This window comes from Rhizobium sp. TBD182 (assembly GCF_001950375.1).
GTDB lineage: Bacteria > Pseudomonadota > Alphaproteobacteria > Rhizobiales > Rhizobiaceae > Agrobacterium > Agrobacterium tumefaciens.
In genome coordinates, this window is the sequence record NZ_BDLN01000002.1 from 641,995 (window position 1) to 698,673 (window position 56,679).

Here is a 56,679-nt window from a genome sequence, read left to right on the forward strand (position 1 = left end):
CTGGCATAAGCGGCACTCTCCTGCCAGACCCGGCTTTGACAAAGAAAATTAGCTTTCGATGACCCCTGATGCTGCGATCTGATACATCGCAAGAAACCTTACATGTCGGGCGCGATACAGCCACAATGCTGCGGTAAGGGTCTGTTGCCTCGAGCATATTGCTCGTATTTGAACGAGTAATTGCCATCCTGTTGCCGAGACCCGCTCACCACTCCAACTTTTCAGCGATTTTAGTTGCCGAGTCGAGCTGTGCTCCTGCGCGAGAATGCCAGTGCCGATTAAATTCTAGTACCCTTCAATCAATTTGAGGTCACCCTGCCCCTCTGTGCAAACAGCGCCGGTACAGTTAGACAGAACAGGTTCCAGCCGCGCAGAGTTGTGCGAGATCCTCGCCGAGCAGATCGACTTAATTAACCGTTTCAGATTTCAGGAGCGAGCTTACAGCTCGAAGATTTATGAACAAAACAGTGAATGCCCGCGCCGCGCAGAGCACGGAACCGCCGCGGCAACGCGTGTTGGCTCGAGATCGGGCTATTCCAGAAAACGACCGCCAGCGCGGCGAACACTTTTTTCGAAATGCAGGCAACCAGAAGGATTGCTATCAACCATGACCGCGACGTTAACAGCCCAATTACCTGGCGGCGCGAGTGAAAAGGCCCTGCTTAAAATACTTTCGAATTATCGCAAACCCCGGACCGGCCGCAGCCTGTACGAACTTGCCGTGACGCTTGTTCCCTTTGTATTCCTTTGGGCAGCAGCGTCGGTATCGATTCATTTTGGTTACTGGCTTGGCCTGCTTCTGGTGATCCCCGCAGCCGGATTCCTGTTGAGGCTCTTCATACTGCAACACGATTGCGGACACGGCTCTTTTTTCGGGCGCCGTCGATGGGATGACTGGACGGGTCGCGCAATCGGTATCCTGACGCTGACGCCCTACGACTATTGGCGCCGCGCGCATGCGGAACACCATGCGTCAGCCGGCAATCTCGATGAGCGAGGGGTTGGCGACATTACAACTCTGACCGTGACCGAATATCGTGCGCTCTCCCCGCGCGGAAAACTCGGTTATCGCTTGTACAGGCATCCGCTGGTGATGTTCGGCATCGGTCCTGCTTTCCTGTTTCTGTTCAAACAAAGGCTACCGTTTGGCATGATGCGGTCTGGAGCGTTGCCCTGGATTTCGACAATGGCAACAAATGCCGGTGTGGCCGTATTGGCCATTCTTCTTATCTGGGCGATAGGGCTCGTGCCTTTTCTGTTGGTTCATCTGCCAATAGTGCTGCTTGCCGGGTCAGCAGGTGTCTGGCTGTTTTATGTCCAGCACCAGTTTGAAGAAACCCACTGGTCCAAGCCTCCGGAATGGGCTTTTCCCCATGCGGCGATGCATGGCGCCTCGTATTACGATCTTCCGGGTCCGCTGCGTTGGATCACCGGCAATATCGGCATGCACCATGTCCACCATTTGTCGAGCAAGGTGCCTTTTTACAGGTTGCCAGAGATTCTGCACGACTACCCGGAGCTTGCGAAACTTGGTCGCATCAGCCTTCGCGACAGCCTGGGCTGCGTAAAGCTCATTCTGTGGGACGAATCCACCAAACGGCTGATTTCGCTACGTGAGGCAGAAAAGCAACCGCAATAGATGAGAGCTGGAGCGACGCAATACCCTTTGAGCCGGTGCGTGAGGTATCATTCCGCTAAATGCAGAACCGACCCCAATGAGACGTGGCCAACAGTGTAGGTTTGCATTGTTTCAGTAACGGCCGGCACTGTCGGCCAGAGGTTGAACTGTAGCAGCAGCCATTTTGTTGGATCGAATGCGGCTATGGCCGCGAGCGCGCCGGCCCTGATTGCTGAACGCGCGTCCGCGGTCGCAGTATCGCGTAGCTTCGCCAGATCAGAATGGGGCGCTATGGACCGGACCTCCCGTGTGGCATATCGCGAAGCTGTAAGATCAGGTACGTGGTCGGCGTGCCAGACCAGCCATGTCTGCACCGATGGCCAGCCGAAGTCCCGTGTCAGAACTGCAAAACCTGGACCGGACAGGAAGCTGTCTATTCCTTCTGGCTCATCCCATAGATAGAACGGCGCGTAGAGGTTTTCAGCACTGGTGAAGCCGGCATCCTGCTTTCTCGCCGAAAGATAGGCCTTGAAACGCAGGCGTGGAAAGCCATCGAGCAGCGGCCCCTTCTCCCTTATGCGCCGGTCTATGATCGCCATGTCGTAGCCGGCAGGCAGCGTGAAGCTGTATTGCATGGCGATCATGACGTGCTCTCCTCTTTTTTGACAGGTCCCATCCAGTGGACGGCAGTTCCACTCCTGACCGGCTGGACGCTGAGATAGCTGAAGGGACAGGACGGCGCGGCGCCATGCCAATGGGCTTCGCCGGGCGCAAACCACACCGCATCTCCGGCACGGACTTCACGCGGATCGTCACCCTTGCGTTGGACGAGACCGATGCCATCCAGCACGAAGAGAAGCTGGCCGCGCGGATGACTGTGCCAATGGGTCACGACCCCCGGCGGCACAAAAGCGCGCATTGCCGTCATCTCGCCATCGATCCGGCTCGATAACAGCATCTGGACGAGGAAGGATCCGCTGGAGATACCCTCAGGTGCAGCAACTATTCCGTCACCGGCTCGACGCACGCTCATGGTGGATGGACAGGCCGGTTGCATGTCGAAAAAATCAGTCATCGGCCACTCCCATCCGCCGGTGTGCCTGCTGAAACGCCTGATGCAAAGGACCAGTCATCAAACGTCGAGTTGACGATGGCGACCATCACATCCTCAGGCCTCACACCGGGCGACGCCGACAGGTTTTCGACGAGCCTCGCATAGAAGCGCGCCTTGGTTTCCGGCGATCGCGTCTTGCCCGTGGTGATATGAAAGAAAATGAAATCATCCGACCGAGGGCCGCCACGATATGTTCGGTCGAAGATCAGTTCGCCCGGTTGGTGCTGGTGGATTGCAGCGAAGCGGTCGTTTTCCGGAACGTCAAAGCAGTCGACAAGCGCGCGGTCGAGACTGTCGGAAACCGCCTTGAGATAGTCGGTGGATTTGCCTGCAAGCAGAGATATTCGGGTGAAAGGCATGAATGCGCTCCGTTCAAGAGGATTGACAGCCACACTATGAAACGACATCATCATCCTGAAAATCAAATTATTCAGGACATTACGTCCTGATTTTAGGGACATTTAATTTGCGCCTTACCCATTTGGATCTGGACGCGCTCCGCAGTTTCGTGATTGGCATCGAGACCGGGTCGTTCGCGCAGGCCGCAGACAGACTGGGGCGTTCGACCTCTGCGGTCAGCGCACAACTCAAGAAGCTGGAGGACCAGGCCGAAACCGCTCTGGTGCGCAAATCCGGCCGGGGGCTGGCGCTGACCGAGAGCGGCGAAGTGCTGCTGTCCTATGCCCGGCGTTTATTGAGCCTGAATGACGAGGCGATCAGCGCCGTTCGCGGGCCGGAACTCGCAGGCTGGATCCGCCTCGGGATTCAGGAGGATTTCGGAGAAACCGTGTTGCCGCAGGTGCTGGGCCGTTTCGCACGCGCCCATCCGCGGGTTCGGATCGAAGGGCGCATCGCTCGCAATAGCGAGTTGCGGGAGAAGGTCGAGTCCGGCCATCTTGACCTCGCCTTGGCTTGGAATGACGACACGGCTTCGCCAGCTGAAACGGTTGCATCCATGCCACTGTGCTGGCTGGGCGCGGCGGAAACAGAAACTGTCTGGCAGACCGGCGGGAAAGAGCCGCTGCCACTTGCAGTCTTGGAAGCGCCGTGCCTTTTACGTAGTATTGCCTGCAACCACCTTGATCAACAGCGTATCGCCTGGCGCATTGCATTCGTCAGCCCGAGCCTCGGCGGGTTGTGGGCTGCGACAGCCGCAGGCCTTGGCATCGCACTTCGCACACCGTTCGGCCGGCCGCCTGCCGTACGGGTTCTCGATCCACTCACCAACGGTTTGCCGCAACTCCCGTCGCTGGGGCTCAGCCTTCTTCGCTCCGGAAAAGACGAAAATCCAATCAGCGCCCATCTCGCCACGATCATCCGCCAAGCCTTGCAGGAAACGCTGCCGGAAGCATGGATAGTGCGACCGTAATCGCTGAAACAGCATAAGCTTCCGCCAAGATTATAGGTACGGCGAAGCTGCGGGGGAATCTTGGCCCCGGCTCAAGGCTTGCGCTCGATTCACTAAAATTCCGCATAATATCTTTCATTATCATAATAAACATGATTATCTGCGGAAATGGATTCAACAGACCGCAAAATCATCAGTCTTCTTGCAGAAGACGCCCGCCGCTCTCTGGCCGATATCGGAAATGTCGTGGAGCTTTCCGCTTCGGCCGTGAACGAGCGCATCCGACGCCTGACGGCCAGCGGGGCGATCCGTCGCATCACCGTTGATGCCGATCCATCCGCATTCGATTTGCCCGTGATCGCCTTCGTGTGGATCGCGTTGGCGCCGGATGCGGACGAGGCCGCGTTTCGTGTCTATGCGGCGTCGCAGTCCGCTATTGCGGAATGTCACCATGTGACCGGGCAGTGGTCCTACCTCGTCAAAGTTCACGTCGGGTCGCTGGCGGAGATCGAAACCTTTCTGGCGACAATGAAACAGAACGGGTTCCTTGCCCGTACCGAAACGATCATCGCCCTGTCTTCTGTCGTGCAGGGACCATTTATGCCGAAGGAAAGCGTGGACTGATGGAACTGATGCTCGTTTTGAAAAGCATTGTGCTGGGCCTTGCGGTCGCAGCCCCGCTCGGCCCCATCGGCGCCCTCTGCATCAACCGGACCCTTGAGCGCGGGTTCTGGGCGGGAGTGGCAGGTGGCCTTGGGACTGCTCTGGCGGATGCCGTGTATGCCAGCCTCGCAGCGCTCGGCTTTTCCGCTTTCGCGGCAACCCTTGCGACAATCGATACGCCGCTCAAAATCGTCGGCGGCCTTTTCATGCTGTGGCTCGGCTGGAAAAGCCTGAGGCCCAAACCTCTGGCAGAAGCGGCCAAGGTTGGAGCGCGCGATCTGCTCGGCACCATCACCGCGACCTTTTTCCTGACGATCACCAACCCCATGACGATACTGTCCTTTGCAGCAATTTTCGCGGGTCTCGGCCTTGCTGACGCATCGGGAGCGACGAGCGCGTTTTTTGTGGTCGCGGGCGTTTTTCTAGGGTCTTTATTGTGGTGGTTCATGTTGAGCGGCGGCGTTGCATTTGCCCGGCAGCGCCTTCCCACCACCTTTGCCCGCTGGGTTTCCCGCCTGTCCGGAGTGATCCTTGTCTTATTCGGGCTTTTTGCCCTAGGTTCACTTGCCTGGGGCATGATGGCTCATTGAAATGCAACGGTTTTTTCTGCGGCTCCAACTTCTGGGAAAATCGGCGCTCCCTCCACGGCCGCATCGAGATCGGCGTCGTCGACGATGAAGGGCGCATTGCCGCAAAGTTCCAGTCCCAGTTTCTTGATGGTCGGCGCGCATTGCCGGTAGAGATGTCCTCCCGTGCTCGCCGAAGAGCATGGGATCATTAAGATGCATATTTCCGACCCTCAACAGAAAACCTGCGCCGACGCGGGATCGAAGGCCAGATGCACGAGATCACCACGGTTGAGGCCCGAAATCGCCTCATGGCCAAATGGCAGGCGCACGGCAAAGGGCTCTCCCGAACCTGTATGGGCGACGACATGGACGTTGTTGCCAAGGAAGGTGATATCGCTGACGGTGGCCTGAAAACCGGCGTAAGAGCCGGGCCTGTTGCGGCTGAGCTGTAAACGCTCCGGACGCAGCATCAGCGCCGCCTTTTTTCCCGGCGCAGCTTCGCCATGAACCGGAATTTGGTCAAAGACGATATTCTGCCCGAGCGAAACCGTCGCCTTGCCGCCCGAGGCGGCGAGGAGATCGCAGGCGATGAAGTCGCTGTCACCGATGAATTCGGCCACGAAGCGGGTGGTGGGGTGAGCGTAAAGCTCCGGCCCCGTACCGATCTGGTCAATCACGCCTTTTGAAAACACCGCGATCCGGTCGGAAAGACGCAAGGCCTCTTCCTGATCGTGAGTGACGTAAAGGATCGTTACTTCCGTCTGCTGGTGGATGCGACGGATTTCGAACTGGATCTCTTCCCTGAGCTTCTTGTCGAGCGCCGAGAGCGGCTCGTCCATCAGAAGAACCGGCGGATCATAAGCGAGCGCCCTTGCCAAGGCCACGCGCTGCTGCTGGCCGCCCGACATCTGCGCAGGCTTTCTGTCCTCGAAACCTTCGAGACGAACGAGCCTCAGCATCTCCTTCACCTTCGTATCGATTTCCGCCTTGCTCTTTCGGCGCACTTTCAGCGGAAAGGCGATATTCTCGCCAACAGACAGATGCGGAAACAGCGTGTAACGCTGGAAGACCATGCCGATATTGCGCTTGTGCGACGGCGTGGAGAGCAGGCTTTCGCCGTTCAGCAGGATGTCGCCCGCCGTCGGCTGTTCGAAACCGGCCAGAATGTAGAGCGTCGTGCTCTTGCCCGAACCGGATGGTCCGAGAAACGTCATGAACTCGCCCGGCTGCACCTCGAGATTGACGTCCTGAACGGCAACGACCGGTCCGTATTGCTTGGCGATGCCGCGAATTTGCAGGAGCGGTTTGGTCATGTTTTCAATCCTTTTCGCACAGCCGCGACAAGCAGCATGAGAATGATGGTCACCGCGATGAGAAGCGTCGATGCAGCGGCGATCACCGGCGTCAGATCCTGCCGCAGCGTCGCCCAGATTTTCACCGGCAGCGTTTGCAACGTTGGACTTGCCATGAAGATCGCCAGCACCACCTCATCCCAGGAAGTGAGGAAAGAAAAGATCGCGGCTGAGAACAGGCCATGGCTGATGGCCGGCAAGGTGATGCGGATTTTGGCCTGCAGCGGGCTCGCGCCGCATAGCACTGCAGCGTCTTCGATCGATTTGTCGAAACCCTCGAGCGCGCTTGTCAACGCCAGAATGGAGAAAGGCAGCGCCACGACAAGATGGGCAATGACAAAGCCCGTGGTGGTACCCGCAAGGCCGAGCTTCAGGAAAAAAGCATAAAGCGCCACCGCCAGCACCACGACAGGCAGGATCATCGGCGTCATGAACAAAGCCCGCAGACCCTCGCGCCCAATGAAACGCCCCCGCACCAGGCCGAAGGAGGCCACGAGGCCGATCAACACCGACAGGACTGTGACCATCACGGCGATACGCAGGCTTGTCCAGGCAGCATCCAGCCACCTCGGATCGGCAAAGAAATCCGCATACCATTTCAGCGTCCAGCCGGGCGGCGGAAAGATCAGCCATTGCGACGAGCCGAAGGACAAAGCAGCGATGAAGACAATCGGCAGGATAAGGAATGCCGCTGTCAGCACGGTGATTAAAAGGAGCAGCCACTTCCATGCGCCAAGGCTGTTGTAGTTCAAAAGCATGTCAGCGCCCCCCTGCCCCGGCCGCGCCGAAGAATTTCAGCTGGATTGCGTAAAGCGTCAGCGTCACCACCAGAAGCACCAGCGCCGCTGCCCCGCCCATGCCCCAGTTGACGAGAGACTGCACGAATTGCGCGATAAGCTCGGCCAGCATCATGTTCGCCGTGCCGCCCAGCAGCGCCGGGGTGACGAAATAGCCAAGCGACATGACGAACACCATCAGCGCGCCGGAGATCATACCGGGAGCGGCAAGTGGAATGAGAACGCGGGTCAGCGCCTGAAAGCGGGTTGCCCCGCACAGCGCCGCCGCCTGGAGAATGGCCGGATCGATCTTGCGGATGACGCCATAGAGCGGAATGATGATGAATGGCAGCATGATATAGGTCATGCCGATCGTGACGCCGGTCAGGTTGTTGACCAGTGCAAGCGGCTTGTCGATGATGCCAAGGCCCATCAGCGTCTTGTTGACGACACCCGTCCGCTGCAACAGCACCATCCAGGCATAGGTGCGTGCCAGAAGGTTGGTCCACATGGACAGAAGCAAAATTGCGAAAACGACGGAGGCAAGCCGCGACGGCATGATGGCAAGCGCCCACGCGACAGGAAAACCGATGACCAGCGTTACGAGCGTGACCAGCGCCGAGACCGCGAATGTATTGAAGAAAATCTTCAGGTAGGTGGAGCTGCCCAGCAATGCGGCGTAATTGCCAAAGCCCAGAACAGGCTCGGTAACGCTGCGCGACAGCAGGATGATAACCGGCACGACGAAGAACAGGGCAAGCAGAACGAATGCCGGCAGGGTGGCGGCAAAATTGCCGGGCCGGAAGGGCATCCGCACCTTCGTCTTCGGGCTTTCTGTTTCATCGGTAAGCGAGACCATGCCCAAACCTCCCCGGAGGTGAAAATTTGCGCGGGCGCTTTTGGCTGCCCGCGCCGTTGCCTTACTTGGCCTGCCAGGCGTACCAGCGCTCACCGATCTCGTCACGATGTTGCGCCCAGTAGTTCATGTCGGCATTGACCTGGCTCGCTGTCTGCTGGTCAGGCAGGGTCTTTGCCGTTTCCGGATCCATCAGCTTTGCGGATTCGACATTGACCGGGGCATAACCCGTGGCAGACGCCATATCCGCCTGCGCCTGCGCGGAGGTCGCAAGAGCGATGAACTTCATCGCCGCGTCCTTGTTCTTCGTTCCCTTGGGAACCACGAGGGAATCCGCTGCCGTGATGTTCTGCTCCCAGGAGGTCTCCACCTTCACACCGCTCTTCTCAAGCGCTGTCATGCGGCCGTTCCAGACGCTGCCGAAGGGTGCCTCCGCAGAAGCGATCAACTGCTGCGATTGCGCACCGCCAGACCACCAGATGATATCGGATTTGATCGTGTCCAGCTTCTTGAAGGCGCGATCGAGATCGAGCGGGTATAGCTTGTCGGCGGCAACACCATCGGCCAGCAGGGCTGCTTCGATCACACCCGGCGCGGACCACTTGTAAAAGGTGCGCTTGCCGGGGAACTTTGCCGTATCGAAAAGGTCGGCCCAGCTCTTGGGGCAGGCGGCTACAGCATCAACATTGCAGCCGATGACGAAGGAATAATAGAAGCTTCCGACGGAGTAATCAGTGACGAAACGAGGGTCTAGCTTCGTTTTGTCGATGACGGCGAAATCAAGCTTCTCCAGCAGGCCCTTCGGCCCGGCCTGCGCGGCGTAGTCGCCCTCCACGTCGACCACATCCCATGTCACGCCGTTCGCCTCGACCATGGCTTTCAGCTTGCCATAGTCCGTCGGGCCATCCTGAAGCACGTTGATGCCGGTCGCCACCATGAATTTTTCGGCCCAGGCCGCCTTCTGCGCGTCCTGCGTGGTTCCTCCCCAGCTGGAAAAAACCAGATCATTCGCCTGTGCGGATGCGCCCAGGGCGAAAATTGCTGCGCATGTCATCAATACCAGTTTCGATCTCATGTTCCCTTACTCCGTTTTAGAGCTTGTTGTTGGCATGCACTTCGCGGCCGGCAGATTCACTTCAGCGGTGAAAAAGGCGCCGGCTTCATGATCTTGTTTTCGGCGACTTCAATGAGGTCGCGGATCTTAGGCAGGAAAGACAACCAGCGTGGATCGGCCAGTAGCCGCGCGCGCCGTTCTTCGCGGTCATCCAGGCTGGAAAAAGCCCAGATGTGGACAATTTCATTGATCGGCCCGATCTCGGAAAAGAAGTAACCCACCAGCTCGCCCAAATGGCTTTTCTGGATTTCGATGCCTTCCTCCTCGACAACCCCAAGGTAGGCCGGAATGGCGCCGTTCTTCAGCCGGTAGGTGCGGATCTCGTAAAACATCGCGTCACCGCATCACGAATGGATCGGGGATCGGGTCATCGGAGGTTCTAAGCCATATGGTCTTCGTGCGCGTGTAATCGAGCGCTGCCGCAAGCCCGCCTTCGCGACCATCACCGGAAAGACCGAACCCCCCGAAAGGCGCAATCGGTGAGACGGCGCGATAGGTGTTCACCCAAACCACACCGGCGCGGATCGCCTTCATCAGTCGATGGGCGCGCGTCAGGTTCTGCGTGAAGACGCCCGAGGCGAGGCCATAGACCGTGTCATTGGCCAAAGCGATCGCTTCCGCCTCGGTTTCGAAGGAAACAACCGAAAGAACCGGGCCGAAGAACTCCCTTTCCATGGACGGCGAACGAATGCCGTCACAATCGAGAATGGTCGGAGGGTAGAAATAACCAGCGCCATCCACCGCCACACCGCCCGTCACCACCTTCGCACCGGCTTTTTCGGAAGCAGAGACCAGAGAGACAATATGCTTGCGCTGCCGCTCGGTCGCGAGCGGCCCCACTTCCGTTGCCATGTCCAGCGGCGAGCCGATGCGGATCGCCTCAGCCTTCGCCTTCAAAATCCCGAGGAAGCGATCCTTCACGCTTCTCTCGACAATCAGCCGTGATCCGGCAACACAGCTCTGACCGGTCGCCGCGAAAATTCCCGCGACCTGCGCATTGGCGGCGCTTTCGAGATCGGCGTCGGCAAAGACGAGGATTGGCGATTTGCCGCCGAGTTCGAGCGACGTGGAGGCAAGATTTTCGGCCGAGTTGCGGACGATGTGACGCGCCGTTTCCGGCCCGCCGGTAAAGGCGATATGGGCCACCTTGGGGTGCGTGGTGAGTGCCGTGCCGCAGGACGCACCGAAACCAGTGACTATATTGACGACGCCGGCAGGAAAACCAGCCTCCTGCACCAGCCGGGCGAACTCCAGAAGCGGCGCCGGTCCGTCTTCCGAGGCCTTGATGACGATTGTGCAGCCGGCAGCGAGCGCCGGGCCGATTTTAACGGCTGCCAGAAAAAGCTGGCTGTTCCACGGGACGATCGCGGCCACCACACCCACGGGCTCGCGCCGCAGCCAGACATCCATGTCCGGCTTGTCGATCGGCAGGTAAGCGCCCTCGATCTTGTCAGCCAAGCCCGCATAATAGCGATAATAGTCCGCGACATAGGCAATCTGCGCCGAGGTCTCGCGGATGATCTTACCGGTGTCACGGGTTTCGAGCTCGGCAAGCGTCTTTGCATTTTCGGCAACCAGATCGGCAAGCCGATAGAGCAGCTTGCCGCGTTGCGTCGCCGTCAGTTTCGACCAGGCGGCATCGTCATAAAGCGCCCGATGCGCAGCCTCTACGGCGCGGCTAATATCCGCTTCGCGGCTTTCCGGCATTTCTGCCCAGGGTTCACCGGTTGCCGGGTCGAGGCTCGAAAAGCTCGCCTCACCATCCTCGAAGCGCCCGTCGATGTAACATTGGAAACGGCGCATCATCTTACTCCTTGAAAGCCGGCATGACATCGGAAAGGAAGCGTTCCAGCGAGGCCTTCTTGCGCTCGAAGCTCATGCCGGTATCGATCCAGAAGGAATATTCGTCGTAGCCCATGGCCTCGTAGGCCTTAAGCCGGGTAATGACTTCATCGGCATCGCCGACAACGTTGTTCTTGCGCATGACATCACCGGAAAGCATGGCGTTTGCGGCAATCTCCTCCGGCGCAATACGCTCGATCAAACCCTGATGAACGGGCTTTTCGTTTTTGAACCATGCAAAGAAGTAGTTGTAGTAGACGCTCATCTCATGGGCCGCCTGGGCAATGTCGGCTTCACCGGAACCGACATAGGTGTGGCGCAGCAGCATGATTTTCGGCCGCTGTTTATCCGGATTTTTCGCACAGGCATCGTTGAAGCGGCCCATCAGGGTTTCCACCTCGTCATCGCCTTGCCAGAGCGGCGTCACCTGAACATTGCAATCATTGGCGACAGCGAATTCATGCGAATTCGGATCACGCGCCGCCACCCAGATGGGCGGAAAAGGCTGCTGCAGCGGTTTGGGAGCCGATGTGGTGGCCGGGAACTTGAAGAATTCGCCGTCGTGGGTGTAGTCACCCGCCCAAACCCCTTTGACAGCCGGAATAAGCTCGCGCATCCGCTGGCCGGCGCCCCAGGCATCGAGGCCTGGAAGCAGCCGCTCATATTCGAACGAATAGGCGCCACGCGCGATGCCGATATCAAGACGGCCGTCACAGATCAGATCCGCCATCGCCGCTTCTCCGGCAAGCTTGATCGGGTGCCAGAAAGGCGCGATCACCGTTCCCGTACCCAGGCGTGCCGTCTTCGTACGCCGCGCCAGATCGGCGATCGTTACAAAGGGGTTGGGCGCTATGGTGAAATCCATGCCGTGATGTTCGCCGGTCCAGATGGCATGCATGCCACCACGATCGGCGATTTCGCAAAGCGTTACGAACTCCTCGTAGAGTGTCTTGTGGTCCTGGGAGGCGTCCAGCCGCTCCATATGAACGAAGAGGGAGAATTTCATGGTTTTGGCCCCTTCATGGAGATGGGATGAACCTTGCCGGCGGTCTCGTTCCCGACATAAACACCGAAATTGCCGATCGAGCTTTCCAGCACGAAACGATTGACGATATCCGCCGTAGCGCCGGAGTCGAATTTTGCCGAAGCCAGCGCGCCGGGCAACAGAAAACGGCCCTCGCGCGGCGCTTCATCGCCATCGGCAAGCGCGTGATAGACGACGTGTTGGCGCCCGTCCGTCTTGTTCTCATAAACCGAGTAGAGAAATCCCGTTTTGACGGAGAGACCCGTCAGGTCTTCGAGACGTGATGTCAGCGCCGCGACCGGATCGCCGCTTGCCACGACACAGCCGGGAAGCGACAGCACGTCGTCGCCAACGAGGTAAATCTCGCCGCGCCGTTCCAGAACGGCGCCCACGACGATATCGCCCTCTGCCGCTGCCGATACCGCCTTTGCAGCCAGCATCGGCGTGAAATAGCCGCCGCGCGCATAACCGAGACCGTTCAGGCCGCTATTGTCGAAAGCCTCGATACGGCCGAGCAGAATGACATGATCGCCGGCCTCGATAACCTCCTGCATCGAACATTCGAACCAGGCCGCGACGTCTGCAAAGACCGGGGAGCCCTTCGGCGCATCCAACCAGCTGGCGGTGGCGAAACGGTCTTCGACCGGCCGGGCGAAGGTGTTGGAGAGGTCCTTCTGGCTTTCCGACAGAATATTGACCGCGAAGTTTTTGGTGCCGGTCATCGTCATGAAATTGCGCGAGCTGCGGGCAAGGCAGATCAGTAGCAACGGCGGATCGAGCGAAACCGAGGTGAAGGAGTTGGCGGTAAAACCGATGGGCTTTCCTGCATCGTCCCGGGTGGTCACGATTGTTACTCCCGTAACGAAAGCGCCGAATGCATCGCGCAAAGCGCGCGGATCAAGGGTTGCAACAGTCATTGCGGCTCCTCCTCTGAAGCCAGCCATTCGGCCATCATTGCATTGACAGTTTCAGGCGCGGTCAGGTTGACCATATGCCGGTGCGCCTCAACGACGCGGGCGTAACCGCGCGGTGTGATCGCCGCCATCTGCTCGGCCATCAAAGACGTCGAATTGGGGTCGTCCGAACCCGTCAGGAAAAGAGCCGGGCAGATGACCGAGGGCCACCGATCCGCATAGGTCTCGTCGCCGCCCGCAAATGCGGTATAGGCAACCGCGTAACCTTCGGGATCGACCATTTCCAGCCAGCCCCGCGTCAACTCCCGCGCCTGCTGGCTCTTTGGATCGTCGCCGAACCAGCGTAACAAAGGGCCTTCCTTGTCCACGCCGGTGGTCCGGATGGCAGCCGCGCGTGCAAGAACCGCAGCCTTCGCGGCCGGATCACGGCGGTAGACGCCGTTCAGATAACCAACGCGCGCAATTCGATCTCCAAAGGTTGCAGCGGCACCGCCGGAAATCAGCGCACCCATGGAGTGCCCGGCCACATTGGCACGCGCGATCCGCATATCGTCAAGAAAGCGGCCGAACCAGCCGACAAAATCCTTGAGTGAGCTGCCCGCTGGCAGGCGTTCACTGCCGCCATGCCCCGGCATATCTACCGCGATGACACGGTGCGTCTTTGAAAAGATTTCGATCTGCGGCTTCCAGGCTTCCAGCCGCATTCCCACACCGTGGATGAGGATCAGGTCTTCACCGGCGCCTGCCTCGAAATAGGCCGCCCCGCCCTCGGTCACCTTGCGAGGGAGCGCGGCAGCACCTGCCTTTGCAGCATTGACCCGTGACGTGGTGGCGGCCTCCTGCATTTGCATCACCCTCAAACGCCCGCCGGGTTGGCAACATCCTGACCGAGATCCTTCAGATCCTGATACCGGTCGCCGATGCGGTGATGAGGCCTGCCGCCGACTGAAGCACCGAGCGCCACGACGATCTCGTCGGCAGCCGGAGCATCGGGAACGGAGGTCTGGATAGTCAGGTAGTGCGAACGGCGGCCTTCATCGTTCTTGTCCATTAACGGGATCATGATCGGCGCATTGCCGGGACCACGCGTATTGCAGAAGGCCAGATAGGACTTGGCACCCACAGCCTGACGATAGTGATTGCCGAAACGCAGCGTGTGAATGAGCGCGGAGGCATGTTCGATCTCACCATCCAGCCCGACGACGGCCGCCTTGCCATAGGCCTCCACCGCTTCGCCGGAACCCACGGCATCAAGGATCATCTTCGTCAGGAGTTCGCCCAGCACCGGCGCCCCGGCGTGGATTTCCGGTTTGAGATCGTCCACGAAGCCTTTTCCAGCCCAGGGATTTTTCACGACCGCGATGGCGGTGAACAGCTTCAAAGGTGTCGCTGCGGCCTTGCCTCCTTCAATCAACGTTGTTTCGACCTGCAACAGGGTCTTACGGATCTGGATGGGCATAGGCGTTCTCTCCGATAAATATGATGTCTTATGGTATGCCATAATATGCAGGTGTCAAGTGGCGGAAGTCTGCGGCTTGAAGTTGTGAAAAATAACAATTCTTACAGGAGGTTATGGCTCAAGGCCCTTCCATGCGGCCGTCAAAGGCAAGTTCGTAAAGGCGCGTCATTTCCGCTGCCGTCGGAACCCGTGGGTTATTTGCCGGTGTGCCGGAGGCGAGGCCTTGCCGCACCATTTCCGGCAAAAGATCGAGATAGCGGGTTTTGTCGATACCGAATTCCTGCGGGGTCGGCACCTTCAACCGCCTGTTCAGGTCGATGAAAGCCTCCACCATCTTTGCGCCTGCAATCTGGTCACTGTCCGTCGAACTGGCGCAACCAAGTGCGCGGGCGGCGGCGGCATATTGCGGTAGAGCGGAATTCAACGAAAATTGTGTGACCAACGGCAGCACCATCGCATTCGACATGCCGTGCGGAACATGGAAAAAGGCACCGACCGGCCGGCTGAGGCCGTGGATCAACGCTGTGGATGTGTTGGAAACGGCAAGACCCGCATGCGTCGCCCCGAGCATCATCGCTTCGCGTGCTTCCCGGTTTTGCGGGTCGTTCGCGACTTTTTCGAGATTTGCCCCGATCAGTTTCAGCGCGGACAGCGCCAACGCCTCGGAATGGGCATTACCGTTGCGGTTGACCAGCGCTTCCAGCGCATGGGTCAGCGCATCTATGCCGGTATCGACCGTGACGCGGTAAGGGCAGGTCAGCGTCAGCTCGTAATCGATGATGGCCGCAACGGGCAAAGCGGCAGTGCCGAGGATGAGCATTTTTTCGCTGGCAGCCGTATCCGTCACGACGGCGGCGCGTGTTACTTCCGATCCGGTTCCTGCGGTTGTGGGTATGGCAATTACCGGCATGACGGCAAAATCCACGATCCTTGGAACTTTCAGCGCCCGCAGCTCTTCGCCACTGGTTGCAACGATGGCGCCTGCTTTCGCCGTATCCATGGCGCTACCGCCGCCGAGTGCGACGAGACCATCATGACCGCCCCCGGAAACGCGTTTCACCAGTGTGGCGATGGATATATCCGTTGGATCTTCTACGACATCCGCAAAAATGGCGGCATCGATACCCTCACCGCCAAGCGCCTGCAAAAGCGCATCCGCATGGCCGAGTTTCTGCATGACTGGATCGCAGACGAGTAGAGGGCGCTTCACCCCCAGAGATTTCAACAGTGACGGCAATCGGAAACGGCTGCCACCGCCGATGAGCATTTCGCGAGGCATCAGGACACGGTTTATCATTGCGGTTCTCCGCCACTATCATTCTGCGTTGTTCGGAACGGCCTAAGGCACACGATCTGAAGCGGGATTTCGCCATCCCGCTCCGGTCACCGTGGCGTCAATGCGCCAGGATTTTCGACAGGAACGAGCGTGCGCGATCCGTCTTCGGATTGGTGAAGAAGCTGTCACCCTCGCCGATCTCGACGATCTCGCCGCCATCCATGAAGACGATGCGGTCAGCCACCTTGCGGGCAAACCCCATTTCATGCGTCACCACCATCATCGTCATGCCTTCCTGCGCAAGCGAGACCATGACGTCGAGCACCTCGTTGATCATTTCCGGATCAAGCGCCGATGTAGGCTCGTCAAAAAGCATGGCGACCGGATCCATCGCCAGCGCGCGGGCGATTGCGACGCGCTGCTGCTGACCGCCGGAAAGTTGACCGGGATATTTCTTCGCATGCGCGGTAAGCCCCACCCGCTCCAGAAGGGCGTTGGCTTTGACCAGCGCCTCCGCAGGGGAGCGGCCGAGAACCTTCTCCTGCCCGATGCACAGATTTTCGAGGATCGTCATATGCGGGAAGAGTTCGAAATGCTGGAACACCATGCCCACTTTGGAGCGCAGCTTAGGCATATCGGTCTTGGGGTTGGTCACCTCAACCCCGTTGACGGTGATGATGCCGTTGCCGATCGTCTCCAGCGCATTGACGCATTTGATCAGCGTCGACTTGCCCGAACCGGGCGGCCCGCAGATCACGACGACTTCGCCCTTGGCGACATTCAGGCTGCAATTGGTCAGAACCTGAAAGGTCGGACCGTACCATTTGTTGACGGATTGAAGTTCGATCATGCTGGTTGCTTGAGACATCGGACTTCTCCCTAGTGTACGTCAGCCGACATTGGGCCGTAGGCTTTGCCGAATCGTTTCTCGATACGGCGCTGGATGAGTTCCCAGGCGGTCGTCATGGCGAGGTAATAAAGGGCCGCAACCATGAAGAGCTCCAGAACGAGGAACTTTTCCTGGATAAGAACCTGCGTGCGGCGCAGCAGCTCCTCCATGGAAATGATGGAGGCGATCGACGTTGTCTTCAGCACGCCATTGACGGAATTGCCAAGCGGCGGAATGATGATGCGGAAGGCCTGCGGCGCAACTATGTAGCGCATCACCTGCGCCTCGGTCATGCCGATGGCGCGCGCCGCATTGATTTGGCCTTTGGGAACCGCGGCGATACCTGCCCGGACGATCTCCGACAGATAAGCGGCCTCGCAAAGCGACAGGCCGATCAGGGTGGACTGCAGAACCGTCAGCTTGATGCCGAGCTGCGGCAGGCCGGTATAGATGATGATGAGCTGCACCAGCAGCGGCGTGCCGCGAAATATCCAGGTGTAGAAATAGGCCGGTCCGGAGAGGAACCGGTATTTCGACATGCGCATCACCGCAATGACGAAGCCCAGCGCAAGACCCGCCGTCATGGCAAAAACCGTGAGGCCGAGCGTCACCATCGCCCCCTCGAAAAGATAATAATTCGTCAGGTATTCGAAGAAACCTTCCCAGTTCCAACCCTTCACGTCTTTCTCCAATTCATGCGGGAATGGTCGCGGCGAGAACTCTCCCGCCGCGCTGACAGTTCAGATGGAGGAGATTTCAGCCTTCCGGACCAAGAACGGCGAGGTCGCCGGGCGCGATGCTCACGCCATAACCACCCATCAGCTTTTCAAGCGAACCATCGGCCTTCATTTCCTTGAGAGCAGCAGAGACGGCACTGGCGACGTCCTTGCTTCCAAAGGAAAGCGAACCGGGCGTAGGGTACATGCCGGAAAGTGCATGCGTGAACTCGCCGCGATCCTGGTATTGCTTGGCGACAGGATCGATGGAGACCGCGGCCTGAACCTGACCTGCCCGCAGCGCCTGATAGACGGTCGCGTAATTGTCGAACAGGTTTATGGTCATCGGCGCAAGACCGCGTTTCTTGAAGTCCTCGTTCAATTCCTTGATCTTGCGCTCGGCATAGCCACCGATATCGGTGCTGACGGCCTTACCGGCCAGATCGTCCACCTTGGTGATGGGCTCGGATGCACCGACGGCCGTTGAAATGCTGATGGCGAGACTCTCATAGGGGATCATGAACAGGATCTTGCGCCGCTCCGCCGTCACGAACAGGCCGGCATTGATCATATCCCAGCGGCCGCCCTGCAGGCCCGGCACCATGGTGGCATATTCCGTGCTGATATATTCGGGCTTCAGGCAGAGGCGCTTGGCGATTTCATAACCCAACTCGATACGAAGGCCTTTGAGCACACCCTGTTGGTCGGCATAGGCCATGGGCGGCAATGTCGGGCTGGTCGCCATCACGAGATGGCCGGGCTTGATGAGGTGATCGTTGGATATTTTCGGCGTGCAGTCCTGTGCAACGGCCGCACCGGCAAGAAGACTGATGACAAAGCCCGCCAGAGAGGTTTTGGCGCGCACGGCTATGCATTTCCGGGAAATCGGATACCAGTTCATATTAAGCTCCGCTCTTTATATTATTTATTATGGCATACCATCACACCAAACGGATTGCCCTGTCAATAAGCGGTCATTTGTTTTTCTAAATTATTGTAAAACAACCATAAAATCAAAAAACTGCAGAGCCTGCGGCCGCCAACTGGGCAACCGCAAGACAAGCAGAACGGAGCGCCAAAAACCGTCAGTCAGCCGTTTTTTGCGCGGTGAGAACGGCTTCGGCGATAGCACATGCGCTGGTGACATGATCGAGAGCGGCTTTGTAAGCGGCGTCCCCGTCACCTTTCCGGATCGCATCGACGATCTTTTTCATCTGCGCCGGACCTTCGGTATCGCGGCTTTTCGTCTTAATCGTCATGGAGCGAAGATGGTTGATCCGCACCGTCAGCAAATTGACGACGCCCCAGGCGACATGCCGGTCGATCTTGCTGAACAGCGTATGATAAAAAGACGAGGTATGCGCGAGAACACCGGGCATATCCTTGGCAACGTAACTTTCGCGAATATGCTCGAGTGAAGCCTCAAGCGCCTCGACAATGGCGGGATCGCGACGCTCCGCACAAAGGCGCGCCGCCATTCCCTCCAGCGCACCGCGGATTTCGTAAATCTGCTTGGCCTCGGCGAGATCGAGCAGCGCAACCATCGGCCCCTTGTTCGGCAAATTCGCCACCAGCCCCTCGGACTCCAGATGCCGCAGGACTTCGCGCACGATGGTGCGGGAAACGCCCGGCTGGGCGCAGAGATCGCGCTCTACGAGGCGATCTCCCGGACGGAAGTAACCGTTCACGATGGCGTCGCGCACCTTGTCGAGCGCAAGCTCCCTCAGCGTCTTGGTCGGACGCTCAACGCGAATGGCAGTTCCCTGCAAAGCACCGGTCATGGTATCACCTCGTTTGGCACATCCCGCTTCCGCCCGCCGGGCGTGAAAACAGGTTCTGGCTCTTTATATTATGGCGTACCAACTTATTTAGCCGCGCACCATGTTTATGGCAACAGCGCGCGACCCGCTTGTCGCAATGCCGCGTCACCCCATCCGTTCCGATGCATAGCTGCCCGGGCTTGGCGGGAAGACCACGGTGCGGTTACCGTTGATGAAAGTACGGTGGTGGATATGGGCGTGGATGGCGCGTGCCAGAACCTGCGCCTCGACATCCCGGCCGAGCGAAACATAATCCTCCGCGCTCTGGGCATGGGTAATACGCACAATATCCTGCTCGATAATCGGACCTTCATCGAGATCGGCGGTGACATAGTGGGCCGTCGCACCGATCAGCTTCACGCCGCGCTGATAGGCCTGCTTGTAAGGGTTGGCGCCCTTGAAGGACGGCAGGAAAGAATGGTGGATGTTGATGATCTTCCCCGACATCGTCTCGCACATCCGGTCGGAAAGCACCTGCATATAACGCGCAAGCACGATCAGCTCGGTTCCGGTGCTTTCGGCAATATCCATGATCCGGGCTTCAGCCTGTGGCTTGTTTTCCTTCGTCACTGGAATGTGGTGGAAGGGAATATCATGATTGACCACCACTTTCTGGTAATCGAAATGGTTGGAGACGACGCCAACAATATCGATCGGCAAGGCCCCGATGCGCCAACGGTAAAGCAGATCGTTCAGGCAATGGCCGAAGCGCGACACCATCAGCAGGACCTTCATCCGCTCGGACTGGTCATGAAGCGCCACTTCCATGCCGAATTTCTGCGAGATCGGCATCAGTCCAGCCATCAAGTCGTCACGCTTTGCTCCCTCTTCGGAAATGAAGCCCACGCGCATGAAGAAACGGCCCGTACCGAGATCATCAAACTGCGAACTATCGACGATGTTGCAGCCTTTTTCAGCGAGAAAGCCTGAAAGGGCAGCGACGATACCTCGGGTGGACTTGCAGGTTACGGTCAGGACGAAGTTCGTCATCCGGCACTCTCTCTGTCATCGATACTGGAAAAACCCCGCGCTGTCTGACGAGCGCGGGGAAAAGCCGCGAGGGCGGCGGGGAAACCCGAACTCAAACGTCGAGCGTTGTCTGGTGCTCCCAGGCAGTGAATTGCGCGCAATAAGCGTTCCACTCGCCCTGCTTGAGCTTGAGATAGGCCTTTGAGAACTCCATGCCCAATGCCTGCTGCAGTTCCTCGTCCTTCTCGTATTCGCGCAGCGCATCGAGAAGATTGAGCGGCAGTTTCGGCGCATTCGTCACGGTATGACCTTCGCGATACATGTCTATATCGTGATGCGGACCGGGATCGGCCTGTGAGCGGACACCCGACAGACCGGCCGCAATGATGATGGCCTGGAGCAGATAGGGGTTCACGGCGCCATCCGGCAGACGCAGTTCGAAACGCCCCGGCCCTGGCACGCGAACCATGTGGGTGCGGTTGTTCCCGGTCCAGGTCACCGTGTTCGGCGCCCAGGTCGCGCCCGAGATGGTCCGCGGCGCGTTGATGCGCTTGTAGGAATTAACCGTCGGATTGGTGACGGCCGCAAGAGCGGAGGCATGTTTCATGATGCCGCCCAGAAACGTCTTGCCCTTTGCGGAGAGCCCGAAAGGCATTGCCTTGTCGGCAAAAGCGTTGACCTTGCCGTCCAGATCCCAGACCGAAATATGAGCGTGGCAGCCGTTGCCGGTCAGACCCTTGAAAGGCTTCGGCATGAATGTCGCGCGCAGCCCGTGCTTTTCGGCAACCGACTTGACCATGAACTTGAAGAAGGAATGTTTATCCGCCGTCTGGAGCGCATCGTCATATTCCCAGTTCATCTCGAACTGGCCGTTCGCGTCCTCATGGTCGTTCTGGTAGGGTTTCCAGCCCAACTCCAACATGTAGTCGCATATTTCCGCGATCACATCGTAACGACGCATCACTGCCTGCTGGTCGTAGCAGGGCTTTTCCGCCGTGTCGTACTCATCGGAGATTTTCGCGCCGTCCGGCGAAATGAGGAAAAATTCCGGTTCCACGCCGGTTTTGACCCGCAGCCCTTGCCCGGCCGCTTCCGCGATGAGCTTTTTCAAAACGACGCGCGGCGCCTGTTCCACAGGCTGGTCTTCCATGACGCAATCGGCAGCAACCCAGGCCACATCCTTTTTCCAGGGAAGCTGGATGACCGAGGAGGCGTCCGGCACTGCGAAGAGATCGGGATGGGCGGGCGTCAGATCGAACCATGTGGCGAAACCGGCAAATCCGGCGCCGCCCTTCTGCATATCGGCAATCGCTTCTGCAGGAACCAGCTTGGCGCGCTGGCCACCAAAGAGATCGGTATAACTGATCATGAAATATTTGATGCCTTTTTCGGCAGCAAACTTGGAGAGGTCCAGTGTCACGTCATTCCCCTTTTTTTGAATATCAGACACTTCATCGAAAAAGACGGCCACATCCTCCCAAATGCGCCCGTCCATTGTGTTTTTTAAAAGCTGCCTTTACCCGGGAACCAGTTTGTTCCCGCCAGCGGAACCTGCGCCATTGCCGCAGCCTCCATGGTTAGAGCCACCAGATCTTCCGGCTCCAGATTGTGGAGATGGTTTTTGCCGCAGGCGCGTGCGATGGTCTGGGCTTCGAGCGTCATGACCTTCAGATAGTTGGCGAGGCGGCGACCGGCGGCGATTGGATCAAGACGTGCGGCAAGTTCCGGGTCCTGCGTGGTGATGCCTGCGGGGTCTTTGCCCTCGTGCCAGTCATCATAAGCGCCGGCCGTGGTGCCTAGCTTCTGGTATTCATCTTCCCATTTCGGGTCGTTATCGCCCAGCGCCACCAGCGCCGCCGTTCCGATGGCAACCGCATCGGCACCAAGCGCCAGAGCCTTGGCGACATCCGCACCCGAGCGAATGCCACCGGACACGACCAATTGCACCTTGCGATGCATGCCGAGATCCTGAAGCGCCTGTACTGCGGGGCGAATACAGGCAAGCGTGGGCATGCCGACATTTTCGATGAAGACGTCCTGCGTGGCCGCCGTGCCGCCCTGCATGCCATCAAGCACCACCACATCGGCACCGGCCTTCACGGCAAGTGCGGTGTCGTAATAGGGGCGCGCACCACCAACCTTGATGTAGATCGGTTTTTCCCAATCGGTGATTTCGCGCAGTTCAAGGATCTTGATTTCCAGATCGTCCGGGCCGGTCCAATCAGGATGACGGCAGGCGGAACGTTGGTCGATGCCCTTCGGCAAATTGCGCATATTGGCGACGCGATCGGAAATCTTCTGGCCAAGCAGCATGCCGCCGCCGCCCGGTTTCGCGCCTTGGCCGACGACCACCTCGATGGCGTCCGCACGGCGCAAATCCTTGGGGTTCATGCCATAACGCGACGGCAGATACTGATAGACCAGCGTCTGGCTGTGGCCGCGTTCCTCATCCGTCATGCCGCCATCGCCCGTCGTGGTGGACGTGCCGGCAATGGTCGCGCCACGGCCGAGCGCTTCCTTGGCGTTGCCGGAAAGCGCGCCGAAGCTCATGCCGGCAATGGTGATCGGCGTTTTCAGCGTGATCGGCTTCTTGGCAAAGCGCGTGCCAAGGGTGACGGTCGTATCGCACTTCTCGCGATAACCTTCGAGCGGATAACGCGAGATGGACGCGCCGAGAAACAGCAGGTCGTCGAAATGCGGCACCTTGCGCTTCGTGCCTGCGCCGCGAATATCATAGATGCCGGTCGCAGCCGCACGGCGGATTTCCGCCAGCGTATGATCATCGAAAGTCGCGGACTTGCGCGGTGGGGTGAAGGGGTTGTGATAGCTCATCGGAAAATCCCTCGCCTCAATACGCGTCGGCGTTGTCGATGTTGAAATTGTAGAGCGTGCGGGCCGAACCGTAGCGTTTGAACTCGCTTGGGCTGACATCGGAGACGCCGGCTTTTTCAAGAAGCTCGGCAAGCTTTTCCAGATGTTCGGGCCGCATTTCCTTTTCGATGCAGTCGGCGCCGAGGCTTTTGACCGAGCCGCGCACGAAAAGCTTCGCTTCATAAAGGGAGTCACCCAACGCATCGCCCGCATCGCCGCAGACAACGAGGTGGCCCGACTGGCCCATGAAAGCGGACATGTGGCCGATATTGCCCTTCACGACGATATCGATGCCCTTCATGGAAATGCCGCAGCGGGAAGCGGCATTGCCCTTGATGACCAGCAGCCCGCCGCGACCGGTGGCACCTGCGTATTGCGAAGCGTCGCCCTCGATGACGACGGTGCCCGACATCATGTTTTCGGCAACGCCTGGCCCGGCCGAGCCGTAAACGGTGACGGTGCCGCCATCATTCATGCCGGCGCAATAATAACCGACCGAGCCGCGAACATCGACGATGACGGGGCTGTCTATGCCAACAGCGACGGCATGGTGGCCGCGCGGATTGACAACTTCGAATTCGGTGTCGTTTGTGCCCGAGGAAAGCCCATGGAGCGCGCTGTTGAGTTCACGCAAAGGCGTGTGGGAGAGATCGAAAACTGGCATGGATATGACTTTCGCAATATGCGCCGATGACGGTTTCACGCGGCCTTTTCATGGTCCCAGAAATAGACGGTCGCCGGCTCCGGCTCCCAGACGCGGGCATTTTCGATGCCGGGCAGATTGACCAGCGCGCGGTATTCAGAGCCGAAAGCGACATATTGATCGGTCTCGGCCATCACCGCCGGCTTGCAGGCGATGGGATCGCGCACCACGCCGAAACCGGATTTGGTGCCGACGACGAAGGTAAAGAACCCGTCGAGATCATCGAGCGCGCCGGTCAGCGCTTCGCCCAGATCCTTGCCCTTGGCCATTTCAGCCGTGAGATACGCGGCGGCCACTTCCGAGTCGTTCTGGGTTTCGAAGGTCATGCCCTCGCGTACCAGTTCCCGACGCAGATTATTGTGGTTGGAGAGCGAACCGTTATGCACCAGGCACTGGTCGGCACCGGTGGAGAAGGGGTGTGCGCCAAGCGTCGTCACAGCCGATTCCGTTGCCATGCGGGTGTGGCCGATGCCATGGCTGCCCGCCATGGAGCGCACGCCAAAACGGGCGACGACATCTTTCGGCAGGCCGGTTTCCTTGTAGATTTCCACGCTGTCGCCGGAGCCCATCACCCGCACATTCGGGCGGATGGCAGCCAGGACCGAGCGAATTTCCGTGAGCTTTGCCGATGGAATATCCAGGACCGCGTGGGTGCTTTTCACCGCAACCGAAGCTTCAACGCCATTTTCCTTCAGCGCTTCGGCAAGGCCCGAAAAATCGGTGACGGGATCGGCCGACTGGATGGTTACTTTTGCCCGGCCATCGGCAGCGCTTCCATAGATCGCGATGCCGGCGGAATCCGGTCCACGATCCGTCATGGTCACGAGCATGTCCGAAAGCAGCTCACCCAGCTGCGGTTCAAGGCTTTTGTCTTTCAGGAATAGTCCAACAATGCCGCACATCGACAGGCACCTCCATTCGTTTCTGAATGAAGAGCTAGCATATGGAATTCCATCTCGTCAACTATCAGGAATATTTTTTTCTTCTAAGGCAACTTTTCAATCATTTGTCAGACGCCTTTGCGGATAGGAAATGATCGACAGATAGCGAGCGGGAAGCTTCACCAGCTCCTCCGGTCCGTGCGGCGCATCAGCATCAAAAAACAGGCTGTCTCCCGCCTGCATGGTGAAAAGCTGCTCGCCGTGGCGATAAACCACCTCTCCCTCCAGCATGTAGAGGAACTCCATGCCCTCATGCTGGAAGGTCGGAAATACATCCGAGTCCGTCGTCAGCGTGATGAGATAGGGCTCGACGGTGACGCCGCTGGTATTGTTGTCGATATGGCCAAGCAGGCTGTACTGATGGCCGGCGCGGGTGCCTCTACGCTCGATGTTCACCCCTTGGCCCGCCTTGACGAAGGTGGCGCTGCGCGGCTCCTCGAAGCCACGGAAGAACGCCGTGATCGGCACGCCGAGCGCCTTTGAAAGCGTCTGCAGCGTGGTGAGGGACGGGGAAATATTACCGTTTTCGATCTTTGAGAGCATTCCCACCGATACGCCGGTGGCCGATGCGAGATCGGTGACCGTGATGCCCAGCTTCTTGCGATAGGCACGCACCTCATGGCCGATCGCCATTTCGAGATTATTGACCCTCGGCTCGCGAACCGCATGCGGGTCCTGCGACAAAAGCGCAGGCTCGGTCTTTGTGCTGTCCTTTGCCATGTGATCCTCCGGCATAAAGCGTTTTTCCTTCTTTAAAGGAAAACTATTTTAATTCAGAGGAAATTTTTACATCGCAGCAGCGGTAAAGCCTGCGGAAGGTCAGTACGTCACCCTGCCATCGGAGAGATCAAAGACGGCACCAGTATAGAGGCATTTCAGTGGACTACGGACACGCGCTGCTCATCGTAGTCTTGCGCAGATATTGAAGCTCACCTCTAACACGCCGCCAAGCGATGCCAAGAATTACTCGGCACCGCTGGATTTCGAAAGGCCCTTCGACCAGTCAATGGCAAGAACCGTTCCTGCGGAGTTCAGGCTTCGACCAGCTCGCGAACATCATCAACGAGAAAATGCACGATCACATAGCGCGTCGTGTATTTCTGACCGCTATCGGACACGCTCTCGACGCTGCCGCCGTCGGAGGGATGCCATTTCTGATAGTGAGGATTGTTGGCGATCAGCGTAATCGCCTTGCCCGAAAACCTGCCGGTCAGCCGATAGCGAGCCTCTGCAAGATGCCAAATCTTTTCAAAATCCTGCTGGCTGATGCGGGCTTTCAAAGCCTTCTTGGATATCGTTTCTTCGGGCGAACTGTCGTCGTGTGCACCCGATGGAATATGCAGGTCAACCTCTTCCGCGCCGTCCAGCAGAAAGGCAAATTCGTCTGGCCACATCCGTCTCACGTATCGCTCCTCCCAAAGCTTATCGTCCTACAACACAATTATGATAGCGCCTCTGCCGTAAGAGGCAATGGCGGATATCAACGAGCACTTGCCGGCATCCCAATTTTTCGGGAGCGTGGCCATGTGGGCCTCCAACAGGTGCTGAAGATCGCGGGTGGGACGCAACGAAATGGAAGCCAACGGCTATCTCAACCAGTCTGCCTCCGCTGGCGCAAAGCGGCACCGGCTTCGCTAGCGGACTGCAGCATCAAAGCGACCAACGAATGAATCAGGCTATCTCGGAAAAATCTTACGGCTCAGCGTAAATTATGGCGGAGAGGGTGGAAGTCATTAAACGTCGGATTGCGCCATAAACTATTGTAAAATATCGCTATTTTATGAAGAACTAAATTAAAAATGTACCAATAAATGTACCATCTTAAACGGAGTGAGTGAATCTTATTGAAAAGAAGCCGAAAATGTAAGTGTCTAAGTTTTTAGCTCTCATCAATGTTGATTGAGCTTGGAAAGCGCCTGCGGAAGCGCATCCATATGTATGCCCCCATAAACAAATAGAGTGTTCCAATTATTCCCATTGCTACGCGTACAGCATTAGTTTCCAGATCCCGTTTTTCGGCGAATTGTAGCAAAAAGTCCGGGTAAACGGCTCCAATAATACCGCCTGCGCCAACTAAAGCGAACGCGAATATAGTTGGCCAACTCGGCTTCAGCAAATTTAGAAGGACATTTTCTACAAATTTGCTTCCTTTTCGCGGTTGATAATTCGTAACTCGTCCCAGCGACTTAACACCAAGTGGAACTCCTACTATGGTTCCTGAAAAGGTCGGTTTTGTACCTTCGCCTGTGTGAAGTATTTTCAGCACGAAGCCATCTCCAGCGTCTAAAAATGAGAATGCCACACGAAGCCTAGAAGCGTCATTCGTCAAGACGCTGGCAGATGCTTCAATCGCAGCTCGCGTGACTTTAACTACTTCAACCTTTAGAATTTGCCCACCTTCGAAGGAAAATGTTAAGGGATATTTATCAGAAACGTCGCCACCTTTAATGGTCGCTTGTCCGTGATTCCAAAATACTATGGAAGTCAGCGAGATTCTCGGAACAGTCGTGCCGTGAAACTGAACTGTCACCTCGTTCGGCAAGAGTCCACCATTGCTGGATATCAGCTTTTGTCCCGAATATTGAAAAACGGGTTTGGCTTCGGAGCGTTTAAAAATTTGGTATACCGCAAAACCAATTCCGAGCACACCTAATAGCGTCCCAACCCAGCCTTGATTGAGCAAGACAAACACTGAATTCAATTACTAAATCCTCTTTATTGCTGGGAGACGCAGCTACAATTATGCATTTACGCGCGAATTTTAATGCCGACGCAGAGACTAAGAGCTGGCGAGAATGTTTGCAACATTAACGTTGCCCCCAACAATGAAACAACCAAAGGATTTAAAGCTGCGGATCGATGAAAATAAAATTTCTACAGAAAGTGAAAGCCCCTTTGGCCGGCTGGATCCCTCAAAGACTTATTGGGCAACACAGGAAATAATCACCAAGGCTCCTCCGGTCTGACCGTACCATTCATCGGCGTGCTTCTTACAAGCCTGAACGGACTTGACCTCTGGATATCCCTTGGCTCCGCCCTCATGATAGCAGTCCGTGTAGAAACCCTCTTGAACGCCCTTCCTTGCCGTCGAATAGAGTTTTTTCTGCTGTGCGGCCGTGGTAGCAATTTCAACGATGTTGTCCAGTTCTGCCTCGCCGTCGTCGGTCGGAGAGCAAACATAGACCGTAGGCTCAATCGCTGCCGCGTTAACTGAGGTGGCCATCGAGCCAAGAACAATGGCTGCATAAACGGTGGCTTTTTTCATTGATGCCTCTCCTCAATGGGTTCGTTTTTCTTTGGAATTATGAAGGAAGATGCTGCCCATCAATCGGCCAGTTTGGCGGGAGAGATGTTCACGTTTCCCAATGTGTAGCCACTGACGACGCCTTTGCAGGTGATGAAATCACCCGCGGCCAGTTGCCTGATCCTCTTTGCCTCATTGTCTTCAGACGGTAGGATTTTACAGAACGTCGCAATCTTGCCCTGACGAGAAGTCTGGATCACAAATTCATCGTTCCGCTGCGAAACATCCCAGACCGGCAGCTTCCATTCCACGAGCTTGCCGCGATAGGAATCTTTGATCTCGCTCTTCTGGACCTCGGTAAGTCCTGAAAAGAATGACAGTGCATTCACCAGATCGTCAGGTGGTGTGGTGCTGATCGGGGCGTCGTCCAGAACTTCTTTACCGGGACTACCGGGCCCTTGAGCGTCGATGAATGACGAAAGGATGAGACCCAAAAGGCTTCCAAAAACCGGCAAGCCAAGACCAACGACCACAATCCAGAACAATGATTTCCAGAATAGTCTCATTTTGCTTCTGCGACAGTCGCTTTCCTTGCACCGAAGACAGCAAGAATGCCGCCGATGAAAGCGAGGGCCATAAAAATTGCGACTAGGGTTCCACCCAGAACCGCTCCAAGGATTGCACTGACGATGAGCAGGGCACCGGGAGTTTTGCTCGTCGCTCCCATGGCTACGGCGCCAAAGATAATCGTGAGGAACGAGAAGAGGATACCGCCCCATCCTAAGCCGACGACGGTAGATGCACCGTCGGCTTCCAGTCCAGCCCCGATACCACCGACGAACAATGTTATCGCTGCGGCAAAAATGCCGAAAATACCTGCGATCAGTGCGATAATTCCGCCTGCTTTTTGCATTTGTTTGAAATCCTGACAAGTTAGTTCGAAGAGGGGCTGTGGCCGATGTTGGCGATACCAGCCCAACCGTTTTTGCCTAGAAACGATTGCTTGACGTCACCCAGCTTGACCGTCATTTTTTGTCGGGGAGCAAGCTTTGCTTCCACGTTTTGATCGGCAGGTACACCGTCAACGAAAAGACCTGTGCTGGTGTAAATTGCTGCAGGTTCACGCATATCGTTTTCGATTGTAATGGTCATGGACGCGTCCTCGAATTTTGGACGTGCCATCATGTTCATTTTTTGAAGTTGCTGCTGAAGGGCTGAATAGGCTTCAACGTTGAAGCGTGCGACGATGAAATGCGATTTGTCCTCTTTAAACGTGCTGAAATGCAGCAGGAATTTCCCCGGCTCGACCTCGGGAGAGGCAGGTGCATCAAGGACTGTTCTTGCCTTGATCAGCATCCTGTCGTTGATGCTTCCGGAAACATCTTCACATCCAATCAGGCTTGCACTTTCGAATACTGACGCGACGGCATCAACGATCATCTTGCCTTCCGGCTTCGCGCACTGCTTATCAATCCCGGACTCGAGGACTTCGATTGTGATATCGACCGGAACGCTTTTCCCGTGCGTCTCAATCATTCCCTGAATGTCGCTGGTGTATAGCGTGGCTGTTACGTTCTGATCGCAGCCGGACAAGGCAATTCCGGCGAGAAAGGGGTAAATGTATTTCGTTCTTTTCAGCATTGCTCATCCCAAGTGCTGTTTCTGGCTTCAAATTTTGCGACGCGAACGCACCGACAGGATCGCTAGGGGTTGATCCACATTCTTTCCGATATCTGCTTTTGTTCACTTCCCACGGCGTTGGCATAGATTGACGTGATCTCAATCGCAGAGTGACCCATCCATTTTGACAGCATGTTCAAGGGAACACCGGAAGAGATCGCATTCACGCCATAACCGTGTCTCAGACCTTTGGGAGACGATTGCGGACCAGATGCTATTCCGGCATCTATCATCACCGATTTGACGTATCTCCATCCTGTCGCTCTCGACCACGGCCACAGGCGACGGTCCAGTTTTCCCGGCCGACGAATTTGATGGACAAGCTCAAGTGTATTCAGCAGTTGTGAAGGGACCGGTACGGCTCGAAACACGCCGGAGCGTCGTTTCTTCAAAGTTTCGAAAATGATCGTCTCGTTTTCCAGATCAATCCGGTCAACGGTCAGGTTGAGCGCTTCGGAAATACGGCATCCGGTGAAGTGCAGTGTTTCGCAAAAAGAACGGATCGTTCCGGGTCGTCTGATGGCGGCTTTGAGGAAAGCCTGTCGCTCTGACGATGTAAGATAAAGTCGTTTTCCATTGCAATCGTTGATCATTGCTGAGGTATTCCTTTACGTCTTGAAACACTTTATCAAGACTATATATCGTGTACATAGCTGATTTCGCTGGATAAATTAGATCTTCTTCAAACTCTCAAAGAACGACAACGGCAGCTGCACTTGCAGGATTGTTGATATTGTTCGATCAACATTATTTTCGCTCATCACCCGATCCTGCTTCAAAGCATCGCATTTGAAACCGAATAGATAATTTTGTTTCAGGAATGCTTTGAGCGAGGAAAATCCGAAATAGTTATCGAAGAAGAGGTCGAAAGCCGCACTTCGCTGATCGAAACACTTCTTATACTAGGTGTTTCGAAATACCCAATCAGGGGTTGACTATTTGGTGCCGCAGGATATGAAAATGGCTAAATTGTGAAACCGAATTATCTATAGTGTTTCACGACCTTATCAAAACACCTTACGCTGCAAAAAGCAGGCATGATGCGATCCTCAACTTGAGGCGACGTGAATTGTCCGTGGTTTTTTATTGATTATTCGTATTCCTCTTTCAGGACAGCACGCTCACTTATTAAGCTACCGTAGCGTTCTAAAAATTCGTGTCTCTCGGTTCCAATGAGCGGGCTTCGGTCAATAGAATACGTCTGCCCCCTTATGACATCGAGAATTCGGATTTCATCGGATGGCACTTCGTTCAAAGCGGTTGTTAACAGCCATAAACCGAGGCGGGCGGCCTCCTTGCCTAGAATTGGGTCTTTTGCAAAATATGGATATATGAAGTGTTCGATCCCTTGGGCGTCACGAACAGAAATAATGCTGTCAATCTTAACCGTCGATTTCAGTTCGACGAAATCATAATTTGCCCGGATTTGTCGTCCTGGCTGAAAAGGCTCATTTGTCCAACGTCTTCTCTCCGTCCACCAGCGCAAAAAGCCATCTTTTAACTGCGGATATAGATTTTGGCGGCGCTTGTTGACGTCTATGCGATCCTTGACCGTTACATCCAATTCACTAGACCCAAAAATGTGAGATCGTGCATCGGCCCAAAATGGAGCGTAAAAATCCCCCCCGTTCGATGCCCGTCCTGATTCTTTTGCGATCTCATCGCGAATATCGTTACGAAGCGCGCTCTGTCTTTTCTTATCGGACAGGAACATCAGCATAAGCAATTTTCGCAGATGAATACTATCAAGAGACATTTACATTCCTTTGAAAGCCACTGACCATAGTGACGCGCCTTAGGTTGAGTGCGCCATAGGATGAAAATATAGGTAGAATTTTGCTATTTAAAAGCGGTATTTTACAGTCGGATCGGAAAAAAGAAATCAGAGCGCGTACTGAGGTTCGAACGAAATTTCCGAAATTGACTTTAACCATCAAGTATAATCAACGTTTTCCACAGTCTGAGAAATTTTTTTGTCGCGCACTTGAAATAAAGAGTATGGCAACAGATATTGCTTCCATCCGTTCACGATGGGAAACTTGGGGGTGCGGAGAATAGCTTGAAGCTGTCAAGCCCGAAGGTTGCCAGCAGTAGTGTAAAGATGTCCATTCGGACCTCCGCACGAAATTGGACAATCAAGGCGCATGAAGAGAATATCTTCACGCAGCTACTATAGTCCATAATCTCGATTATATGTGCCAAAGGGTGATATAGACCCGCATTAAACAGTTGGGGGCAGGAGGTTAACCGGAAGCACACGGTTCTCTTGCCCCCTCTCGCCCCAAAGGTCGCTTTGTGAAATCGTGGACTGCCTCTATTCGGCGTTATCCTCATTTTGATCCGGTAATCTCCGCCGCGGAAGCGGAAGCGGTAGCATTAGACCCGAGGCAGGTAAGCTCCCACAAGTTTTATCCTTTTTTGAAATATGACGAGGGTTGGACAGCCTATGCCCGCAAAGGTGAACACGGAAAACGTAAAGACCGCCCGATTAGATTCGCCGCTCGATTAGACAGCTGTATATTCTCTTATTACCGAAGCGTTCTCAGCAAACTTTATGAGGAGCGCTTGGCGGCCGAGGGGTTAGGCAGTTCGGTTATTGCATACAGGCGCATTTTGAAATCCAGCGGGAGTGGTGGACAGAGTAATATCGAATTTGCTCTGACCGCGGTACAGAGCATCCGTTCGTTCGAAAGCTGCTGCACGGTGGCGTTGGACATAAGCAGCTTTTTTGAGTCTTTGGATCACGACCGACTGAGGGAGGTCTGGAAAGAACTAATTGGTGAATCACGCTTACCACAAGATCATTTCACTGTCTTCCGGGCGATTACCAAATATGCCTTCGTCAACGTGAAATCGGCGTATGAACGGCTCGGTTATTACGGTGAGAAAACGGATCGATACGGTAAAGTGCGATTGGGATATCTAAAACCTAAAAAAGAAATCCCGGTTCAGCTTTGTGATGGAAAGACGTTTCGTGAAAAAATTGCCGGAAAAGGCACACTACCGTCGATTATTGAGGTAAATAAAACTGGCAAGGGCGTCCCACAAGGTGCACCGCTCTCGGATCTACTTGCAAACCTGTACCTATTTGAATTCGATAAATATGTTCAGAATATCTGCAACGAAAAAGGTGGATCGTATTTTCGGTATTCAGACGATATACTCATCGTCGCACCAATCTCTGAGACCGACGCTATCAGCCTTGAGCAGGAAATCCGAACAGCAGTCGGCAAATTTGGAGAGGGCCTTTTGATCAAAGAAGAGAAATCCGCGATTCACAAATTTGAGCGCATCGCAGGAATTCAAGTCGCCTCGGTTATCAAGGCATCAGACAAGGATGGAAGAACTGCTTTAAATAAGCCGTTTGAATATCTGGGTTTTAGATACGATGGTAAAAGCGTCTTCATACGAGATAAGACAATGAGCAATCTTCATCGGAAGATCGCGTCTGTATGCCATGCAACGGCAATCCGACTTGTCAAACGTTACAAGGGAAAGTCGGTTGATGAGATCTTAAAATTAACAGATATTGAGAAGCTCATCCAAACATTTGGCCCTGTTAAAGACTTCCGGTCTAAGGTCATGGATTACCGTCTCTGGACTTTCACAACGTATGCGAAAAGAGCTTCGCGCGTTATGGGAAACCTAGGTTCTCCAATTCCGCGCCAACTTTCCGGCTTAAGACGTGCAATCCGCAACCGACTAGAATTTGAATTGCAGAAGCTGGTTTAGCTGAACTTTTAAATTTCCAGAAGCATTCTCAATGGATTGGTTACCGGTTGAGTAGCCAATCGCCTCCGTAGAAAGGATAAGACGTCGCATCCAAATCAGGATACGACCAAAACGTCTTATCAATCCTTGCCTCTCTAAGCGTCTGGCAGGGATACTTTGAAGCGTAGGTCATTAGCGGCGTGACAGAGCCTAGTTGCGGCTCAAACTTGATTATATCGATGCCTGTAATGCGACTGTCGTTGGCTTCTTTCAGGACCCCGCGTTTCCTCAGATTCTCAAACTCCGCCTGAGTGTCAGGATGAACGAGAAGCAAGGCATGGATATGCGGTATCTGAAACACCTTTGGAGCCATCTTGTAGCGGCTGCCTTCGACATCAAGGAAGGCCATGCTGAACGGCTGTAGCAGAGGTTTTTTGTTGAATTTTGGACCCAGAAGCTTCTTGCTGACGGTCAGGTGCCATTTCCTATAGGCATCGAAAATCGCCTTGGTTTGAACAGGAGATTTTTCGTTGGCGATCTTGCAGATATCGGGTTTAAAATGGACTGTAATAAAGAATAGGTGATTATAAAAATGACTTAAGGATGCCTTACGGCATATATGTTTGACCTGAAGGTCAAACATATATTTCTCATTAAATACTTGTTCTATAAAGAGGGAAAAAGAAGAGTCTAGACTATATTTAGAAGATTTATTCATATGATTTTATAACATATCCTATAAGTTATTCTATATTTAGAATATAATAAACAATTGGACCCGCTCGGCTCATCGCTCGAGTCCATCTCATAGCCACAATAAGACAGGCAGTCGAGGGCAAAGTCACCCAAACACTACCTTTGCACGCATAACGTGTGCCGTCTATCGTGTTATTTTAAAGGGGGGTGGATCAGGCCGCCTCAAGCCATAAAGGTCGGGCGTTTTCCTTTAATTCCTGGGCCTTTTTCCAATAAAAGTTGACCAAACGAACAATATTCGGGTCTGAATTTTTATGGGCCGTATTTCCTAACGAACACAACCTTTGGGTGAGCCACTCGAGCTCATCCTCATCCAAATCTGATTTCATTTTTAGGGATTTTGTCTAGCCGTATAGACTCTCTAAAATAACGGCAGTCATGCCTAAGCATCAGATTGAATATAATGTATTTATTGAAAAAAGTAAACCACTATTTCCAGTCGGATTCGAGATTTTTGAGGTATTCAAGGGTGCTGGCGAGATCGTATCCCGCACCGTAACTCGCACCAATCATAGGGTTCTTGTGACCCATCAGGAAGTTTTGCAACTCCTCTGGCACTTTGTGCTTTCTCATCCGGTCCTTGAACATGTGCCGGAGGCTGTAAACCGAGTGATCGTCAGTTTCGAGAAGCTTGTTCGTCTTCAGGTGCTTCATCAACACGGCTGACAGGGCGTCGGCCCCTGTTGGTCTCCTATATGCCGGAAAGCCCTCCGGGTTCGCCTGAAACGCCTTGAGGGCGTGGCCGATGAGGGGAATAGTTCGGCCACGATGATCGGTTTTGAGTTGTCGGTACTTGTTGGCCTGAACGACGATATGAGGAATTTCGGCATCTAGCCGGATTTCTGACGCGTCCAGACCGATAATTTCCTTCGGTCCGCAACCAGTATCGATCATGGCGAAGAGTGCACCTCTGGCTTCGTCATTCAACGTCGCGAATGGATCACCTCGCAGCCAGTTCTGCTTGATGAACTCAAGCGAAAAGACAGGACGCGAGTTCTTCTTCCCCTTCAGCCGAATGCCGGCGAAGGGATTGCTCATTTCGAGATCCATGTTCTCGATATAAAAGGTAATGATTTTGCGAAGGTGCATGATCGTCTTGTTGGCACTTTCGGCCGTGAGCTTACCTTTTTCGACGATCCCAATCAGGTGTGATTTGTATTCGTTTGCGGTCGAACGTTTGATTTCCTCAAGGGGGATGTCAGAGCCGACAAAATCCCGGAATCGCTTGACGGCAGCCTTGACCGGACTTTGGCTTTTGCTTGCCTCCCGCTTGGTTTTTCCGATCATGTCCACTCGGGTATGTTCCTCGTAGAATTCGAGGACGTTCTGGATGGTTACAAGGTCCGGCAGCGACCCGAACAGTGCACTCATTTCCACGCCTGTGGGACGACCGAGAGCCTCCCATTTTGCGAGGCGTGTCATCATCGATCGCATGTCAGCTTTTTCCATCAGATCATCGGCTGACTTGTAAGGGAGGTTAAATTCCTTCGCCTTGTCTTTCAGTTCGGCCAGCGACGGCATTTTCCGGCTGGAGAATGGAATGCCGTTTTTCAGCTGTTCCAGAATATTTTCGTATTTGCTGTGAAGTTCGCCGTATCGGACGGTTGCCTTGACCGGATCGCGGGTTCTCAGCGATTCCTTGAATTCGGACTTTCGACCGGCAAGCAATCGGAGCTGTTCGGGAATCGGGCGTCGATAGACGAAATTACCGTCACCACGGAGATACAGATATCGAGCTTCGAAGCCGGGAAGACGAGCCTTATTCATCCACTTTTTGTACCAATAATTGTACCAAAAGTAAATTACCAGACGATAAAATCGTGTAAAAACAATAGGTTAGTGAAATTTTATGGCGGAGAGGGTGGGATTCGAACCCACGATACCCTTGCAGGTATGCCGCATTTCGAGTGCGGTGCATTCGACCACTCTGCCACCTCTCCGCATGCGCGAACGCTTGCGTTGCGCGCTCCTCATAAACATCAATGGCGGGACTGACAAGGGAAATTTCGTGTTTGTGTCACAAATTATTCGTCCCGGACAAGGCTGTATAAATGCTTCGGCTTCTGGCCGTTTTGTGGATATTTTTCACGTGGCGCCACACGGCTTCACTCCTCCACGTCACATTCGGGCGGTGGCGTCACAGCTGGTGATAGCGACGTAAGATTTCCACGATCCGGTCATCCTGCTCCTGATCCGGCAGAAGGGCGGGTTGCCGGCTGGCGCCGACGGATGGGTCCTGAAGGTAAAGCGAGCGCTTGACCATGGCGGGCGCAAAACCGAGCGCATAGAGATCGGTGCGAAAATCCGTATAGATCGCCTGCTGGCGTTCGGCCTCAGCGATATCGCTGGCGTTGAAGGCATTGAGAATGCCGGCAAGTACATCCGGGAGCGCGTTGCCGAGGCCGGAGATGCAGCCGGCGGCACCGTTCTGCAACGACCAGAGAACGAGATGATCCGGGCCGGAATAGACTTCGAAACCGGGCATCTCCTTTGCTACCTGTAGATAGGCTTCCAGCGTCTGCTGCGCACCGCCCGAATCCTTGATGCCGGCAATGTTGCCATGGGCGGCAAGTTTGCGGGCGGTTTCCGGCTCTATGTGGTTCTGGGTTCGGGCGGGAATATCGTAAAGATAGACCGGTGTTTCGACGGCGTCGGCCACAGTCGAGAAATGGCGGATCAGCCCATCCTGGGTGCAGGCGATGAAGAAGGGTGTGATGACGGCAATACCGTCTACGCCGATGCGGTCGAAGGCTTTGGCGAGTTGCAGCGTTTCGAAAGTGGCGGGCATGCCGGCGTTGACGATGACCTTCGCACGGCCCGCAACTTCGTCCACCACCTCTTCCGTCAGCCGGATTTTTTCTTCATGCGTCAGTGCGGTGAAATCGCCGTTAGTTCCGGCGCACATGATGTTGTTGCCGGCCGCCACCTGACGGCGCACCTGCGCACGGGTCGCTTCGTAATTGATGGTTTCGTCCTCGTTGAAACAGGTCACGAGCGCGACGAAGGCTTGTTTGGTCATGAAAGAACTCCGCTTGGATTTCCAATAGTGTGATCGGCATCGGCCGGACGCACAGACTGCATATCGGGGTCGGGATCGAGGCTGGCGGAAAGAAGTGCGCGCGTATAGGCCTCGCGCGGCGCTTCGAAAACCTGCCGGACAGTCCCGAATTCCACAACCTCTCCCCGCTGCATGACCATGACGTGATCGGCAAAATCGCGGACCACCGGCAGGTCATGCGCGATGAAGATGAAGGAGAGGCCCATTTCACGGCGCAGCTTGTCAAGAAGTGCAACAACCTGCGCCTGGACAGACACGTCGAGCGCCGAGACCGCTTCATCGCAGATGATGAGCTTCGGCTCCAGCGCCAGCGCGCGGGCAATCGCGATCCTCTGCCGCTGCCCACCGGAAAACTGATGCGGATAACGGCGCATATGTTCCGGCGAGAGGCCGACCTGATGCAGCAATTCCGCGACCCGTTCGCGCCATTTCGCTTTGGGTAGTATGTCCGGATGGATCACCCAGGCTTCGGAAACCAGCTGGAACACAGTCATGCGGGGGTTCAGCGACTGGGTTGGATCCTGAAACACCATCTGTAAATCACGCCTGAGGGCAAAGAGTTCGGCAGGCGAAAGCTTGAAGAGATCACGCCCCTTCCACTCGGCGCTGCCGGCATCCGGCTCGTCGAGCCGGAGCAGAATGCGCGCGAGTGTCGATTTGCCGGAACCGCTTTCGCCAACGACAGCTATGGTTTCCCCCGCCATAAGGTCAAAGGAAACGCCCTTCAGTGCCTCGAAAGCCCCATAACGTTTGCGCACATCGCGCACACGGAGGAGCGGTTCGCCGGTCGCATTCGGCTCGTGCATTTCGCCCCTGCCGGGGGCGGCGCTGATGAGCTTGCGGGTATAGGGATGCTTTGGGTTGCGATAGACCTCGCGAACCGTGCCTGCCTCCACCAGCACGCCTTTTTCCATCACGACCACCCGGTCGGCGATTTCGGCGACGACGCCAAGATCATGGGTGATGATGAGAACGGCCATACCGGTTTCCCGCTGCAATTCCTTGAGCAGGGCAAGAACTTCAGCCTGAACCGTCACATCGAGTGCCGTGGTCGGCTCGTCGGCGATCAGGAGATCGGGCCGGAGCGCAAGCGCCATGGCGATCATCACACGCTGGCGCTGGCCGCCGGAAAATTCATGCGGATATTTCTTCAAGGCTCCGTCCGGATCAGGAATTCCAACGCGCGCGACAAGCCGCCTCGCCTCCGCTTCGGCTTTCACCCTGTCCATTCCATGGGTGGTCATCGCCTCGCGGATCTGCCAGCCGACGGTATAGACCGGATTGAGATGGCTGAGCGGGTCCTGAAAGATCATGGCGATGCGCCGCCCATTGATCTCGCGGCGTGGCTCAGCCGGCATTGTCAGAAGGTCTTTGCCATCAAGAAATATCTGGCCGCCGCTGATACGTCCGGGCGGCATGTCGATGAGGTTCATGATGGCCGAGGACGATACCGATTTGCCCGAGCCGCTTTCACCGAGGATCGCAAGCGTTTCACCACGGTCGATATGATAGGAAACATCCTTCACCGCATGCACGACACCGCCTGCGGTGTGAAACTCCACGGAAAGGTTGCGCACATCGAGAAGATGGTCAGCCATGTTTGCGGCCTTTCATTTCCAGCCGCCAGCGCTGCACGGGGTCGAGCGCAATGCGCAGCCAGTTGGACAGCAGGTTGAGCGACAGGGTGGTGAGTATGATGGCAAGGCCCGGCCAGAAGGACAGCCACCAGGCATTGGTGAGGTACTGCCGCCCCTGCGAGATCATCAGGCCCCAGGTGATTTCCGGCGGCTGAATGCCGATACCAAGGAAAGACAGCGCGCTTTCCGCCAGCATCACATAGGCGAAATCGAGCGTCGCAAGCGTTGTCAGCGTCGGCAGGACCACGGGTAGAATATGGCGGAACAGGATACGTTTGCCCGATGCGCCCATCACGCGCGCCGCCTGTACGAACATGCGTTCACGCACCTCCAGCACTTCGGCCCTTGTGGTGCGGATGTAAACGGGGATGCGGGTTATCGCCAGAACCAGCATCAGGTTGAGGATGGATGAGCCGAGCAGATAAAGCACGATGACCGCGATCAACAGTGACGGAAACGACATGATCACGTCCGCCAGCCTCATGATGATCTGGCCAACACGGTTGGAGGAAAAACCGGCGATCAGGCCAAGCACGGTGCCGGTGACGGCGGAAAGGAAAACGGCACCGGCGGCGATCATCAGTGTATTTTGCGTGGCGGCGACGATGCGCGCCAGCAGCGGGCGACCGAGCGCATCCGCCCCCAGCCAGAAATACCATTCGCGTTGCCATTGGAACGGGGCAAGGTTGCGTCCACGCAGGTTCTGCTTCGTCGCCAGCTCGCCAAGCCACGCCGGGCCGACAAAGGCGAGAATGATGACGACGATGAGGAAGATCGCGGCGCAGAGGGCGAATTTATCGGCCCACAACATGCGCAGCATGCGCGTTGCAAAGGATGGCTCATCGATAATCTCTGTATCGGCGTTTGAAAGGCTCATGGCTGAACGTCTCCTCAGTGCCGGATACGCGGATCGAGCAGCGCATAGGCGATATCGATCAGAAGATTCATCAGGAAGATCGCAAGCGCGGTCACAAGAATTGCTGCCAGCACGACGTTGAAATCGCGCTGAAGAATGGAATCGATCATCAGCTTGCCAACCCCGGGGAAACCAAAGATGGTTTCGACGATGACTGCGCCGTTGAGAAGGCTTGCCGCCTGATCGCCGATGACGGTGATGACCGGTAGCATGGCGTTTCGCAAGGCGTGGATGAAGATGATCGGACCCGATTTCACACCCTTGGCGCGCGCCGTTTTGACATAGGCAGAGGACAACGCACCGATCATCGAGCCGCGCACCACCTGAACGATGATGCCGAAGGGGCGCACGAACAGAACCGAGATCGGCAATATCCAGTGCAGCACCGAGCCGGTGCCGGAGGTGGGCAGCCAGGCGAGATTGACGGAAAACACCACGATCGCCACGATCGCGAGCCAGAAATCCGGCACGGAAGCGCCGATGAGCGAAATGGTGGAGGCCATGCGATCGAAGAAGCCACCGGAGCGGAAAGCGGCAAGCGAACCGACGACGATTGCTGCGGTGGTGACGAGGGACATGGTGATGACCGCAAGCCACAGCGTCCAGACGAAAGCCTCCAGCACCACATCCAGCGCAGGGCGGGCTTTCCTGAGCGATTCACCCAGATCCCCCGTCATCACGTCGCCCGCGTAGCGCAGGAACTGCACCATCAGCGGATCGTTCAGCCCATGCAGCGCACGAAACTGCTGCTTCAATTCCTCCGAAGCCTCCACCGGCAAAAACAGCGCGGCCGGGTCGCCCGTCAGGCGGGAGAGGAAGAAAACCATTACGATGAGGCCGATCAGGGAGATCAGGCTTGCAACGGAACGTTTTCGGATGAAGCTCAGCATGGTTACCTCCGGTGTTCAGCACGACGGCGAAGCTAAAGCTCCGCCGCCGCTCTCTGGCAGATGAAATACCGGCTTACTTGATGCCGATTTCCGAAAGCTGCAGCATCGAATTGGTGGCGATGGTGGGCTTGAAGTCCAGCCGTTCGGAGACGCGTGAGAAGCCAACCATGTGGAACAGCAGCACATCCGCCACGACATCGTCATGCAGGTAGGCGATGAGCTCGGACCAGAGCTTGGCGCGTTCATCGCCGACGGCTGCGGATGCTCGTTCGATCAAGTCATCCACCTTGGGGTCCGAGAAACCGGATTGCGTGCCCTTGGTGGCATATTTGAAGAACATGGTGAAGGACGGATCACCCTTGGAATTGTCGTGCATGGCAGCGACGATCTGCGGTCCCCGGCCTTCCTTGAAAGGCTTGGAATAATAGCTTTCGTGCTCGGCCACTTCCACGAATTTGAGGTCGATCTTGAAGCCGACTTCCTGCAATTGCTGCTGGATCGCCTCCATGATCTCGGTGACATTAGGGAAGTTCGCAGTGCGCGCGATGATGGTGATCGGCGTATCCACCTTCACACCAGCAGCTTTTGCCTCCTCCAGCAACTTCTTCGCGCCATCAGGGTCGTAGGGGAAAACCTTGACATCAGGGTTCCAGCCGAGCGTGGTCGGCGGAACGAGTGCGGTGGCCAGCACAGCACCTTCGGGAACCAGCGTGCCGAGGAAAGCCTGCCGGTCGATGGCGAGGTTGAGTGCACGGCGCACCCGCACGTCATTCAGCGGCGCGATGTTGTGGTCGAGGCGCATGTAGACCGTCTCGCTGTCGAGATAGGAAAAGTCGGTCTTCGGGTTTGTCGCGTCGAGCTGCGAAATGGAGGGTGAAAGATCGGCTTCGCCGGTCTGCACCATGGCGGCGCGAACCGAGGGATCAGCTCGGAAAAGATAGGTCGCTTCCGTCACCTGCGGCTTGGCGCCCCAATAGTCGTCACGTGCAGTCAAAACAATCTGCTGGCCCGGTGTCCAGTTGGTCAGCTTGTAAGGTCCGGTGCCAACAGGCTCGCGGATAAATTCCATCTTGGTTTCTTCGGGCACGATGGTGACGAGCGACATCAGGAGCGGCAGAATGGGCTGGGCTGGCTCTGTCTTGAAGTCGATCGTATGGTCGTCGACAATCGTGGGGGTGACGGTCATACCGCCGAAGTAACGACGGGATTCGCATGCATTCTTGTCGCTCATGATGCGCTCGAAGCTATGCTTGACATCCTTGGCATCGAAACCCGTGCCGTCGGAAAACTTCACGCCTTCACGCAGGTGGAAACGCCAGCTGCCATCCACGTTCTGCTCCCATTTTTCAGCGAGGCGCGGTTGCACGCCGTTCTTGCCGCGCACATCAAGCTCGGTCAGCGTCTCGCTGACATTTTCCATGATGATACGGCCAATATTGGAGCGGGTCGCCATGCAAGGCTCCAGCAGGTCAGCCTCTTCCGCCAGCACGATCTTGATCGGCCCCGACGCCGCAAGCGCCGGCGAAACCGCGGCGCTAAGGCAACCCATAACAAGGGCGCCCGCAATCAATGACTTCTTCATTCCGTTCTCCTCCCAGATCAGAAATTCAGCAACATGGCGGCGTGCCGCAAGAGGCATTCAAAAGCCCCGTCTCCTGCATTGAGGAGCATGGCGTGCGGATGATCGTCTCCTCCACCCGTTATCAAAGCATCGACGCTATCACATTTTTTGTCAAATTATTTTTCAGAAGGATTTTTTATTGAGACTTAGTACAGAAGTTTTATATTTATAAAACATACACTTATTTTAATTCATCAAAAATTTTCGGACGTCATTTTGTCTTAAATAAACTTGACAACTTTTTGAATATGCCATTTTCATCAGACCAAGAGGAGACCACGATGACCCCTGATGACATTGCTCACGCCATGACCGGAGCCATCCATGCCGTTTCGGAAAACCGGCACGAAGCGTTCCTGCCATCGCCGATGATCCAGAACCATGCGAGCTTTCTGCACCTTCTGCAGGACGGCACCCTGCTGTGCGCCTGGTTTGGCGGAACGCTGGAGGGAAAATCGGATATTTCGATCTTCGCGTCCGCGCTCACACCCGGCGCGAGCCGGTGGGGAGCGCCGCAGCGCCTGAGCAACGATCCCGCCCATTCCGAACAGAATCCGGTTATTTTCACCGCACCTGATGGCACTCTCTGGCTGTTTCACACCGCCCAGCCATCCGGCAATCAGGACGAATGCCGCATCCGCATGGCGCGGGTCGTCCACGACCCGGCAACGCCGGAAAAGCTGTCCGCCGAAGATGGCCGTTTTCTCGATCTTCCGAAAGGCTGCTTCATCCGTGCGCCGCTTCGCATCCGCGATGACGGCGCATGGCTTCTGCCGATCTTCCGCTGCGTCCAACGCCCCGGCCAGAAATGGAACGGCAGCCACGATACCGCAGCACTCGGCATATCGAAAGACAACGGCCTCACATGGCAATTGCAGGAGCTGGCGGGCTCGACCGGCTGCGTTCATATGAGCCCGGTTGCGGGCGCGAATGGGCGCTACTCCGCTTTTTTTCGCCGCCGTCAGGCCGATTTCGTTTACCGCACGGAAAGCACAGATGGCGGTCGCTCATGGACAGAACCGCTGCCGACCGACGTACCGAACAATAATTCCTCCATCGCCGCGATCAGGCTCGCACACGGCAGGCTGGCGATGATCTGCAACCCCATCAACGCCGCGCAATCCAGCGACCGTCGCGCCTCGCTTTATGACGAACTGGGCGAGGAAGACGACAGACCGGATGCCGATCCGAGCGGTGGATGTGTGCCCATATGGGGCGTGCCGCGCGCGCCGGTTTCCATCTGCCTGTCCGATGACGACGGCCGCAGCTTTCCTACCCGGATTTTGATCGAGGACGGGCCGGGCACCTGCCTGTCCAACGATTCGACCGACGGCCGCAATCTGGAAATGTCCTATCCATGGCTTCTGGAGGCAGCGGACGGTACCCTGCACGCAAGCTACACCTATCATCGCCGCGCAATCAAATATGTCCGGCTGGCGCCCGGCTGGGCAGACGCCAAGGACGGGAGAATCGGATGAGCAACATCATTGGTATCACCATGGGTGACCCCTGCGGCGTCGGCCCGGAAATAACCGTCCGCGCGCTTGCGGAAATGTCCGCCCCGGATAGGGAAGCAACGCGGATTTATGGCAACCTTGCCACGCTGGAAGCGGCGCGGGGTGCGCTTGGCATCGACATCGATCTTACTCGGAATGTGGTCGATCTGCCGGTGGAGGGTGCGCCGCTGCCATGGGGCACGCTGTCGCCGGTTGCCGGAGACGCCGCTTTCCGTTTCATTGAAAAAGCGGTGCGGGATGCCGAAGCGGGCGCAATCGGCTGCATCGTCACTGCTCCGATTAACAAGGAGGCCCTCAATCTTGCGGGCCACCATTATGACGGCCACACCGGCATGCTGCGCAGCCTGACCGGTTCTTCAGCCGCCTACATGTTGCTTGCCTCCGAGCGGCTGAAGGTCATTCACGTCTCGACCCACGTGTCCCTGCAGGAAGCCATTCAACGGGCAACGACGGAGCGGGTGCTGGCGACCATCCGCGCTGGCAATGCTCATCTGAAGCGCATCGGTTACGAGCGGCCGCGCATCGCGGTTGCCGGTATCAATCCGCATTGCGGCGAAAACGGTCTGTTTGGCACCGAGGATGATGACCAGATTGCGCCAGCGGTTGCCGCCGCGCGCGCTGAAGGCATCGAGGTACACGGGCCGATCTCCGCCGATACCGTGTTCCACCGCGCCTATTCGGGCACTTTCGATCTGGTTGTCGCGCAATATCACGATCAGGGCCATATCCCGATCAAGCTCGTCGCCTTCGATACCGCCGTCAATGTCTCGGTCGATCTGCCGATTGATCGCACTTCGGTCGATCATGGAACGGCCTTCGACATCGCCGGCAAAGGCATCGCCAATCACGGCAACATGAATGAGGCCATAGCCTATGCGCGCAAGCTCGTGGCGGGCAAGGGCGCAAGAGGATGAACACCATGTCCACAGCCTCCATTCTCATCCATCAGCCGCGCAGGCTTGCCGTTGGCGCCGGCACCATTTCCCAGGTCGGCGCCTGGGCCGGCAAAACCGCTTCGACCCTGGTGATCGCCACGCCGCTGACAGCGAAATTTGCCGACCGGCTGCAATTGCAGGGTCCTTTCACTGTCTTTGACGCCATTCCCGGCGAACCGGACACAGGGACGCTCGATGCAGCACTGGCCGCAGCGCGCGCCGCCAAACCCGATCTCGTCATCGGCCTCGGCGGTGGCTCGGTGATGGATGTGGCGAAGCTCGTCGCCGCACTCTGGAATTCCAGCCAGACGCTTGAGGATGTGGCAGGACCGAACAGGGTCGCAGGGCGCGACACCAGGCTCGTCCAGATTGCCACCACCGCCGGAACCGGCTCGGAAGCCGGGATTCGCTCGCTCATCACCGATCCCGTCAAGGGCAGCAAGGTCGCGGTCGAAAGCCCTCATCTGATTGCCGATTTCGCGGTGCTCGATCCGGAACTCACCTATTCCGTGCCATCAGCTGTGACAGCGGCGACGGGGGTGGATGCCATGGCGCATTGCGTGGAGGCTTTCACCAATCGCAAGGCCCATCCGATGATCGACGGTTTTGCCCGCATGGGCTTTTCACTGGTGGGCAAATATCTGGCGCGCGCCGTTCGCGACGGCGCGGATACCGAAGCCCGCGAAGGAATGATGCTCGCCTCCTACTATGGCGGCATCTGCCTTGGCCCGGTCAATACGGCGGCGGGTCACGCCATCGCCTATCCGCTCGGCACGCTTCTCAACCTGCCGCACGGGCTGGCAAACGCTATCGTCTTCCCGCATGTTCTGGCTTTCAACCAGCACGCGGTTTCGGCAAAGACGGCAGAGGTGGCCGGAGCGCTTGGGCTTCGCGAGCATCTTTCATCCGATGATCTTCGCAAGGCAGCGACAGATTTCTGCGCCGGCCTCGGCATTGAAATGTCCCTTGCGCGGCACGGGGCAAGCGAAACCGACCTTCCCCGTTATGCGCAAGACGCTCACGCAATCCGCCGGCTGATGGACAACAATCCCGTCGATATGAGCCTTGATGACGTGCTCGGCATTTACCGCCGCGCTTTCTAATCGAAATTCCGGTGCGCTATCGCGCACCGGCTCGCCGTCACTTCCCTCAATCCGTATGCGAAGACTCGAAGAGGCGGTCACGTGATCCCGTCAGATGGTCGTGCATCAGCCGCCGCGCGGCCTCGGCATCTCCTTCGGCAATCGCCACCGCAATCGCCTCGTGCTCGGCAAACACGCGGGTAAGGCCGGATGCCTCGCGCTTCACCGACATGCCGTGAAACTTCATTCCCACCGCAATGTGGTCCTTGAGAGCCTCCATCGCAGTCGAGAAATAGCTATTCCGTGCCGCCCGCGCGATGGCAAGGTGGAACTGATAATCGGCATCCTCACGGTGGGACTGGCGATTGGTCGCGTCCCGCATCAGCTCGAGCGCCTTTTTGATTGCGACGAGCCTCTCGCCATCATGCCGCAGGGCCGCCGCCGCAGCAGCTGCCGGCTCCAGAGTCAGCCTGAATTCATAACAGTTCAGCAGGTCAGCGACATTTTCGAGCTGGCCGAAGCCCAGCGGCTCGCGCAGGCCGAATGCCCGCACATAGCTGCCGGAACCCCTTCGCGAATAGATGAACCCCTGTTCGCGCAGCCGCCGAAGCGCCTCGCGGACCACCGGTCGCGACACTTCGAATTCCATGGCGAGTTCATGTTCGGTCGGAAGCCGTTCATCCGGCTTGTAGGCGCCGGATTTGATCGCCCGGTGCATTCTCTCGAAAATAATGTCCGGAAGTGCCTTGCGCGCCGTTTCTTTCATCAGCCCCATCTGGTCAGCTTTCTCCAGCGTCATTTTCGCCAAGCATCATTTTCGCAATCCGTTTCAACGTGTCAGCTTGCCCAAAACCACCTGACTTCGCAATGATACATTGGTCGCCGGACCAGCCGACACCAAGACCGGGCAGGCACTCGCCTGCAAGGCGCAGACGCGATACCCCCATGGCAAGCAGCACCGCTTCGGCCGTGGCGCCGCCGGACAAAAGCAACGTGTCGGTCCCGGTGGTGAAAAGCGGCACGACGCCATACGCCAGCTGGTCTGAAACCTCGAGCGGGGAAAGATCTTCCGCCCCTTGCGTCGCGTAAACGAGCGTCAGCCTGGAACGAGCATGCGCGTGAAACGGCACGACGCCATTGGGTGCATCGGTGACCGATACCAAACCCGTTCCTTTAAGGATTTCAATTTGTTCAACGGTGATCGGGTCACGCGAACCTATGACGAAAAGCCCCTTACCCGCGGGAATAGATGCCGCTTCGGGCACCGCCTGCGTTGTCATCATTTCGGCCAGCGCCTCGGCCAGCCCTCGCGCGCCCACCAAAAGATCAACCCCGTTTGCGCGCCCGGCAAGCAAAGCCTCCCTGATGTCCGCATGCGATAGGGTGTCTGGTATTGCGCAGCGGCTGGCGTGACCGCCCAGTCTTTCATGAACCGAAATCGTGCCCTCAACGCCAAAGCCGGACACGGAACCGTCTACGACGATGCGTCCAAAATCCGGAATGGCTGGCACTACAAGCGCGTGCCGATAGGAAACAGCATCCATTTCCGCGGCGATATGTCCTTTCAGGCGGGAATCGATCTTCTTGAACAGAATTGTATCGGCCGGAACCAGTGCCATCAGTTCCTGCGTGCGGCGGCGGGCTTCATCCGCCTTGCCATCCCGACAACCCAGATTGACGCTGAGGACGGCCGGCGCATCGGCCACCGCTGCAGGGACGCCGTCAAGACCGATCGCAACTTCAGTCGAAAGCCCACGCCCGGCGAAGGGGGCGGCCGCATCAAGCGCACCGGTCAGGTCATCGGAAAATATCAACAGCACGGGCGAAACCTTAAGAAAAGTTGTAATGTTTTCCTTCGATAAATTTATTTATAATCAATAGATAAATGGATGTGAATAACAAAAACAACACGACAGCTCGATTAGCCGCACCGACACATGTCGTCGTCATCGGCGAAAGATGGCAGGGAGAGGTTGATCCCTAGACGAACCGGAAAGGCAGGCCTGAGATGAGCGCTTTGACAAAGCGCTTTTTCTGAAAGCGGCCGTTCAGCGAAACGCGCGGCAACAGCATCGGCTTTTCAAGGCTATGGGCCCCAAGAATACCGGCCTGCGTGGTAACAGCTACGGGAAATCCCGCATCAAACACCGCTTTCGCCTCGCGTTCTCCCACAGCCTTTATCCAGCCATAGGGATAGGAAAAGGACCTCGGCCGACGGCCTACATAGGTCTCCACCCGTCTTGTCGATTCCTCGATTTCGTATGCCAGACGCGCCGCATCGATCTTGCGCATGTTCACATGCATCATGGTATGCGCGCCGAGATGGACCAGGGGATCGCTCGACAGCGCCTTGAGTTCGGCCGCATCCATGACGAGTTTGTCCACGATCGCGATCGGATCGATACCATGTTGCCCCGCGACACGGTCGATCCTCTCCACCGCCTCGTCCTCCGCGAATATCTGGACGAAGTTTTCCAGACGCGCAAAGGCTTCCGCTTTTTGTGGAAGGCTGCCGGATTTAATCTCCTCCGGCCCTGCCCCGAAATCGAATTCAAAGGACGTGGCTTTCTGCGTCAGCGCGGCAGTGGTTTCCCACCACACGCTACGCGTCCGCTCCACAAAACCCGGCGTGATGAAAATCGTATAGGGAACAGCATATTTTCGGAAAATCGGTGCAGCATATTCGGCATTGTTGCGATAGCCATCATCAAGCGTGAAAGCACAGAACGACCGTTTCTCGGAATTATCGGCGAGCAGGCCCGGCAGATCGTGTAGATGAACGGGAACGAGACCACATTCGAGCGCCGCCTCTATCGCCTCTTCCAGAAATTGTGGCGTGATCGACAAGTGTGCATTCGGCGCAAAAGCTGACGCTTCCTCGTCCGGACGAACATGGTGCAGCGTGAAAATCACGCCACGCCCGGCAAGAGCCGGAAAAGCCGCACGAACCGCCGGCAGGGAAGCTATCTCCAGCCCCGCCCTTATGACCCCATATTTCAGAGAGCGTTTTACCGACCGCAAGAACACCATTACCGATTACCGCAACTTCAAACCGGGCAGAACCCGTTTTTTGATGACTCTCCAGACCGTGAGCGGCAGGTCGATAAGGCCCGGCAAAGGATCGTTCGCCGCAAAAGCCGCCCAGCTGCGGATTGTGCGCAGAGAGGCGACATAGTCCCCAATTCCCGCCTGTCCCCGTCGATTTAACGTCAATGCGGCAATGGCATCACGGACAAGATAGGACCATGACACACCTTGCCGCGCATCGAGCATCTGGCCGCGCGGCATGTCGTTGGCAACCTGCCACAGCAGCGCGCCGAGATCGATGCCGGCCGCTGAACACAGGCCGAACCACGACCATGGGCGCGGATTAACATCGAGAAGTTTCAGCGATCCATCCCTGCCATCCCGCTTAAACTCCACCTCGACCAACCCGCTGTGACCGGCCGATTTCAATATTTTCCTTGCCGCATCGATCGCTTGAGGGTTGTCGACAACCTCGACACAGGTGCTGGTGTAACCAAAATCGACGGGATACTGACGCAGGCGTCGGGCGGTGAATTCTGCAACAGGCTCGCCATTGCGCCAGAGCGCCGCATAGGAAAACTGGCTTTCTCCCCCGCCGGGAATGAGCTCCTGCACGACGACATTGCCCGCGCCGATCTCGCCGCTCGCAGCGGCAAAAGCGGCTTTCAGAGCCTGCCTGTCATCGGCGCGGATAACCTTCGCCCGGGAAATCGCGGTATCGCCCCCGCCCATATTCGGCTTCAGGATAACGGGAAACGTCACGTCCAGCGCATCGGCGTCATCGGACGTGACCATGGCATAGGTCCTGGGGAAGCTGACACCGAGTTCCGCCGCGCGTTTGTAGAGCAGCGGTTTCTCGCACAACCATTGAAGGGAGGACCAATCAGGCAGGACGATTTTGTAAAGGGCGGAAAGCTCATCGCGATGTTGTGAAACGAGCTGAACCTCGCCATCCCCTGATGGCACCAGAAGACACCCTTTCAGATGATGCTTGTCTGCCATATCGCGTAAAAACGCCATCGCCCCTGCATCAAGAGGACCGGACCAGCGGATCGTGTTCTTCACGAAACGCGACCAGCCCGGCAGCGGTGAATCATGGGTGATATAGTGCACAGGCACATCAAGGGCGCCAAGGCTGCGGGCAAGGGCAAGCGTGCCGTGAGCGCCACCAACAATAACAACACCTGGAATGGTCACAGCCTGATCCCCGCCCTATTCCATACCTTGATCGCAAAAATTGATAAATAAATTGGATATTTCTAAAGTATTGCGCGTTCGGAGATCGAATTGGCGGAGCCGAAGAGCCTCATGCTCTTTCGGCTGCCTGCGAACGGTCGGAAGTTTGCTTCGAAGGCAAGCGCCTTACGCCTCTTTGCGCACAGGGCGCGGCTCGCCTTTGTCATCCACCGCTACCATGATGAAGACGGCCTCCGTAACCTTTTCCCGGGAATCCTGATAGTGCCTGCGGGTCCAGGCCTCGATCTTGAGCGTGACGGAGGTGCGCCCAACCTTTTCGATCCTGGTATAGACACACAATGTATCGCCGATCTTGACCGGTTTCTTGAAGACGATTTCATGAACCGCCACTGTGACGGTACGCCCGCCTGCCACATCATTGGCGCGGACGAAGGCGGCAAGGTCCATCTGCGACATCACCCAACCGCCGAAAATGTCGCCGGCCGGATTGGCGTCAGCCGGCATGGCAAGCGTTCTGAGCGTGAGTTCCATATCGGCGGGCGGTTGCTGTTCCATATCAAATTCCTTTCAAGAACCTCCCGCCGCCGGATTTAAACAACCGCGCCCCCTCAGCCAATAGCCGATTTTTCGCGGCAGCCCTTCCAAAACAGCAAGGAATCACGAAGCCATCGTAAGCTTCGGTTAACCATGATGCGGCACGATTCCAAAAAACCGCGAGGGCGTGCGAATGGCCTATGACTGGAGTGGAAACAATAAGATACAGCAGCGCTACGACCGTATCATTCTCGCGGTTGCCAGCGTCATTGCCATCAGCCTGGCGACCGGCACCTTTGTTCTGCGCTCGCAGATGGAGCCGGACGGCACCATAAGCCTTGCCAAACAGCAACGGCTGGACCTCGAAAAATGGCATTTGCGGCTTTGATCCGCACGATAATGTCAACAGCAGCATAACCCGGCGGCTTATTTTGGAGCGATATCCGGCTTTACGGTATTTTCCTTCATGGGGGCATGGTCCAGATGGGCCAAAGCCGGGGTAAGAACCGACAAAAATGTCTCTGATCTGCCGATATAGATAATCGCTACGCCGTCGATCCCATTCAAAACCTCCGCCAGCGTATCCTGTGTCTGTTTTTCCAGCCCTTCCAGCAAATCGTCGATGACGATGAATTTCGGCTTCAACAACAGGGCATTGGCGATCCTGATGCTGGCCTGTTCATCCGAATCCAGCTTCTTGTCCCAGCGAATGTGTTCATCAAGCCGGGGCGCCATTTCACCGAGACCGCAAGCGGTCAGCGCCGCGACATAGTCTGCCTCCACAAACCGCTGGGGCGCGCGCGGATAGGCCAGAATTTCGCGCAGCGTACCTGTTGGCAAATAGCCGTGCTGGGCAATGAAAAGCGTGTCGGACTGTTCGGGCATTTCGATCCTGCCCTGCCCCCATGGCCACAGGCCGGCCATGGCGGCAAACAGCAGCCGCCGGTTCACGCCCTGTTCGCCATTGATCATCAGACGATCACCCCGCCCGATTTCAACCTCGGCCTCGCGCAGCCGGAAACCACGCTCCAGATCCTGCCCGCCCGCATCACGGCAGATAGTCACCGACCGAAGGCGGATTTTTTCGTTGTCGGCACTCCGTTGAAGATCGATTGCGAGGCCGTGCTGTTCAACGCTATCCATCTGGATCAGAGCGTTGCGAAACACCGAAACACGCTGCAACGTCGCCTTCCAGCTGGCAATCGGCCCGAAATTGTCGATATACCAGCGAAGTGCGGTATTGACCTGGTTGAAGGCGCCGACGGCCATCATCAGCCCGCCGAAGGTGAGGTTACCGGAAAAATAGACCGGCGCTGCGATAAGAATGGGCGCCACAACCGCCAACCAGCCGTAGCCAGACGACACCCAGGTCAGATGCGTCATTGCTAAAGCGAGCCCGCGGATTACGCCGAGCACGGCATCGATATCGACGCCGATCCGCCGCCGCTCGTTTTTTTCACCACGCGCAAGCGCAATCGCTGCCAGATTTTCGCTGGCCCGCATCAGGGAAAAGCGTAGTTCGGCCTCTTTTGAATAACGTTCAGCATTCAGGCCGACCAGACGATAGCCGACAAGGTTGCTGAGCAGGGACGCCGAGCCCGCATAAAGGATCGCCGCCCAGACCATGTATCCGGGAATCGCGACCGGATCGCCGTTGATCGTGATGGAAAAGCCTGCCGACAATGTCCACAGAACGCCGATGAAGCTGATGAGCAGGATCGTCGCATTCACAAGACCGATGGAAAGCGCCGTGCTGCTTTCCGCAAGGTTGCGGACATCGTCGTGCAAACGCTGGTCCGGATTGATCGCAATCGTGCCGAAACCGGCAAGGCGGGCGGCGCGCCCCGGTTTCAGCCACTGGTCCACCATATCCTTGGCCAGACCCTCGCGCATGTTCAGCGCCGTCATCTGGTTAAGCCAAGTCTGAATGACATTAAGAAGCAACAACAGCCCGGCAATGATCGCGAAGACTTCGAGCTGGTGGAGGAAGGCGTCAAGATCGCGCCGCTCCAGCGCATTGTAAAACGGCGCGTTCCACTCATTGAGCCTGATCTGCCCGTAAGCGGTGAGCAATATCACCGTGAGCAGGGCAATCGACAGCAATATCAGCCGGTTGCGAACCGGCGACGTCCAGAAGGCATTGCCCATCATGCGCAGTTGCGAACGAAAATCGAGATCGAAGCCCGAAAGGTTCGCCGCACTCTTGCGCTGATCGTCGGTCACCGTTGTTGCCATTCATTCCATTCCGAAACGTCAGTCGGCAAGGAAAGCGATTTGCGATCCTGCACCTTGCGATGCCCAGCAATAACACGCCGTTCAACCTTGTCCACAACCGCGGAGAAATCCCCAGGGAGACAATTAAAAAGCCGCGGCAATTCTTCGCGCCGGCAAACATCGGCGCCTCGGCCAACAATGCGGTTGCCTCCGGAAATGATCCTTGCTTTCTTTTCCTGCATTGCACAAAATCCAAATAATTTCAGAGGGGCGGACAAACCGCATAAACCGGAAAACCGGGCAAGGCAGATTAATGGCGATCAAAGCGAGCATCTATCATCTGACGCATTATAAATACGACAATCCGGTTCGCCTTGGACCGCAAATCATAAGATTGAAGCCCGCCTCGCACTCCAGAACCCATGTTATCAGCCATTCTCTCAAGGTTTCACCGTCCAATCATTTCGTGAACCTTCAACAGGACCCATACGGCAATTATCTCGCCCGTTTCGTTTTTCCCGAGCCGGCGACGGAATTTAAGATCGAGGTCGATCTTGTCGCCGATATGACGGTTTACAATCCGTTCGATTTCTTCGTTGAGGAAGAGGCGACCAAGTGGCCGTTCGATTATCCGCAGGAGCTGCGGGAAGATCTGTCCATCTACATGAAACCGGAACCGACCGGCCCCCTGCTTTCCGCCTTCATGGCCACCGTGGACCACACACCCGGGCAGCCGACGGTGGATATGGTCGTTGGCCTCAATGCCCGTCTGCAGCAGGAAATCGGTTACGTCATCCGCATGGAACCGGGTGTTCAGACGCCGGAAGAAACGCTGGCTTCCGGCAAGGGTTCATGCCGCGACACCAGCTGGCTGTTCGTCCAGATCTTGAGACATCTCGGCCTTGCCGCACGTTTCGTGTCCGGATACCTCATCCAGCTGACACCGGATCTCAAGGCATTGGATGGCCCGTCAGGGACAGAGGTCGATTTCACCGATCTGCATGCTTGGGCCGAGGTCTATATGCCGGGCGCCGGCTGGGTCGGTCTCGACCCCACTTCGGGGCTTTTGACCGGCGAGAGCCATATTCCGCTGGCGGCAACGCCGCATTTCCGCAATGCCGCACCGATTTCCGGCGGTTATTTCGGCGAGGCCAATACGGAATTCGCTTTCGACATGCAGGTTCGGCGCGTTGCCGAGACCCCGCGCATCACCAAACCCTTCTCCGATGAGAGCTGGGAGAGCCTCAATGCACTCGGCGAAAAGGTCGATCAGGTTCTGAACGCCCATGACGTCAGGCTGACCATGGGCGGCGAGCCGACCTTCGTTTCCATCGACGATTTCGAATCCGAGGAATGGAATACCGGCGCGGTTGGACCGACGAAACGCGAAAAAGCGGACGTGTTGATCCGCCGCCTGCGCGAACGTTTCGCGCCCGGCGGCTTCCTGCACTACGGGCAGGGAAAATGGTATCCGGGCGAAAGCCTGCCGCGTTGGACATTTTCGCTCTACTGGCGAAAGGACGGTCTGCCGATCTGGCAGAACCCTGCGCTGATAGCCGAAGAAGGCGCAAATACCGGTGTTGCGGCCGACGACGCGCAAAAGCTACTGAGCGGTATCGCCACTCATCTCGGTGTGGAGCCGGATCTGGTGCTTCCGGCCTATGAGGATCCTGCCGAATGGATTATCAAGGAAGGTAGTCTTCCCGAAAATGTCGATCCGTCCAACTCGAAACTGAAAGACCCGGAAGAACGCAATCGCCTTGCCCGCGTGTTCGAACGCGGGCTGACGACACCGACGGGTTATATTCTTCCGGTGCAGGCGTGGAACGCCAAGCCCACTACAGACAAACGCTGGGTCAGCGAGAAATGGAAAACACGGCGCGGCAAGATTTTCCTCGTTCCGGGTGATAGCCCGGTAGGTTACCGCCTGCCGCTTGGCACCCTGCCCCATGTGCCGCCATCCGCCTATCCTTATATCCATGAAGCTGACCCTTCGATCCCGCGAGGGCCGCTTCCCGAGAAATTCCAGCCCTCCGGACGCACCATGCCGGAAGCGTCTTTCCATGCGGATGAGGCATCCGGCCAGGAACGCATCGAGCAGACGCTTGGTGAAATCGGCGGCGCGGTGCGCACAGCCATGTCGGTGGAACCGCGCGATGGACGGCTCTGCGTCTTCATGCCGCCTGTCGAACGCATCGAGGATTATCTGGAACTGGTCGCAGCGGCAGAAGCGGCAGCGGCCGAGCTCGGGCTGCCCGTCCATATCGAAGGTTATGCTCCACCGCATGACGAGCGTATCAATGTCATCCGTGTCGCGCCCGATCCCGGCGTCATCGAGGTCAACATCCACCCGGCTGCAAGCTGGAAGGACTGTGTCGACATCACCACGGCGGTCTATGAAGAGGCGCGACAGACGCGTCTGGGCGCTGACAAATTCATGATCGATGGCCGTCACACCGGCACCGGTGGTGGCAACCATGTGGTCGTGGGCGGGGCCAACCCGAATGACAGCCCTTTCCTGCGCCGTCCCGACCTTCTGAAAAGCCTTGTCTTGCACTGGCAGCGGCACCCATCGCTTTCCTACCTGTTCTCCGGCCTGTTCATCGGACCGACGAGTCAGGCGCCCCGCATCGACGAAGCCCGCCACGACAGTCTTTACGAACTGGAGATCGCGCTGGCGCAGGTGCCTGCCCCTGGCCAGGGTGCGCCGCCGCTGCCATGGCTGGTCGACCGCCTGTTCCGCAACCTCCTGACGGATGTGACGGGCAACACCCACCGCGCCGAAATCTGCATCGACAAGCTGTTTTCTCCGGATGGGCCGACCGGCCGCCTTGGCCTTGTGGAGTTCCGCGGCTTCGAAATGCCGCCGAATGCCCGCATGTCGCTCGCCCAGCAATTGCTGGTGCGCGCCCTCATCGCCCGTTTCTGGAAAAACACCGCCGCCGGCAAATTCGTGCGCTGGGGCACGGCACTTGCAGACCGATTCATGCTGCCGCACTACATCTGGGCGGACTTTATGGACGTGCTCGGAGACCTGAGGGAAAATGGCTTCGACCTGAAGCCGGAATGGTTCACAGCCCAGCAGGAATTCCGTTTCCCCTTCTTCGGTGAGGTGGAATACGAAGGCGCGAAGCTGGAATTGCGCCAGGCTCTGGAGCCCTGGCATGTTATGGGCGAACAGGGTGCCATCGGCGGAACCGTGCGTTTTGTCGACAGCTCCGTCGAGCGTATGCAGGTCCGCCTCGAAACCTCCAACCCTGCGCGCTATACCGTGGCGTGCAACGGTCGCGCCGTTCCGCTAACTCCGACGGAAAACCGAAGCGTTGCGGTCGCCGGTGTTCGTTTCAAGGCGTGGCAGCCCTCTTCCGGCCTGCATCCCGTTCTGCCGGTCAATTCGCCCTTGACCTTTGACATTTATGATACATGGTCGGGACGATCGATCGGCGGATGCATCTACCATGTTGCTCATCCGGGCGGTCGCAATTACGAGACCTTTCCCGTCAACGGCAACGAGGCCGAGGCACGCCGCCTTGCCCGTTTCGAACCATGGGGACATACGGCCGGGCAATATCCGTTGATGGCGGAAACCGTGTCGCCAGAATTTCCGCTGACGCTCGATCTGCGCCGGCCATACGGAGTATAAATTGTCCAAAGCCCCGGCCACGGAACGCAAGACGGAAACGAGCGCGCAATCGCGCGGGCTTGACTACTCCACCTTGCCCGGCGTGGCCGATGAGATGCTCGATACCAACGGCAAGGTCAGACCGGTCTGGAAAACCCTGCTCGGTGCCCTGTCGCGCATGTCGGAACGCGAACTGCATGAGCG

At 56.8% G+C, this 56,679-nt stretch carries 58 protein-coding genes, 1 tRNA gene and 1 pseudogene (2 of these 60 cut by a window edge); 12 read left to right on the forward strand and 48 right to left on the reverse strand.

Annotation, left to right across the window (positions count from 1 at the left end; all coding sequences use genetic code 11):
- Together T18_RS11695 and T18_RS11700 are read left to right on the forward strand one after the other, a co-directional pair.
- A protein-coding gene (locus T18_RS11695) for a TetR/AcrR family transcriptional regulator (RefSeq protein ID WP_003511481.1) crosses the window boundary here: on the forward strand, window positions 1-9 show its final stretch. The gene continues 606 nt to the left of window position 1, outside the view; the window shows 9 of its 615 coding nt (coding positions 607-615); its start codon lies off the left edge, out of view; the stop codon is at window positions 7-9.
- Window positions 10-607: 598 nt separating this feature from the next.
- Window positions 608-1,639 carry a fatty acid desaturase gene (locus T18_RS11700; protein WP_038494299.1) on the forward strand — a complete coding sequence of 344 codons (1,032 nt, stop codon included), beginning with the start codon at window positions 608-610 and terminating at the stop codon, window positions 1,637-1,639.
- Between the two features lie 47 nt (window positions 1,640-1,686).
- On the opposite strand, the gene T18_RS11705 is transcribed toward T18_RS11700, so the two are convergent.
- Genes T18_RS11705 through T18_RS11715 form a run of 3 tightly spaced genes read right to left on the reverse strand, consistent with a single transcriptional unit; the run spans window position 1,687 to window position 3,091 of the window.
- Window positions 1,687-2,262, reverse strand: coding sequence for a DUF4865 family protein (locus tag T18_RS11705; RefSeq protein WP_038494302.1), 576 nt, complete (start codon window positions 2,260-2,262; stop codon window positions 1,687-1,689).
- On the reverse strand, window positions 2,259-2,693 hold the full coding sequence (locus tag T18_RS11710) for a cupin domain-containing protein (RefSeq protein ID WP_075807632.1): 435 nt from the start codon (window positions 2,691-2,693) through the stop codon (window positions 2,259-2,261). Before T18_RS11710 ends, T18_RS11705 begins: the two co-directional genes overlap by 4 nt.
- The gene (locus T18_RS11715) at window positions 2,690-3,091 is read right to left on the reverse strand and encodes a tautomerase family protein (protein WP_038494306.1); all 402 of its coding nucleotides are present in this window, start codon (window positions 3,089-3,091) and stop codon (window positions 2,690-2,692) included. The genes T18_RS11710 and T18_RS11715 overlap by 4 nt, the downstream gene beginning before the upstream one ends.
- Before the next feature lie 107 nt (window positions 3,092-3,198).
- On the opposite strand from T18_RS11715, the gene T18_RS11720 reads away from it, so the two are divergent.
- The 3 genes from T18_RS11720 (at window position 3,199) to T18_RS11730 (ending at window position 5,333) form a co-directional block, all read left to right on the forward strand.
- Complete coding sequence (locus T18_RS11720) at window positions 3,199-4,101, forward strand: LysR substrate-binding domain-containing protein (protein ID WP_038494308.1); 903 nt, start codon at window positions 3,199-3,201, stop codon at window positions 4,099-4,101.
- Window positions 4,102-4,248: 147 nt separating this feature from the next.
- Window positions 4,249-4,704 (forward strand): Lrp/AsnC family transcriptional regulator, encoded by a 456-nt coding sequence (locus tag T18_RS11725; RefSeq protein WP_038494311.1) that lies wholly within the window; start codon window positions 4,249-4,251, stop codon window positions 4,702-4,704.
- Entirely contained in the window at window positions 4,704-5,333 is a 630-nt protein-coding gene (locus T18_RS11730) for a LysE family translocator (RefSeq protein ID WP_003511488.1), read from the forward strand. Before T18_RS11725 ends, T18_RS11730 begins: the two co-directional genes overlap by 1 nt.
- 38 nt (window positions 5,334-5,371) lie before the next feature.
- Here T18_RS11730 and T18_RS27640 read toward each other — a convergent pair.
- The 30 genes and pseudogenes from T18_RS27640 to T18_RS11875 form a co-directional block, all read right to left on the reverse strand.
- Window positions 5,372-5,506, reverse strand: a pseudogene (locus T18_RS27640) (aldehyde dehydrogenase family protein); the annotation flags it as partial.
- Between the two features lie 36 nt (window positions 5,507-5,542).
- Entirely contained in the window at window positions 5,543-6,625 is a 1,083-nt protein-coding gene (locus tag T18_RS11740; protein ID WP_038494314.1) for an ABC transporter ATP-binding protein, read from the reverse strand.
- Complete coding sequence (locus tag T18_RS11745; RefSeq protein WP_003511491.1) at window positions 6,622-7,422, reverse strand: ABC transporter permease; 801 nt, start codon at window positions 7,420-7,422, stop codon at window positions 6,622-6,624. The genes T18_RS11740 and T18_RS11745 overlap by 4 nt, the downstream gene beginning before the upstream one ends.
- A gap of 1 nt (window position 7,423) precedes the next feature.
- Entirely contained in the window at window positions 7,424-8,251 is an 828-nt protein-coding gene (locus T18_RS11750; protein ID WP_370647636.1) for an ABC transporter permease, read from the reverse strand.
- 109 nt (window positions 8,252-8,360) lie between these two features.
- Window positions 8,361-9,371: an ABC transporter substrate-binding protein gene (locus tag T18_RS11755; RefSeq protein ID WP_026330721.1), complete on the reverse strand. Its 1,011-nt coding sequence runs from the start codon at window positions 9,369-9,371 to the stop codon at window positions 8,361-8,363.
- Window positions 9,372-9,427: 56 nt separating this feature from the next.
- Entirely contained in the window at window positions 9,428-9,742 is a 315-nt protein-coding gene (locus T18_RS11760) for an NIPSNAP family protein (protein ID WP_003511494.1), read from the reverse strand.
- 4 nt (window positions 9,743-9,746) lie between these two features.
- On the reverse strand, window positions 9,747-11,213 hold the full coding sequence (locus T18_RS11765) for an aldehyde dehydrogenase (protein WP_003511495.1): 1,467 nt from the start codon (window positions 11,211-11,213) through the stop codon (window positions 9,747-9,749).
- A gap of 4 nt (window positions 11,214-11,217) precedes the next feature.
- A complete protein-coding gene (locus tag T18_RS11770) occupies window positions 11,218-12,258 on the reverse strand; it encodes an LLM class flavin-dependent oxidoreductase (RefSeq protein ID WP_013761893.1) in 1,041 nt (346 codons plus the stop codon).
- Window positions 12,255-13,193: a flavin reductase family protein gene (locus tag T18_RS11775; protein WP_003511497.1), complete on the reverse strand. Its 939-nt coding sequence runs from the start codon at window positions 13,191-13,193 to the stop codon at window positions 12,255-12,257. The genes T18_RS11770 and T18_RS11775 overlap by 4 nt, the downstream gene beginning before the upstream one ends.
- Window positions 13,190-14,035 (reverse strand): alpha/beta fold hydrolase, encoded by an 846-nt coding sequence (locus tag T18_RS11780; protein ID WP_003511498.1) that lies wholly within the window; start codon window positions 14,033-14,035, stop codon window positions 13,190-13,192. The genes T18_RS11775 and T18_RS11780 overlap by 4 nt, the downstream gene beginning before the upstream one ends.
- A gap of 11 nt (window positions 14,036-14,046) precedes the next feature.
- Window positions 14,047-14,649 (reverse strand): amino acid synthesis family protein, encoded by a 603-nt coding sequence (locus T18_RS11785; protein ID WP_003511499.1) that lies wholly within the window; start codon window positions 14,647-14,649, stop codon window positions 14,047-14,049.
- 118 nt (window positions 14,650-14,767) lie between these two features.
- Window positions 14,768-15,946, reverse strand: coding sequence for an iron-containing alcohol dehydrogenase (locus T18_RS11790; RefSeq protein WP_038494319.1), 1,179 nt, complete (start codon window positions 15,944-15,946; stop codon window positions 14,768-14,770).
- A 97-nt stretch (window positions 15,947-16,043) separates the two neighbouring features.
- Entirely contained in the window at window positions 16,044-16,775 is a 732-nt protein-coding gene (locus T18_RS11795) for an amino acid ABC transporter ATP-binding protein (RefSeq protein WP_038495828.1), read from the reverse strand.
- Window positions 16,776-16,804: 29 nt separating this feature from the next.
- Window positions 16,805-17,494, reverse strand: coding sequence for an amino acid ABC transporter permease (locus T18_RS11800; protein WP_003511502.1), 690 nt, complete (start codon window positions 17,492-17,494; stop codon window positions 16,805-16,807).
- A gap of 76 nt (window positions 17,495-17,570) precedes the next feature.
- Window positions 17,571-18,431: a transporter substrate-binding domain-containing protein gene (locus T18_RS11805; protein ID WP_046205621.1), complete on the reverse strand. Its 861-nt coding sequence runs from the start codon at window positions 18,429-18,431 to the stop codon at window positions 17,571-17,573.
- A 184-nt stretch (window positions 18,432-18,615) separates the two neighbouring features.
- Entirely contained in the window at window positions 18,616-19,311 is a 696-nt protein-coding gene (locus T18_RS11810; protein WP_038494322.1) for a GntR family transcriptional regulator, read from the reverse strand.
- Window positions 19,312-19,455: 144 nt separating this feature from the next.
- Window positions 19,456-20,340, reverse strand: coding sequence for a formyltetrahydrofolate deformylase (purU, locus tag T18_RS11815; protein ID WP_003511505.1), 885 nt, complete (start codon window positions 20,338-20,340; stop codon window positions 19,456-19,458).
- A gap of 91 nt (window positions 20,341-20,431) precedes the next feature.
- Window positions 20,432-21,739 carry a type III glutamate--ammonia ligase gene (gene glnT, locus T18_RS11820; RefSeq protein WP_003511506.1) on the reverse strand — a complete coding sequence of 436 codons (1,308 nt, stop codon included), beginning with the start codon at window positions 21,737-21,739 and terminating at the stop codon, window positions 20,432-20,434.
- Window positions 21,740-21,822: 83 nt separating this feature from the next.
- Window positions 21,823-23,151, reverse strand: coding sequence for an FMN-binding glutamate synthase family protein (locus tag T18_RS11825; protein WP_003511507.1), 1,329 nt, complete (start codon window positions 23,149-23,151; stop codon window positions 21,823-21,825).
- A 16-nt stretch (window positions 23,152-23,167) separates the two neighbouring features.
- Window positions 23,168-23,854, reverse strand: coding sequence for a GXGXG domain-containing protein (locus tag T18_RS11830; protein WP_035200614.1), 687 nt, complete (start codon window positions 23,852-23,854; stop codon window positions 23,168-23,170).
- A 35-nt stretch (window positions 23,855-23,889) separates the two neighbouring features.
- Window positions 23,890-24,795, reverse strand: coding sequence for a class II glutamine amidotransferase (locus T18_RS11835; protein ID WP_038494325.1), 906 nt, complete (start codon window positions 24,793-24,795; stop codon window positions 23,890-23,892).
- A gap of 96 nt (window positions 24,796-24,891) precedes the next feature.
- The gene (locus T18_RS11840) at window positions 24,892-25,569 is read right to left on the reverse strand and encodes a helix-turn-helix domain-containing protein (protein WP_019564961.1); all 678 of its coding nucleotides are present in this window, start codon (window positions 25,567-25,569) and stop codon (window positions 24,892-24,894) included.
- Window positions 25,570-25,865: 296 nt separating this feature from the next.
- Window positions 25,866-26,228, reverse strand: coding sequence for a hypothetical protein (locus T18_RS11845; RefSeq protein ID WP_003511512.1), 363 nt, complete (start codon window positions 26,226-26,228; stop codon window positions 25,866-25,868).
- Between the two features lie 485 nt (window positions 26,229-26,713).
- A complete protein-coding gene (locus tag T18_RS26625; protein WP_139322510.1) occupies window positions 26,714-27,535 on the reverse strand; it encodes a hypothetical protein in 822 nt (273 codons plus the stop codon).
- Between the two features lie 219 nt (window positions 27,536-27,754).
- Complete coding sequence (locus T18_RS11850; RefSeq protein WP_038494331.1) at window positions 27,755-28,099, reverse strand: hypothetical protein; 345 nt, start codon at window positions 28,097-28,099, stop codon at window positions 27,755-27,757.
- A 59-nt stretch (window positions 28,100-28,158) separates the two neighbouring features.
- Window positions 28,159-28,644: a hypothetical protein gene (locus tag T18_RS11855; protein ID WP_038494334.1), complete on the reverse strand. Its 486-nt coding sequence runs from the start codon at window positions 28,642-28,644 to the stop codon at window positions 28,159-28,161.
- Window positions 28,641-28,991, reverse strand: a complete 351-nt coding sequence (locus T18_RS11860; protein ID WP_038494337.1) for a hypothetical protein — start codon at window positions 28,989-28,991, stop codon at window positions 28,641-28,643. The genes T18_RS11855 and T18_RS11860 overlap by 4 nt, the downstream gene beginning before the upstream one ends.
- A 20-nt stretch (window positions 28,992-29,011) precedes the next feature.
- Entirely contained in the window at window positions 29,012-29,719 is a 708-nt protein-coding gene (locus tag T18_RS11865; protein WP_038494340.1) for a hypothetical protein, read from the reverse strand.
- 62 nt (window positions 29,720-29,781) lie between these two features.
- Entirely contained in the window at window positions 29,782-30,351 is a 570-nt protein-coding gene (locus T18_RS11870) for a tyrosine-type recombinase/integrase (protein ID WP_038494343.1), read from the reverse strand.
- A 497-nt stretch (window positions 30,352-30,848) separates the two neighbouring features.
- Complete coding sequence (locus tag T18_RS11875; RefSeq protein ID WP_038494346.1) at window positions 30,849-31,514, reverse strand: hypothetical protein; 666 nt, start codon at window positions 31,512-31,514, stop codon at window positions 30,849-30,851.
- A gap of 539 nt (window positions 31,515-32,053) precedes the next feature.
- Between T18_RS11875 and T18_RS11885 the strand changes: the two genes are divergently transcribed.
- Complete coding sequence (locus tag T18_RS11885; protein WP_038494349.1) at window positions 32,054-33,490, forward strand: reverse transcriptase domain-containing protein; 1,437 nt, start codon at window positions 32,054-32,056, stop codon at window positions 33,488-33,490.
- Window positions 33,491-33,530: 40 nt separating this feature from the next.
- Here the strand turns inward: T18_RS11885 and T18_RS11890 are convergent, their stop codons facing one another.
- The 8 genes from T18_RS11890 to T18_RS11925 all read right to left on the reverse strand — a co-directional run bounded on the left by T18_RS11890 (window position 33,531) and on the right by T18_RS11925 (window position 42,308).
- Entirely contained in the window at window positions 33,531-34,112 is a 582-nt protein-coding gene (locus T18_RS11890; protein WP_038494352.1) for a hypothetical protein, read from the reverse strand.
- A gap of 542 nt (window positions 34,113-34,654) precedes the next feature.
- Window positions 34,655-35,992 carry a DUF6538 domain-containing protein gene (locus tag T18_RS11895; RefSeq protein WP_051489719.1) on the reverse strand — a complete coding sequence of 446 codons (1,338 nt, stop codon included), beginning with the start codon at window positions 35,990-35,992 and terminating at the stop codon, window positions 34,655-34,657.
- 83 nt (window positions 35,993-36,075) lie between these two features.
- Window positions 36,076-36,165 (reverse strand) — tRNA-Ser (locus tag T18_RS11900).
- Between the two features lie 197 nt (window positions 36,166-36,362).
- Window positions 36,363-37,244, reverse strand: coding sequence for a dihydrodipicolinate synthase family protein (locus T18_RS11905; protein WP_038494355.1), 882 nt, complete (start codon window positions 37,242-37,244; stop codon window positions 36,363-36,365).
- A complete protein-coding gene (locus T18_RS11910; protein ID WP_038494358.1) occupies window positions 37,241-38,881 on the reverse strand; it encodes an ABC transporter ATP-binding protein in 1,641 nt (546 codons plus the stop codon). The genes T18_RS11905 and T18_RS11910 overlap by 4 nt, the downstream gene beginning before the upstream one ends.
- Window positions 38,874-39,797, reverse strand: a complete 924-nt coding sequence (locus T18_RS11915) for an ABC transporter permease (protein ID WP_038494361.1) — start codon at window positions 39,795-39,797, stop codon at window positions 38,874-38,876. Before T18_RS11915 ends, T18_RS11910 begins: the two co-directional genes overlap by 8 nt.
- A 14-nt stretch (window positions 39,798-39,811) precedes the next feature.
- Window positions 39,812-40,726, reverse strand: coding sequence for an ABC transporter permease (locus tag T18_RS11920; protein WP_003511517.1), 915 nt, complete (start codon window positions 40,724-40,726; stop codon window positions 39,812-39,814).
- A gap of 73 nt (window positions 40,727-40,799) precedes the next feature.
- On the reverse strand, window positions 40,800-42,308 hold the full coding sequence (locus tag T18_RS11925; RefSeq protein ID WP_038495835.1) for an ABC transporter substrate-binding protein: 1,509 nt from the start codon (window positions 42,306-42,308) through the stop codon (window positions 40,800-40,802).
- 320 nt (window positions 42,309-42,628) lie between these two features.
- Here T18_RS11925 and T18_RS11930 point away from each other — a divergent pair, with 320 nt between their 5' ends.
- The 3 genes from T18_RS11930 to T18_RS11940 are packed head-to-tail and all read left to right on the forward strand — an operon-like array spanning window position 42,629 to window position 45,902.
- A complete protein-coding gene (locus T18_RS11930; RefSeq protein WP_038494364.1) occupies window positions 42,629-43,825 on the forward strand; it encodes a sialidase family protein in 1,197 nt (398 codons plus the stop codon).
- Window positions 43,822-44,778, forward strand: coding sequence for a 4-hydroxythreonine-4-phosphate dehydrogenase PdxA (gene pdxA / locus T18_RS11935; RefSeq protein WP_038494367.1), 957 nt, complete (start codon window positions 43,822-43,824; stop codon window positions 44,776-44,778). Before T18_RS11930 ends, pdxA begins: the two co-directional genes overlap by 4 nt.
- Window positions 44,775-45,902 (forward strand): iron-containing alcohol dehydrogenase, encoded by a 1,128-nt coding sequence (locus T18_RS11940; protein ID WP_013761909.1) that lies wholly within the window; start codon window positions 44,775-44,777, stop codon window positions 45,900-45,902. Before pdxA ends, T18_RS11940 begins: the two co-directional genes overlap by 4 nt.
- 46 nt (window positions 45,903-45,948) lie before the next feature.
- Here the strand turns inward: T18_RS11940 and T18_RS11945 are convergent, their stop codons facing one another.
- From T18_RS11945 to T18_RS11965, 5 genes are all read right to left on the reverse strand, one after another.
- The gene (locus tag T18_RS11945; protein ID WP_003511522.1) at window positions 45,949-46,656 is read right to left on the reverse strand and encodes a FadR/GntR family transcriptional regulator; all 708 of its coding nucleotides are present in this window, start codon (window positions 46,654-46,656) and stop codon (window positions 45,949-45,951) included.
- A gap of 4 nt (window positions 46,657-46,660) precedes the next feature.
- Entirely contained in the window at window positions 46,661-47,701 is a 1,041-nt protein-coding gene (locus T18_RS11950; protein ID WP_038494370.1) for a four-carbon acid sugar kinase family protein, read from the reverse strand.
- 160 nt (window positions 47,702-47,861) lie between these two features.
- Window positions 47,862-48,911, reverse strand: a complete 1,050-nt coding sequence (locus tag T18_RS27645) for a polysaccharide deacetylase family protein (RefSeq protein ID WP_038494373.1) — start codon at window positions 48,909-48,911, stop codon at window positions 47,862-47,864.
- Window positions 48,912-48,917: 6 nt separating this feature from the next.
- Complete coding sequence (locus tag T18_RS27650) at window positions 48,918-50,105, reverse strand: ATP-grasp domain-containing protein (protein WP_038494376.1); 1,188 nt, start codon at window positions 50,103-50,105, stop codon at window positions 48,918-48,920.
- Window positions 50,106-50,270: 165 nt separating this feature from the next.
- Window positions 50,271-50,660, reverse strand: coding sequence for an acyl-CoA thioesterase (locus T18_RS11965; RefSeq protein ID WP_003511527.1), 390 nt, complete (start codon window positions 50,658-50,660; stop codon window positions 50,271-50,273).
- 172 nt (window positions 50,661-50,832) lie between these two features.
- Between T18_RS11965 and T18_RS11970 the strand changes: the two genes are divergently transcribed.
- Window positions 50,833-51,027, forward strand: a complete 195-nt coding sequence (locus tag T18_RS11970) for a hypothetical protein (RefSeq protein ID WP_013761913.1) — start codon at window positions 50,833-50,835, stop codon at window positions 51,025-51,027.
- A 38-nt stretch (window positions 51,028-51,065) separates the two neighbouring features.
- Here the strand turns inward: T18_RS11970 and T18_RS11975 are convergent, their stop codons facing one another.
- Window positions 51,066-52,874 (reverse strand): ABC transporter ATP-binding protein/permease, encoded by a 1,809-nt coding sequence (locus T18_RS11975; protein WP_035199741.1) that lies wholly within the window; start codon window positions 52,872-52,874, stop codon window positions 51,066-51,068.
- Complete coding sequence (locus T18_RS26635; RefSeq protein ID WP_046205622.1) at window positions 52,859-53,095, reverse strand: hypothetical protein; 237 nt, start codon at window positions 53,093-53,095, stop codon at window positions 52,859-52,861. The genes T18_RS11975 and T18_RS26635 overlap by 16 nt, the downstream gene beginning before the upstream one ends.
- Before the next feature lie 71 nt (window positions 53,096-53,166).
- Here T18_RS26635 and T18_RS11985 point away from each other — a divergent pair, with 71 nt between their 5' ends.
- Window positions 53,167-56,496, forward strand: coding sequence for a DUF2126 domain-containing protein (locus T18_RS11985; protein WP_038494380.1), 3,330 nt, complete (start codon window positions 53,167-53,169; stop codon window positions 56,494-56,496).
- 1 nt (window position 56,497) lies between these two features.
- On the forward strand, window positions 56,498-56,679 hold the 5' end (the start) of the coding sequence (locus tag T18_RS11990) for a circularly permuted type 2 ATP-grasp protein (RefSeq protein ID WP_003511535.1). 2,224 nt of this gene lie beyond the right edge of the window; only the first 182 of its 2,406 coding nucleotides appear in the window; its start codon is at window positions 56,498-56,500; its stop codon lies off the right edge, out of view.

Excerpts from the sequence above, each read along its gene's own strand:
- T18_RS11750 (WP_370647636.1), bottom strand. The coding sequence starts at position 8,251 with ATGCCCTTCCGGCCCGGCAATTTTGCCGCCACCCTGCCGGCATTCGTT.
- T18_RS11770 (WP_013761893.1), bottom strand. The coding sequence starts at position 12,258 with ATGAAATTCTCCCTCTTCGTTCATATGGAGCGGCTGGACGCCTCCCAG.
- T18_RS11805 (WP_046205621.1), bottom strand. The coding sequence starts at position 18,431 with ATGAACTGGTATCCGATTTCCCGGAAATGCATAGCCGTGCGCGCCAAA.
- T18_RS11840 (WP_019564961.1), bottom strand. The coding sequence starts at position 25,569 with ATGCCGGAGGATCACATGGCAAAGGACAGCACAAAGACCGAGCCTGCG.
- T18_RS11930 (WP_038494364.1), top strand. The coding sequence starts at position 42,629 with ATGACCCCTGATGACATTGCTCACGCCATGACCGGAGCCATCCATGCC.
- T18_RS11895 (WP_051489719.1), bottom strand. The coding sequence starts at position 35,992 with ATGAATAAGGCTCGTCTTCCCGGCTTCGAAGCTCGATATCTGTATCTC.
- T18_RS11890 (WP_038494352.1), bottom strand. The coding sequence starts at position 34,112 with ATGTTTGACCTTCAGGTCAAACATATATGCCGTAAGGCATCCTTAAGT.
- purU (WP_003511505.1), bottom strand. The coding sequence starts at position 20,340 with ATGACGAACTTCGTCCTGACCGTAACCTGCAAGTCCACCCGAGGTATC.
- T18_RS11845 (WP_003511512.1), bottom strand. The coding sequence starts at position 26,228 with ATGTGGCCAGACGAATTTGCCTTTCTGCTGGACGGCGCGGAAGAGGTT.
- T18_RS11985 (WP_038494380.1), top strand. The coding sequence starts at position 53,167 with ATGGCGATCAAAGCGAGCATCTATCATCTGACGCATTATAAATACGAC.
- T18_RS11810 (WP_038494322.1), bottom strand. The coding sequence starts at position 19,311 with ATGACCGGTGCTTTGCAGGGAACTGCCATTCGCGTTGAGCGTCCGACC.
- T18_RS11975 (WP_035199741.1), bottom strand. The coding sequence starts at position 52,874 with ATGGCAACAACGGTGACCGACGATCAGCGCAAGAGTGCGGCGAACCTT.
- T18_RS11760 (WP_003511494.1), bottom strand. The coding sequence starts at position 9,742 with ATGTTTTACGAGATCCGCACCTACCGGCTGAAGAACGGCGCCATTCCG.
- T18_RS11865 (WP_038494340.1), bottom strand. The coding sequence starts at position 29,719 with ATGCTGAAAAGAACGAAATACATTTACCCCTTTCTCGCCGGAATTGCC.
- T18_RS11755 (WP_026330721.1), bottom strand. The coding sequence starts at position 9,371 with ATGAGATCGAAACTGGTATTGATGACATGCGCAGCAATTTTCGCCCTG.
- T18_RS11925 (WP_038495835.1), bottom strand. The coding sequence starts at position 42,308 with ATGAAGAAGTCATTGATTGCGGGCGCCCTTGTTATGGGTTGCCTTAGC.
- T18_RS11970 (WP_013761913.1), top strand. The coding sequence starts at position 50,833 with ATGGCCTATGACTGGAGTGGAAACAATAAGATACAGCAGCGCTACGAC.
- T18_RS11835 (WP_038494325.1), bottom strand. The coding sequence starts at position 24,795 with ATGTGCGGCATTGTTGGACTATTCCTGAAAGACAAAAGCCTTGAACCG.
- T18_RS11780 (WP_003511498.1), bottom strand. The coding sequence starts at position 14,035 with ATGCAGGAGGCCGCCACCACGTCACGGGTCAATGCTGCAAAGGCAGGT.
- T18_RS11710 (WP_075807632.1), bottom strand. The coding sequence starts at position 2,693 with ATGACTGATTTTTTCGACATGCAACCGGCCTGTCCATCCACCATGAGC.
- T18_RS11740 (WP_038494314.1), bottom strand. The coding sequence starts at position 6,625 with ATGACCAAACCGCTCCTGCAAATTCGCGGCATCGCCAAGCAATACGGA.
- T18_RS27645 (WP_038494373.1), bottom strand. The coding sequence starts at position 48,911 with ATGGTGTTCTTGCGGTCGGTAAAACGCTCTCTGAAATATGGGGTCATA.
- T18_RS11745 (WP_003511491.1), bottom strand. The coding sequence starts at position 7,422 with ATGCTTTTGAACTACAACAGCCTTGGCGCATGGAAGTGGCTGCTCCTT.
- T18_RS11855 (WP_038494334.1), bottom strand. The coding sequence starts at position 28,644 with ATGAGACTATTCTGGAAATCATTGTTCTGGATTGTGGTCGTTGGTCTT.
- T18_RS26635 (WP_046205622.1), bottom strand. The coding sequence starts at position 53,095 with ATGCAGGAAAAGAAAGCAAGGATCATTTCCGGAGGCAACCGCATTGTT.
- T18_RS11910 (WP_038494358.1), bottom strand. The coding sequence starts at position 38,881 with ATGGCTGACCATCTTCTCGATGTGCGCAACCTTTCCGTGGAGTTTCAC.
- T18_RS11830 (WP_035200614.1), bottom strand. The coding sequence starts at position 23,854 with ATGCCAGTTTTCGATCTCTCCCACACGCCTTTGCGTGAACTCAACAGC.
- pdxA (WP_038494367.1), top strand. The coding sequence starts at position 43,822 with ATGAGCAACATCATTGGTATCACCATGGGTGACCCCTGCGGCGTCGGC.
- T18_RS11775 (WP_003511497.1), bottom strand. The coding sequence starts at position 13,193 with ATGACTGTTGCAACCCTTGATCCGCGCGCTTTGCGCGATGCATTCGGC.
- T18_RS11965 (WP_003511527.1), bottom strand. The coding sequence starts at position 50,660 with ATGGAACAGCAACCGCCCGCCGATATGGAACTCACGCTCAGAACGCTT.
- T18_RS11725 (WP_038494311.1), top strand. The coding sequence starts at position 4,249 with ATGGATTCAACAGACCGCAAAATCATCAGTCTTCTTGCAGAAGACGCC.
- T18_RS11920 (WP_003511517.1), bottom strand. The coding sequence starts at position 40,726 with ATGCTGAGCTTCATCCGAAAACGTTCCGTTGCAAGCCTGATCTCCCTG.
- T18_RS11940 (WP_013761909.1), top strand. The coding sequence starts at position 44,775 with ATGAACACCATGTCCACAGCCTCCATTCTCATCCATCAGCCGCGCAGG.
- T18_RS11860 (WP_038494337.1), bottom strand. The coding sequence starts at position 28,991 with ATGCAAAAAGCAGGCGGAATTATCGCACTGATCGCAGGTATTTTCGGC.
- T18_RS11795 (WP_038495828.1), bottom strand. The coding sequence starts at position 16,775 with ATGATCGAACTTCAATCCGTCAACAAATGGTACGGTCCGACCTTTCAG.
- T18_RS11905 (WP_038494355.1), bottom strand. The coding sequence starts at position 37,244 with ATGACCAAACAAGCCTTCGTCGCGCTCGTGACCTGTTTCAACGAGGAC.
- T18_RS11870 (WP_038494343.1), bottom strand. The coding sequence starts at position 30,351 with ATGATCAACGATTGCAATGGAAAACGACTTTATCTTACATCGTCAGAG.
- T18_RS11875 (WP_038494346.1), bottom strand. The coding sequence starts at position 31,514 with ATGTCTCTTGATAGTATTCATCTGCGAAAATTGCTTATGCTGATGTTC.
- T18_RS11705 (WP_038494302.1), bottom strand. The coding sequence starts at position 2,262 with ATGATCGCCATGCAATACAGCTTCACGCTGCCTGCCGGCTACGACATG.
- T18_RS11945 (WP_003511522.1), bottom strand. The coding sequence starts at position 46,656 with ATGGGGCTGATGAAAGAAACGGCGCGCAAGGCACTTCCGGACATTATT.
- T18_RS11785 (WP_003511499.1), bottom strand. The coding sequence starts at position 14,649 with ATGCCCATCCAGATCCGTAAGACCCTGTTGCAGGTCGAAACAACGTTG.
- T18_RS11730 (WP_003511488.1), top strand. The coding sequence starts at position 4,704 with ATGGAACTGATGCTCGTTTTGAAAAGCATTGTGCTGGGCCTTGCGGTC.
- T18_RS11700 (WP_038494299.1), top strand. The coding sequence starts at position 608 with ATGACCGCGACGTTAACAGCCCAATTACCTGGCGGCGCGAGTGAAAAG.
- T18_RS11790 (WP_038494319.1), bottom strand. The coding sequence starts at position 15,946 with ATGATAAACCGTGTCCTGATGCCTCGCGAAATGCTCATCGGCGGTGGC.
- T18_RS11850 (WP_038494331.1), bottom strand. The coding sequence starts at position 28,099 with ATGAAAAAAGCCACCGTTTATGCAGCCATTGTTCTTGGCTCGATGGCC.
- T18_RS11765 (WP_003511495.1), bottom strand. The coding sequence starts at position 11,213 with ATGCGCCGTTTCCAATGTTACATCGACGGGCGCTTCGAGGATGGTGAG.
- T18_RS11915 (WP_038494361.1), bottom strand. The coding sequence starts at position 39,797 with ATGAGCCTTTCAAACGCCGATACAGAGATTATCGATGAGCCATCCTTT.
- T18_RS11825 (WP_003511507.1), bottom strand. The coding sequence starts at position 23,151 with ATGAGCTATCACAACCCCTTCACCCCACCGCGCAAGTCCGCGACTTTC.
- T18_RS11715 (WP_038494306.1), bottom strand. The coding sequence starts at position 3,091 with ATGCCTTTCACCCGAATATCTCTGCTTGCAGGCAAATCCACCGACTAT.